We start from the raw sequence: 55,995 nt of genomic DNA on the forward strand, positions 1-55,995 counted from the left end.
CGAGCTGCGGGCGGCGTTGATCGACGCCTTCACCACCGGCAACAGTGACACGGTGGGACATCTGTTCAATGAACTGCCGAAGCGACTGCGGCGCCCCGTCGAGGTTCTCGGGCTCCTCCACCTCGTGTCGCGTATCGACGCGATGAGTGACGACGACGAAACCGAGGTGTTCGAAGCGATTCGCCCGAACGGCGATCGACGTCACTTCCTGGTACCCAGGATGTCCCTCACCCCTACCGAAGCCGCAGCGCTCGCCGGTCTCACACTCAACGGATCCGCTGGTGAGTGACACCACGGACGGGTCGGCCGAGAACGCCGCTTCGTACTTCCTTCAGGCTGGCGCTGGCGAGGACTTCGACTCGCACGTCGACGACGACACCGAATTCCTCGACGACGACACCGAATTCCTCGGCGACGTCGACGAAGGCTTCGCCGGCGAGGAAAAGCAGGAAGGATCGTCGCTGGCACTGTTCGAAGGAGACGCGGGCGGTCTGTCGCTCGAACAACGCCGCGCCTTGGTCGCACTGCTGAAGCACCGGTTCATCTCGGCGGCACGGAATCCCGCGGAATGGCGCGTCATCCGAGAGGATCCGGTTCCGATCAAGTCCCGGTTGAACGACATGTTCCTCGATCTCCACGTGGATCCGAACCACGAGGTCGCGTTCAAACAGCAGGCGGCCTCCGAAGGTGGCGGGCGGGAGTTTCCGACGCTTCTCCACGACACGGTGTACACCCGTGAGGAGACGATTTCGCTGGTGTTCCTGCGGCACCGATTCCAGAGCGAACGAGCGTCCGGGCACGAAGACGTCACCGTCGAACGAGACGAACTCATCGCGCACATTGCCTCGTTCCGGCCGGCTCACGCGACCAACCGCGCGGGTGACGAGTCGAAAGCCAACAACGCCATCGACAGCCTGATCAGGGCGAAGGTCCTCACTCGCACCAATGACGCGTCCCGTTTACGGATCTCTCCGGTCATCGCGGTCCTGCTGCCGTTGCGAAAACTCCAGGAGCTGTGGGAGTGGCTCATGCAGCTCAACGGCACCGAACCCGGCACCGGGGCAGACGACGCGCTCGCTGTCGACCCTGCCCATGCGGCTCCCGCGAAAACCGAGGGAAAGGCATCCAGTTGACGACTAACCACTCCGAGCGGCAGCTGCTCCGCCTTCCCGGCACCACCGAGGGGGCCACGCAATGGAAGGTCGACACGCTCCAGCTGATCAACTGGGGCGGCTTCCACGGCCACAGCATCGTCAGCTTCGCGCCGACTACCACCCTGCTGTCCGGCGCATCCGGGACAGGTAAGTCGACCTTGCTCGACGCCTACATCGCGGTGATGATGGACTCCAACATCCCCTTCAACGGCGCGTCCAACGACGCGACCGTCGGACGTGCCCGAAGCGCCGACCAGCGTAGCCTCATCTCCTATCTACGCGGCAAGCTGGATACGAGCCGGATCACCGGTGGCGGGTTGGCCGACCAGGTTCTGCGGGGAGAAAGCTCCGCGACATGGGGGGCGCTGGCGGTCACGTTCGTCGACGACAACGAACATCGCTACACCGTCGCCCGCCTCTACCACGTTCCCCGCGCGGCTACCAAGGACAGCGATCTCACCCGGAAGATGTGCATCGTCGAAGGCACGATCGACCTGTCCGAGGTCGAGCCTTTCGCCAAGGACAAGTTCGACAAGCGGACGGTCGAGGGCAGATTTCCGAACCTGAAGATGCACGAGACCTACGGGTCGTTCTCCCAGGCGTTCTTCACGCGGCTGGGTATCGGCGCCCACGGCGACGGCGCCAAGGCACTCCGCCTGCTAGCGCGCATCCAGGCCGGATACCAGGTCCGCACGGTTGACGACCTGTACAAGTCCATGGTCATCGACCTACCGGGTACCTACGCCGCCGCGGACGACGCGGTCGAGCACTTCAAGAATCTCGAAGACGCCTACGACGCGATGGAGACCGAGGGACAGAAGTCCGAGGTTCTCGCCCGGATTCCCGAGCTGCACCGGGACCGGCAGGAAGCACTCGAGAAGGCTCGCCTGATCGACACGTTCGGTATTCATCGAAGCGGGGACACGCCGTTCACTGTGTGGATGCTCGGTACCGAAGACACCCTGCTCGAAACGGCCGAAACCGCCAGGCGCAGCCAGCGGGCCCAAGCCGTCAAGGACAAGGGTGAAGCCGAGAAGCGACATGCCGAGCTGACATCTCGTAAGATCGATGTCGAAGCCGACCTCCGCAAGAACGAGTCACATGCGACGCTCGCCCGTCTCGAAGCGGAGATCAACCGGCTCGGATCCGACTTGAACGCCGCGTCCGCCCAACGCGCCACCTTCGACGAGCTGACGGCCCGGCTCGGCCTCACCATCGACAACGAGGACGACTTCACCGCCACCCAGAAGCAGTCCCGCACGTTCGTCGACGGGTTCGAGGCCGCACTCGAGGTCGTCAATGCGCGACGGCACGCTCTTCAAATCGCCGTCTACGAGCCCAGCAAGGAGAAAGGCGAGCTCGTCGACGAACGCGACTCGCTGGCACACCGCGAAGGACGCATGGATCCGAAGCTGGACAAATCGCGGATGATGATCGCCCACGCGACGGGTATCCCGCCGGAGGACCTGCCGTTCGTCGGCGAGCTCCTCGACGTGCCGGCTGAGCAGAGGAAATGGCGGAAGGCCATCGAAACCACTCTCTTCGGCCTCGCCCGCGTCCTCCTCATCGACGCAGACGAGCTCGATCGAGTCTCTCGTGTGATCGACCCACTCGACCTTCCGCACCGGGTCAACTACGAAGGAGTGCATCTCACTTCGTACGAACCCAGAGATTTCGACCCGGCCTACGTGTCGGGGAAACTGGACTACAAGCCCACGCGCTTCACCGCATGGGTCCAGGACCGCATCTCCGGCGCCGGCGTCGATGCGTTGTGCGTCGACAATGCCGGCGGGCTGGGTGGAGGGGGCCGCCGCGTCACAGTGAATGGCCAAACCCGCAGGGGAAGGTCCGGCGCTCACGGCTCGATCAACGCGCCGTACGTCATCGGGTTCTCGAAGGAGGAGCGCCTGGCAGAGATCGAGACCCGCCTCGACGAACTGGAGAAGGTCCTCGGCGATCTCGACAGACGGCGAGCCGACGTCGACCGCGAGTTCACAGCGCTCCTCGCGGACAAGAGTTCCCACGAACACATCCTCTCCACCAGGTGGCGCAGCATCGATCCCGACGGCGTCCAGCGTGAGATCGACAGCCGAGAACAGCAGAGGAAGCGCATCCTGGCCTCGGACGACGCCCTCCGCACGTTCCAGGCCGAACTCGAAGCCCTCAACACCAGCTTGAAGGACGCCGGAGGCAAGATCTACGCGGCCGAGCAGACCATCGAAAGGCTCGATGCCGACCTTGGCGAGATCATCGACCGGAAGGACCACATCGTCGGGGAACTCCAGCGCATCAACCGCGAGCAGGCCGTCACGCTCACCGACGAGCAGTCAGCCTATCTCGACACCCAGTTCGCACAGGTCGCAACCGTAGGAGACCTCAGTGGGTTCCGAGCTGGGGCCGGCCGTCTCAAGGGGAGGCTCGTCGAACTCGAGCAGGGAGAACTGGGCAAGGCCGACAAGGCGACGCAAGCACTCGAAACCGCGTTTCAACGGTATCTGGACCGGTGGGACGACCCGAACCTGTCAGCCTCGATCGAGAACTACCCGTCATTCCGGCGCATACTGGACAGCATCGTCGCCACCGGCCTCCACGAACGCCGACAGGAATGGGCGAAACGGCTCACGGACTGGTCCGGACAAGATCTCGTACCGCTCGCCGGCGCGTTCGGTCTCGCGATCGACGACATCCGCAACCGGCTCGAACCCGTCAACAAAATTCTCGCACAACTCCCGTTCGGCGCCCACCGTGACCGGCTCAAGATCGATCTGCGCGAGTTGAACCGCGACGACATCAAGAAGTTCAAGAGGGAACTGAACACTCTGTCCCGAGCCGACATCGACGCCTTCACCGACGACCAGGTCCAAAAGTGGTACAGGAAACTACGCCGGTTCATGGGCGCGATCCGGAAGGACACCGCCGGCAAGAACAACCGCGACTACTTCCTCGACGTGCGCAAGCACATCGAGATCACCGCCGTCTCCTACGACAGTCACGGTCGTGAGCGGTCAACCTACGCCGCGCTCGGCGGGAAATCAGGTGGTGAGTCCCAGGAGCTGGTCGCCTTCATCGTGGGCGCCGCACTGCGCTTTCAACTCGGCGACGAAACCGACGCACGACCCGGATTCGCGCCCGTTTTCCTCGACGAAGGATTCGTGAAAGCCGACAGCGAGTTCGCGGGCCGTGCGGTAGACGCGTGGAAGGGCCTCGGTTTCCAGCTCATCATCGGCGCCCCGTACGGCCAGTTCACCGCGCTCGAGCCACACGCCAGCCACTTTCTGTACATGGCGAAGAACAGCCGCGGCTACTCGTCCGTGAAGACCCTTTCCCGAACGGAACGCCGAGCGGACGCACAGGCAGACGTCACCGAGATGCCCGCATGAAAACGCCCGCCGACGTCCTCGGCGACATCCGTCGACGACTCGACCGCACCTGGGCCGGTGACGTCGCCGGCGCCACGACATCGTGGCCACACCGGTTCGCCCTCGGCACGACCACGAAGACCCAGCTCGAAGCCGGCTGGCAAACCATCTACCAGCCGCGAATCCGGCAGTGGCGCGACTGGGCCCGAGGACGTCCGGTACGGCTGCACACCCAGCAGAAGCGGGTATACACCACGACCCAGGACATCCCCACGCACCTCGAAATCGTCGATGTCGGCAGCGCCGCCGCTGTCGTCGGCGATGGCTGGGAGAGACGACTCGCGAAAGCGCGGGCTCACCTGACTCGTGTCACCACCCACTTCCCCGCCGCCGCCGACCCCGCCCTCGTCATCCGCACAGCCAACCGCTACGAGGACACCGACTTCGAGCTCCTGCTCACCGTCGCCGCCTGGTTCCAGGCCCACGACGCCAGTGGCTACACACCACGTCAGGTCCCGATACCCGGTGTCCACTCCAAGTGGCTCAACACCCATCAGCCGCTGATCCTCGCACTCACCGGACGTGACAGCCTCGGCCTCCTGCCCAAACACCCCGCCCGCATCCACTTCAGCTACCTCGACCCCACCTACCAAGCCTCGGGCGCACGTCGCCACGACTCCGCGACCGTCGGCGACAGCGTCACGCCCGCTTACGCCCCGACCGTGGTCATCATCTCCGAGAACAAAGACACCGCGATCCACTTCCCGCCCATCACCGGCGGTATCGCCGTCGAGGGTGGTGGATTCGGTGGCAAGACCGCGGCCGCCTTCCCCTGGCTCACCGCCGCGCCGCACCTCTACTACTGGGGTGACATCGACGCGCATGGCTACGAAATCCTCAACGGCTGGCGCGACGACGGCGTGCCTGTCGCCAGCATCCTCATGGACACCACAACATACGACACCTACGAGCCCTACGGCACCAATACAGACCAACGGGGCCAACGCCTCGAACCGGGAAGCCCCAAGTCCCTGCCACACCTCACGCCGGACGAGCGCGCCGTTTATGAACGCCTCACTGACCCGATGTTTCGCGGTTACCGGCGCATCGAACAGGAACGCATACCGCTGCACACCGCCGCTAGCGTCGTTACTGCTCGCACCGCGTCCTCGAACGGGCACTGATAGCGGCTCACCTTCGGGGCTCCGCGGTGGGTGGATGACCAGCGGGATCCGATGTTCTAGCGCAGGTGTGCCGTCGACGGGGTGCCAGGGATGAGCTGGATGTTCGGTGATCGCTGGAGAAGTCAGGTCGGTTCCACGGCCACCGGAGTCACCGCCAACCGGGCAGCGACCACCGAGGACTGGAGCGGGGTGATGCCCCCGAGAGGGAAGACGGGCACGTACGCGACGACGTCGGTGGCGAGCCGACTGCCGGCGGTGCCGCGGCCGCCTGTCGGCGGTCAGGCGCCGAAGCGGAAGCCGGCCGGGTCGCGTAGCGGGGTGACGCCGGGACGCGTCCACCGGGCCAGATGCTCCGCGGCCTCCGGGTCGGCACCGTTGAGCCCGTGGAACACGAAGACCGCCATCCACCCCAGCCGCTTGTTGCCGTCGATCAGCGGAGGGTTGCGCACGATCGACTCGAGGAGGACGGCGGCCTTCTCGTGCAGGCCGGGATAGGCGTCCTGCCCCATCACCGACACCTGCGGGCGGTGCGCCGCGGAGTCCAGCAGCCCGACGTGCTCCTTAGGTCCTGGCCCGCGCGGAACGCCTTGCCCGCGCCGGTCAGCACCACCGCGCGCACCGCCGCCTCGTGCTTGCTGACACCCTGCGCCTCGGCGAGCATCGCGAGCGCGCTCCTGCTCCTCGGTCAAGCGCAAAGTCATGGCCACGCACCCGACGATACCCAGCTGGTATCAAGATCATCAGGCGCCGAAGTGGACGTGGGCCGCCCACACGGACGGGAGGTTCGGGTACTTCTCCCGCAGCGCGCGGGCCGTCCGGTGCACCGCCGTCGCCGTCGTCCCGGCTCCGGGTGTGAGCAGGTCCCGGTAGATCCACTGCGCCAGCACCGGCGCGACGGCGTCCTCCACCCGCCACAGCGTGCCGACGACCTGGGCGAACCCGGCGATCTGGAACGCGGCCGCCGGGTGGATCGCCTCGTCGGACAGGGTTTCGCTCGTGCGGGCGGTGTCGCAGGCGGACAGGTAGGCGAACCGCGCGTCCGGCAGGCGCAGCCGGGACACGTCGACCACGCGCAGCGGGGCGCGGGCGTGGTCGTGCAGCACCAGGTGGCTGTCCGACGGGTTGTCCGGATCGCTGTACCCGTGGCAGGCGAAGTGCACCCAGCCGGCGGACGGCAGCGCGTCGAGAACGGCGTCGCGGGTGGCGTCCGCGCCGGCCAGCACCGTGGCACCGGGGACGTGGGCGGCGAGGAACTCCGCTTCGGCCCGCGCGCCGGGCAGGTCGGCACCGTCCGGAGTGGACGGCATCGCGACGACGAGCAGCCGCGGCCGCTCGCCACTCCCCCGCCGCCGCGTCCGCGCGTGGGCCAGCGCCCGGACCGTCGGCGTGACCGACGAGATCACCCGGTCCATCACCGCCGGGCCGCCGCCGCGGTGGTGTCCGGCGGCGTGCAGCGGGAGCAGGCTGAGCACGCCGACCGGCGCCCACCAGATCCGCGATCCGGTCACGCCGATCGCGTCCAGCACCGGGCCGGCCACGGTGTCCCACAACCATTCCAGTGTGTCGTGGATCGTGCGCTCGGCGGCCTGCCGCTCACCGGGTTCCGCGGCCAGCGCGGCGCGGAAGGCACGCACCCGCTGCCGCAGCGCGTCTTCGGTCAGGTCCGGCAGCGGCCGGGCGCGGACGCCGTCCGGGGTGAGGATCACCGCGTCGCACCGGTAGCGGCTGACGTTGACGTAGACCACCGGGCCCTCGTGCGCCTGCGCCGTCAGATCGTCCAGCGACGGCGGCCGGAGGAACCGGTCCAGCCCCGGCAGTTCCCGGATGCGCACGGCCAGCGCCTCCAGTTCCGCGGCGAGCGCGAGGCGGTCCCGCGTGGTGTCGGTTTCGAACTCCGCGCCCAGCGCCTCGAACTCCGCCGCCAGCCCGGGCGCCCGCTCGCGCAGCTCGGACAGGTCGCCGCGGCTGTCGAGCGCCTGGGCCGCCAGCACGCAGCGGCCGGACTCCAGCACGGTCACCGCACCCTCGGGGTCGCCCGCGTTCAGCGCGCACGCGGCCGCGTCGGCGGCGAGCCCGGCGAAGCGGCCCAGCCAGTACTGGGCGTCGCCCCGGTCCAGACGGCGGCCGGCGAGCTGGGGCAGCAACCCGACCGCGACCGCGTAGCCCTCGGCCGCCGTCGCGGGCAACCCGCCCTCGGCGGCCAGCTCGCCCCACCGCTCGGCCGCCTCCACCCGCCGGACCGTCGGTGATCCGGCGAAGAGCGCGGCCTCGCGGTAGACGTCGAGCGCCTCGGTGAGCGCGTCGCGGTCGCCGGACCGGCGGAACCGCAGCCGCAGCGCGTCGGCGAGCGTGCTCAGCGTCGTGGTCCGCGAGAACGCCTCGCCCTCCCGGCCCCGGACCGCTTCACGCGCGAGCGCGACGGCCTCGTCGAGGATCGCCGGGTCCGTCTCCCCCGCACCGGGCCGCGCGGACCAGTCGCACAACGCCCCGGCCAGACCGGCCACGTAACCGGCTCGCTCCGGGCTGCCCTCGGCGGCCGCGGCCACCGACGCGCGCCGCGCGGCGATCGCCTCGCGCAGGGCGTTCTGGTCGCCGAACCGGGCGTAGGCGGTGCCCAGGGCGCCGCCCAGGTTCGCCAGGCGCAGCGCGCGGTCGGGGTGGCCGGCCGGGGTCGCGTCGGCGGCGGCGCGGTGCACGCGGATGGCCTCGTCGAGGGCTGCCGCCCGGCCCGTCCGCTCGAACCAGTCCGACAGCATGGTGGCGAGGTTGCCGAGATGGCGGGCGTGCCCGGCGACGCGGCCGGCGCCGAGGCGGACGGATTCCCGCGCGGCGTCGAGCGCGTCGGTCAGCATCCGCAGCTCGCCGGTGACGCGGAACCGGCGGTGCAGCGTCGCGGCGAGGTTGGCCAGCATCACCGGGTGGTCCGGGTGCCCGGCGGTCGTGGCGGCGGCCGCGCGGGCCGCGTCGATCGCCTCGGTGAGCAGGGCGAGCTCGCCGGTGGCGAGGAACAGCGTGTTCAGCGTGACGGCGAGGTTGCCCAGGTACCGGGGCCGCCGCGGGTCCCCGGACGGCGCGCACCGGACCGCTTCCCGTTGCAGCTCCACCGATTCGGTGAGCGCGGCGCGGTCGCCGAACGCCTCGCCGCGCTGCGCCAGCGCCGCCGCGAGGTGGTCCAGCCGCTCGGCCCGGTGCGGGTGCCCGGCGGGCGTGGCGGCGATCGCCGCGCGGCCGTGCCGGACGGCCCGCTCCAGCAGTTCCGGGTTCCGGGTCCGGCCGAACTCGGCGGCGAGCAGGCCGGACATTTCGGCCTCCACCCCGGCGCGGTCGGCCACGTGCCCGGCGCGCTCGGGGCGTTCGCCGGTGAGCGCGGTCCACTCGCGCTGGGTGAACAGCAGGTTCGTGGAGAACCGCGAATACCTCGGGTCGCCGGGCGGGGTGATCGCGACCAGGGTGGTGCGGGCTTCGACCAGCTCGGCCAGGTCGTCGCGGGTGCCGGTGAGCCGGTGGCGGTCGTCGAGCAGGACACACAGGTGCGCCAGCCGGTCCAGGTGGTCGGCCGAGCCGGCCGGGGTGAGCTCGACGGCGCGGCGCGCCGCGTCGACGGCCTCCGGCAGCACCGCGGGGTCACCGGTGTGGGAGAACCAGCGGCGGAGCAGAACCGCGAGGAAGTGCAGGCTGCGGCCGGTGATCTCGGCGTCCGGTGCGTGGCGCGCCGCGTCCCGCGCCTGCTCGATGCCTTCCCGCAACGCGTCCTCGTCGCCGGTCACGGTGAACACCGTCAGCAGCGCGACGACGAGGTTGTCCTGGTAGTCGGCCTTGTCCTCGGGCGCCGCGCCCTCGACGGCCTGCCGGCTCCACCACACCGCGTCGTCCAGGGTGGCCGGGTCGCGGTTGTGCTGGAACGCGGTGTGCAGCACCATGCCGAGGTTGTTGGCGTGGGCGGCTTCCTCGGCCGGGCGGTCCGCGGTGAGCAGGACCGCCTCCAGCAGGCCGTCGACGGCTTCCCGCAGGTAGCTCAGGTCGCCGGTCTGGTGGAACCGGGTCTGCAGCAGGCCGCCCAGGTTCCGCAGGTAGGTGGTGCGCTCGTCGCCGCCCGCGGCCGCGAGCGCCTGGCGTCCGTACTCGATGGCCGTCTGGACCGAGGCCGGGTCCGGGCTGTGCCGGGCCACCCGGTAGGCGTCCCAGAACCGCTCGCCCCAGTCGGTCACGGGTCAGTCCTCGGCCGCCTGGGAGGTGCCGGCGGACCCGGCAGGCGGGTCCTCGGGTTCGGTGACCTCGCGCTTGGGCGTGTAGCCGCGCGACACGCTCGTGCGCACGATCTCCTCCTCTTCGGGGGTGAGTTCGCGGTCCATCACTTCTCCTTCCCCTGGTCCGGTTCGACGAACTCCAGCACGTCGAAGTCCTCCGCCCGCAGCCGCAGGCCCGCCGTGCCGTGAACGCGCGCGCCGAAGCTGCCGTCCGGGCCCATCACGCGCGCCGATTCGAGGTACAGCTCGGGCGGGTGCGGGTAGGAGGAGGCGTAGGAGCGGTGGCCGTACCAGCCGCCCGCCCAGTTGCCGTCCTTGAGGCGGACGCGGACGAAGCACGGTTCGCGGTCGCGGAAGGCGTGGTCCCAGGCGGTGGGGGTGCGCAGGTACCGCGAGCCGCGGCGGCGGCGCTCCACCAGCGACACCGCGCCGGCCGCGAGCGCCGGGACGACGAGGAACAGCAGCACCGCCACCGCGCCGACCAGACGGGGCTGCTCGGTGAACCCGGTCCAGTCGCCGGGCCCGGTGCCCCGGGCGAGCCGGACGAGCGCGGGCCCGGCGACGATCGCGTAGGCGGCGTCGAGGGCGATGGAGGCGACGATCGCGCGCAGCACCCGCTCGCCGAGGTCGCGCTCCCCCGGCACCGGCCCGCGCCGCCGTTCGCGCACGAACTGGTAGGTGATGCCGGGCAGCACGAGGAGGACGAGCAGCGCGAGCTGCACGACCGTCGACGGTGCCTGCATCGCCTCATCCCCTCCCGGACGCCCTCGGCGTGATCACGCTAGCGCCAAGCCGCCCCGGGTTGTGCCGGACCGCCCGGTTTCGCCCGAACGTCGGCCGCGTACCCGGCTCGTTCACCGCCGGGATCTCGGCTACGTTCGGATGATGTTCGACTCGCCCGACTTCGATCTGGCGCCCTACGCGGGGTTCGGCACGTCGGCGCCGGTGCGGCGCACCTACTGCAGCTGGGCCGACGCGGGCTGGCGGTCGCTGCTCGTGCAGTGCTTCGACCACGCGCCGGCGGTCGAGCAGCTCCGGCTGCCCGGCGTGTCCGACGTCCACCTGATCCTCTACGTGGCCGGGGACGTGGACATGCGGACGCGCGCGGACGGGAAACCGGTCCGAGGCCGCCGGGTGCCCGGCGACCTCGAACTCGTCGTGCCCGGCCGTGCCAGCGTGCGCGACTACCGCGCGCACTCCGCGATGCGCACGATCCAGGTGCACATCCCGTCGGCGACCCTGGCCCGGACCGCGGCCCAGCTGGACGGCCCGGCGCCGGACTTCGCAGCGCTGTCCGCCGCGCTGGCCGCGGGCGATCCGCTCGTCGGGCAGCTCCTCCGCGCGCTGCCCGCCGCCCGCGACACGGACGATCTGTACGCCGAATCGGCTGCCGCGTTCCTCGCCACGCACCTGGTGACGCGCGGCCGGCACGCGCCGCCGCCGGGGCCGGAGCACGCCGCCGTCCGCGCGGCCATCGCCGTCATGCGGGACCGGCTGGCCGAGCCGCTGACGCTGGCCGACATCGCCGCCGAGGTGCACCTGAGCGTGTACCACCTGATCCGCGTCTTCCGGGCGGCGACCGGCGAGACACCCCACCGGTACCTCACCCGGCTGCGGATCGAGCAGGCCCAGCGGCTGCTGTCCGGAACCACCCTCACCCTCGCCGGCATCGCCGCGCGGTGCGGCTTCGCCAGTCCCGGCGCGCTGTCAGCGGCGTTCCTGAACCAGGTCGGCGTGCGGCCCTCGGCCTACCGCGAGAACTGATCGCAGCGCCTCCCGCAGGGCGGTGAGGGCGGGTGCGGGCTGGTCCCAGAACACCATGTGCCCGGCGTCCGGGATCGCGACCAGTTCGGCGGCCGGGTTGGCGCGGCCGGCTTCGGCCGCGCCGGCGGCGGTGACGACCGGGCTGTCCCCGCCGTACAGCAGAACGGCCGGGGCGGGCACGTGGGGCCAGTGGTCGAAGAAGTCCTCCGACTCGAAACCGGCGTGGGTGGCGGCGATCGCGGTGCGGGAGCACGACGACAGCCACCGGGCACGCAGCTCCTGTTCGCGGCGCGGCCACCGGGGCCAGGACCGCGCCACCTCGTCGGCGTCGGTGCCGCGGCGGGCCTGGTCGAGCTGGCCGAGGAACGCCTCCAGCGTGGTGGGATAGGGGCCGCGGCCGGGGCCGCTCATCGGTGGGTCGGCCAGGATCGTGCCGCGCACCTCGCAGCGGGCGGTGGCCGCGGCCGCGATGCGCGCTCCCATCGAATGTCCGAAGAGGACCGGCCGGTCCAGCCCCAACCCGGAGGCGACGGCAGCGACATCAGTGGCGTAGGTGGCCAGGTCGTAGCCCTCCGGCCCGGTATCGGCACTGTCGGACAGCCCGCGGCCGCGGACGTCGAGCACGATCGGGCGCACCAGGCCGGTGAGTTCGCGCGCCACGAAGTCCATCGTGATCGCGGGGCTGGTGATGCCGGGCAGCACGAGCAGCGGGATGCCGTCCGCCGGCCCGTAGTCGAGCAGGTGCAGCCGCACCGCCCCGGACCGGACCCAGCGGCTGGTCGCCGGGACCTCGGCGAGGTCGGCGAGCGCGGGCTGGCTCAGCGTGCGCGCGGACGGGGACTCGGGAACCATGTCAGGACACCTTTCTGCCGGCTCGGTCCGGCGCGTCGAGGTAGGCCGCGGCGTCGGCGAGTGCGACCACGTCGGCGTACTTGGCCTGCAGGTCGAACAGCGCCGCGTCGTGCGGCCCGCGGGCCCGGTCGCCGCAGGCTTCGCGCACGACGAGGGTGTCGAAGCCGGACTGGACGGCGTCCACGGCGGTCGCCCGGACGCACCCGGAGGTGGTGGCTCCGCAGACGAGCGCGGTGTCCGCGCCCAGCCCGGTCAGCAGCGCCGCCAGCCCGGTTCCGTGGAACGCCGAAGCGCCCTTCTTCAGCACGAGGTGGTCGCTGTCGCGGCAGTCCAGCCGGGGGTCGAGCGCAACGGCGTCACTTCCTTCGCGCAGGCCGCGCATGCCGGGCGCCTTCCGGAGCCAGGCCACGGCGTCCCCCTCGGCCTCGGCCGGGGTGTAGCTGATCGCGGTGTAGATCACCGGGACGTCACCGCGTCGGGCCGCGCTCACGAGCGTGGCGGCCGCGGTCACTTCGGCGGTGAGGTCGGCTCCGGACGGGAAACCGGGTTCGGTGAAGCCGCGGGTCAGGTCGACCACGATCAGGGCCGGGCTCTGTCCACGGGGGACGGTGGCGCCGAACCCGGCCCGGTCGTAGACAGCGTCGGTCTCGGCGCCGTGCAGGCCGCGGTGGTCATCGACGGGCACGCTGCAACTCCTTGATCAGTTTGTCCTGGGTGCGGATCCGGCCCAGCAGCCAGCCCTGGAACAGCCCGAGCGCGGCGGCGGCCGCGACGGCGGCGTACCGCTTGGCGCCCGGGGGCAGCAGCATGGCCAGCCCGTCGAGCGACTCGCCGCCGTCCGCCGGTACCGGCGCCGCCGGAGCGGCGGCCCGGGGCTCCTCCCCCGCGCCCGGCTGGGCGCTCAGCTGGGCGGCGAGGTTGCGGGCGAACTGGTCGAGCAACCGGGCCGACACGGCACTGATGGCGCCCTTGCCGAACTGGGCGAGCTTGCCGCGGAGGGACAGGTCGGTGCGCAGGTCGATGGTGGCGCCGCCGGGGGCCTCCCGGACGATCAGCGTGACGTCGGCTTCGGCGTCGCCGTTGCCGTGGGTGTCCGCTCCCCGCGCCGACAGGCGCAGCCGCCGCCCGGTGGTGTCGACCTCGGTGAAGCGCACCTTGCCGGAGTAGGCCGCGGTGATGGGGCCGACCTTGACCTTGACCCGGCCCAGGTACGCGTCGCTCTCCTGCCCGTCCAGGGTCGCGCCCGGCAGGCAGCCCGCGACCCGCTCGACGTCGTTGATCAACGCGAACACCGCGCCGGGATCGGCCGGGACGGACAGCTGGTTTTCCAGGATCACGAGGTCACTTCCTTCTCGGTGTCACGACGGCGGGCCGCGGTCGCCGCGACGGCGTCCACGATCGTCTGGTAACCGGTGCAGCGGCACAGGTTCGCCGAGACCGCTTCGCGGATCTCCGCGCGGTCCGCGTCCGGTTGCTGGGCCAGGAATCCCTCGGCGAGCATCAGGAATCCCGGCGTGCAGAAGCCGCACTGCAGCCCGTGGTGCTCGCGGAAGGCCTGTTGCAGGTCGGACAGCTCACCGTCCCGGCTCAGCGATTCGACGGTGCGGATGTCGGCCGACTCGGCCTGGACGGCGAACACCAGGCAGGCCCGCACCGGTTCGCCGTCCACCAGGACGGTGCAGGCTCCGCACACGCCGTGCTCGCACCCCGCGTGCGCGCCGGTGAGGCCGAGGTCGTGGCGCAGGACGTCGAGCAGGGTCTTGCGGGGCTCGACGACGGCCTCGTGCTCGCTGCCGTTGACGGTCAGGACGATCAGGTGCCGGTCGGTCATGAGGCGGTACTCGTTTCTCGCTCCGGGGCCGCGTCGAGCGCGGCGAGCACGGTCTGCGGGTGCACCGGTGTCGTGTCGAGTTCGACACCGGTGTGGCGCAACGCGTCGTTGATCGCGTTCAGCACCGCGGCCGGCGCGCCGATGGTGCCGCCTTCGCCGGCGCCCTTCGCGCCGTTCTCGGTGAACGCGCAGGGCGTTTCCAGGTGGGACACGGTGATGTCGGGGATCTCGGTGGCGGTCGGCACGAGGTAGTCGATGAAGCTGGCGGCCGACGGTTCACCGTTGCCGGCGTAGGTGACCTCCTCGAACAACGCGCCGGCGATGCCCTGGGCGATCCCGCCGCGGCACTGCCCGTCGACGACCTGCGGGTGGATCACCACCCCGCAGTCCTCCACGCACACGTAGCGCAGGATCGTGATGGCGCCGGTGCCCGGGTCGGCCTCCACGACCACGGCGTGCGTGGCGTTGGAGAAGGTGCCGTCGCCGGGCACGTCGAAGCTCGCCGTGGCCGTCAGCGTCGGTTCGACGTCCTTGGGCAGCAGGTGGCTGCGCAGGTAGGCGACGTCGGCGATCTCCTCGAACGACGCGCGCCGGCCCGGGTCGTCGATCTGGACGACGCCGCCCGCACCGTCGAGGCGGACGTTGTCCGGACTGGTCTCCAGCAGGTGCGCCGCGATCCGGCACAGCAGCTCACCGAGCCGCGTGGCCGCCAGCGCCACGGCCGAGCCGCCGATGGTCACCGACCGCGAGGCGAAGGTTCCCCACCCGTAGGCGATGCGCTCGGTGTCGCCCTGGCGCAGCTTCACCTGGTCGAGGTGCACCCCCAGCCGGTCGGCGACGATCTGCGCGAGCGTCGTCTCGTGGGACTGGCCGTGGTTCATGGTGCCGCTGGTGACGACGACCGAGCCGGTGGTGTCCATCCGGATCTCGGAGATGTCGAACCCGGGCACCACGGTCATCTTCCGTTTGGCGAAGGCGCCCGACCCGTACCCGGTGCGCTCGGAGAAACAGCAGAAGCCGATGCCGAGGTGCCTGCCCTCGGCGGCCGCGGTCTCCCGGAGCTCGTACCACCCCTCGTCGCGCAGCGTGGCCTCGGCCAGGTCCAGCGACTCCCGGTAGGTGCCGGGGTCGTAGGTGACGGCGTTGACCCCGGTGTAGGGGAACTGGGTGATCAGGTTCCGCCGCCGGATCTCCAGCGGATCGAGGCCGAGTTCGCGCGCGGCGCGCTCCATCACCCGCTCGATCGCCATCACGTACTGGGGCCGGCTGACGCCCCGGTAGGGCGCGGTGGGCGCCTTGTTGCTGGTGATGGCGCGGGCCCGGACCCGGTAGGCGGGCACCCGGTACACGCTGGGCATCTCCGCCGAGGCCATCAGCGGCTCGATCCCGGCGGTGAACGGGTAGCAGGAGTAGGCGCCCATGTCGCACACGATGTCGGCGTCCAGGGCGGTGATCCGCCCGCCGGCGTCGAACGCCGCCCGGGTGCGGTAGCGCTGCTCCCGGGCCAGGAACCCGGCCGTCAGGGCCTCGCGCCGGTCCTCGATCCACTTCACCGGCCGGTTCAGGCGCCTCGCCGCGGCCGCCACCGCGATCTCCTCGCGCCCGACCACGCACTTCTGGCCGAACCCGCCGCCCATGTCCGGGACGGTGACCCGCACGGTCCGCTCGGGCACGCGCAACGAGCGGGCGAGCGCGGTGCGCACCTGGTGCGGGACCTGGGTGCACATCTGCACCAGCAGCTGGTCGTCGTGGTCGTCCCAGGACGCGATCACGCCGCGGGTTTCCAGCGGGAGGGCGTTCTGCCGTCCGCTGCGGGTGACGACCTCGACCACGCACGCGGCGGCCGCGAACGCCTCGTCCACCCCGGGGGTGTCGAACATGGACACGTCCAGCAGCACGTTGCCGGGTGCTTCCTCGTGCACCAGTGGCGCGCCCTCGGCGAGCGCGGTCTCCTCCGACACGATCGCCCCGAGGGGCTCGTAGTCCACGACGGCCAGTTCGGCGCCGTCCTCGGCGAGGTAGGGGTCCCGCGCGACGACCAGCGCGACCGGTTCGCCGGTGAACCGCACCTTGTCCCGGGCCAGGATCGGCATCGCGGTCGGCGCGAACTCCTCGGGCGGGCGGTCCAGCAACGCGACGATGTCGCCCAGATCGAGGTCGGCCGCCGTCCAGGCGGCGACGACCCCGTCGACCGCCAGGGTGGCCGACAGGTCGATCCCGGTGATCCGGGCGTGCGCGACCGTGGCGCGGACGAAACACGCGTGCAGCGTGCCGGGCGGCTGGATGTCGTCGACGAAGCGTCCCCGGCCGGTGAGCAGCCGCGGGTCCTCCCGCCGGGGCACCGACGCGCCGACCCACCGGCCGCCTCGCCCGTCGAACCGCGGAGCACCGTCGCTCATCGCGTCACTCCTTTCTCCCACGCCTGGTGCAGGGCCTGGACGACGAGCGTCCGGGTGAGCCGGCGGCGGTAGGCGCTGCTGCCGGCGGCGTCGCCGGGCGGGTCGACCGCGGCGGCCGCGGCGTCGGCGCACGCGGCGAACAGGTCCCGCCCGGGGTCACCGGCGGCGAGGACGGCCTCGGCTTCCGGGACCCGGACGGGCGCCGGCGCGACGCCGCCGACCACCACCCGGCCCCCGTCCTCGTGGAGGCTGACCGCGACGTCGACGATCGCGAAGTCGCCGTGGCGGCGGGCGAACTCGGTCAGCGCGGCCCGCGGCGACGGCCGGGTGAACCGCACCGCCGTCACCACCTCGTCCGGTTCCACGGCGGTGGTGTAGAACCCGTGGAACATCTCCGCGGCCGGGATCTCCCGCCGCCCGCCGGAGCCGTCGGCGACGATCACGGCGTCGAGCAGGAGCGCGAGCAGGCACCACTCGGCGGTGGCGTCGCCGTGCACGATGCTGCCGGCCACCGTGCCGCGGGAGCGGATCGGCAGGTGCCCCACCCACCGCATGGCACGCGAGAGTACGTCGAAGTCCGGCCCCAGCTTCGCCACCTCGACCGCCCGGTGGGTGACCAGCGCCCCGATCTCCAGCCCCGCGCCCGCGCGCCGCAGGCCGGTCAGGGCCGGATCCCGGCGCAGCGGCCCCAGGTCGACCAGGGCCGTCGGCCGGGCGAGCCGGAAGTTCATCATCGGGACCAGGCTCTGCCCGCCGGCGATCAGCTTCGGCTCCTCGCCCGCCGCGGCGAGCTCGCCGAGCAGGCCGATGGCGTCGGGCACGTCGTGGGCCCGGTGGTAGGCGAACGCGGCGGGCTTCACGGTGTCGACCTCCTGTCGTTCACGGCACCTGCGTGGTTTTCGCGGGCGCCTCGGGCTTGGCCGGGACGGCGATCCGGTCGAGCTCGCGGCCGCGGGTCTCCGGCGCCCCCAGCATCATGAACACCACCGCGGCCACCACGAGACCGCCCAGCACGGTGAACGTCAGCGGCAGTCCGAGCACCGGCCACAGGAGACTGCCGAACACCAGCGGCGCGAAGCCGGTCACGGCCCGGCTCGACGACGACGCCCAGCCGAAACCGGACGCCCGCAGCTCCGTCGGATACAGCTCGGACACGTAGGCGTACATCACCGGGATGACCACCAGCGCCAGCATGCCGAACGCGCCGATCGCGATCACGGCGCCGGTGGGTGAGCCCAGCAGCAGCGAGAACACCACGAGCGAAAGCGCCGCGAGCGGCCCGGCGACCGCGACGATCCGCTTGCGGCCGACCTTCTCCACGAGCAGCACCGCCACCGCGACGCCCACGATGCCCAGCGCGTTCATCAGCGCGGTCGAGGCGAAGGCCGCGATCTCCCCGAACCCCTGGGCGCGCAGGATCGACGGCATCCAGCTCAGGGCGGCGTAGTACACCAGCATGACGCTGATGAACAGCGACCACGCGACGGCCGTGATCCGCGGGCTGAACGCCCACACCCGGCGCAGCTGGTCGAACGCGGCCGTGAGCGCGCCGCCGCGAGTGTCCTCCACGACCGCCGGCGGGATCGTGTACGGCTCGGCGGGCGCGCCCGTGCGGCGGACGAGGTCGTCGATGACCGCGCGGGCCTCCGCTTCCCGGCCCTTGCGCACCAGGTACAGCGGGGATTCCGGAACCCCGCGCCGGACCCAGAACAGCAGCAGCGCGGGCAGGATCATCAGCACCAGCATCCAGCGCCAGTTCCCGGACACCGGGACCAGCAGGGTCGCCGTGACGGCGGCCAGGGTGGTGCCCACCGGCCACCAGCCGTCCATCGCCGAGAGCACCCGGCCGCGGTGGCGCCGCGGGGAGAACTCGCTGACGATCGCGTAGTCCACCGGGATGCACCCGCCGAGCCCCACCCCGGCCAGGAACCGCAGAGCCAGGAAGACCTCCACGTTCGGCGAGAGCGCCCCGAGCACGGAGAACAGGGCGAACACCAGCAGCGTGATGCTGAACGCCCGTTTCCGGCCGATGCGGTCGGCCACGGTGCCCCACACGACGGCCCCCACCGCCATGCCGATCAGGTTGGCGGTCGCCACCAGGCCCTTCTGGCCCGGTGACAACCCGAACTCGGTCCCGACCAGCGGCGTGAGGAACCCGTTCAGGGCGACGTCCCACGCGTCGAACATGTAGCCCAGACCACCGATGAGGAAGATCTTCCCCTGCACGCTCCAGCGCCAGGGCAGGTCCTGGACGATCTGATCTCCGGTACGCATGAATCGCTCCGTTGCGATTGTCGGCCAGTTCCGCGCCTCAGCGGGCGAACTGGTAGTTGATGGACTCGGTGTCCGGATCGGTGAGCGGGCTGCCGTTCCACAGCCAGTCGTAGGACACGTCGGACTCGCCGTCGAACCGGCGCAGCTTCTCGTCGCGCTCGCGCTGCTCGGGACCGTCGGGCAGGTGGTAGAAGCTCATGTTCTGCAGGGACGCGTCCTGGACCATGCCGGCGTGCTTGGCGCGCCGGTCGACGTAGCGGATCAGGGCGCCGTCGATCCCGTCGCGGGTGACGCGTCCCAGCTCCTCGGCGAGCACCGCCGCGTCCTCCATCGCCTGGGACGCGCCCTGGGCCTGGTAGGGCAGCATGGCGTGGCAGGCGTCGCCGAGCAGGGCGACCCGCCCGTCCACCCACACCGGATCGCGCCGGCGCCGATACATGGCCCACACCGACACATCCTCGTCCTTGGCCTTCGACAGCACGGCCGGGACCCGGTCGTCCCAGTCCCGGTACTCCGCCGCGAGCTGCTCGGCGGTCGCCGGGCCGCTCCACTCGCGGGCGATCGTGTCGGTGCACGGCACGATCGCGACCACGTTGAGGTACTGGCCGCCGCGGATCAGGTAGTGCACCAGGTGCTTGTCCGGGCCGTACCAGATCGTGGAGTGGTAGCGGTCGACGAGGAACCGGGTGGCCGGGTCCTGGGCGACCAGGTCCCCGGGGATCAGGGCGCGGTAGGCCATCTCGCCGGAGAACACCAGCGTGTCGTCGAACCCGGCGAGATCGCGGACCGCGGAGCGGATGCCGTCCGCGCCGATCACCACGTCCCCGGTGAACCGGCGGCCGTCGGCGGTGATCGCCGCCGGGCGTTCCGGCTGGGCGCGGTCCAGCTCGACCACCCGCGCGCCGGTCGCCACCTGGACCACCGGCCCGTGGCCGTCCGGGTCCACGCACGCGTCCAGCAGCACCCCGTGCAGGTCGGCGCGGTGGTAGTGCCAGTACGGGGCGCCGTAGGTGTCGGTGACCCGCTGTCCCAGCGGCAGCTGGGCGATGATGCTGCCGTCGGCCCACCGGCGGCGGACCTGGTCCTGCGGCTCGGTGCGCACCCGCTCGAGCTGCGAGCGCAGGCCCAGTCCGATGAGGATCCGGCTGGCGTTGGGCGCGGTCTGGATGCCCGCGCCGATCTCGCCGAGCTGCGGCGCCGCCTCGACCACGGTGACCCGCAGGCCCCGCTGCCGCAGCGACAGTGCCGCGCACAGCCCGCCCAGGCCGCCCCCGACGACCACGACTTCGAACGACTGGCTCGCCGTCACGCCGGCCTCCTCGTCTGGTCTGTGCCCGCGAGCAGCCGCCCGGCCCCCGGCACGCGCGGCGGGAGCCCGAGTTCGGTCAGGATCCGGAACGTGGTCGCGGTGGCCGCCGACAGGACCGGGATCCCGGTCTCGTCCTCGACGGGCTGGATCGACGGCAGCGACGGCATCTGCACGCACGCGGACAGCACCAGGGCGTCCACTCCGGACAGATCGAGTTTGCGGTAGTGCTCGCGCAGGTCGTGCGGGTCCAGCCGGGCCACCGCGAGGTTGTCCGGCACCTCCAGCGACAGCGCGTCCACCACCTCGACCCCGGCGTCCTCGATGTAGTCCGCCACCGCCTTGGTCAGCGGCTTCAGGTACGGGGTGATGATCGCGATCTTCGCGGCGCCCAGCGCCGCGAGGCCGGACAGCAGCGCCCCCGCGCTGGACACGACCGGCGCGGCGCAGCCCTCGGCGCGCAGAACGCGGGTGATGTCGTCCTCGGCCGTGCAGTGGTAGCCGGGTCCCTGGGCCATGATCGCCACCAGGCAGGCGGTGGCGACCACGTCCGGGCGGGCGTCGGCGAGCTCGGCCGCCGCGCGTCCGGCCTGGTCGTTCATCGCGCGCAGCTGCTCCGGGTCGACGTGCTGCATGCGGGCCCGCGCGGAGTGGAAGACGAACGCCTCCCCCGGCTCGGCCTCTTCGCGGGCGCGCAGCATCCGGGGCAGCTCGGTCTCCATGGTGAGGTTCGAGCTGGGGACGATCATCCCGATGTGGTGGTCGGTCATCGCTTCGCCGCCGGGCGCATCTCCGGCACGGTCAGCTCGCCGGCGTCGACGATCAGCTCGTCGTCGAGGTAGAGCGAGTTGCCGCGCATCGGGATGTCGAAGTGGCAGGCGGTGTCGTTCGGGCCGCCCAGCTCGTTGTTCGGGCCGATGGAGAACATCACGTTGCCGTAGAAGCTGCGCAGCTCCATCCCCATCCCGCCGGGGAACTGGGTCAGGCCGTGCCAGTGCGCGCGCTCGTCCAGGCCCCAGCCCACGTGGCTCATCCCGTAGCCGCGGGGGTCGTGGAAGCTTTCGATGTAGGAGCGCAGCAGGTCGGCGTCCAAACCGGACGATCCGGCGCCGCCGCGGATGTCGCGGATGAAGCCCTCCTCGATGGTGATCTCCACCGGGGTCTGCACGTAGGTGTTGAACGGCAGCAGCACGTCCCCGGGCGACAGCACGATCTTGCCGTCCACGCCGTCGTCGGCGCCCCCGGTGAACACGAACGCCGCGGGCCAGTGGTCCCAGCGGCCCGGGGTGTCGGTGTAGCCGTACTCCGACAGCGTCGGGTACACGCCGAGCCGGTAGGTGACGTCGGTGCCGGCCGGGCTGGTGATCCGCATCGTGCTCGCCTTGGCCAGCAGCTCGGCGCCGATCTCCACCCGCTCGCGCAGCTCCTTGGTGGGCATCAGCCGGGCCAGCAGCTCGGGCGGCTCGACGGCGGTGAGGATGCGGGTGCCGGCTTCCTGGATGGCGAACTGCTCCTTGCTGAACAGCAGGAACGTGCAGTCGACGACCATGTCCACGCCCTTGAGCGCGTCCACCGCGCGGGGGATGTTCCCCAGCCCGGAGTCGCCCACCGCCCACGCGCCGGACGCGCTGGCCGGCGAGGGCAGGCGCATGTGGTAGGTCGCGGCGCCCAGCTGCTGGGCGGCCCACAGGAAGGCGTCGGCGTACTCCGCCCGCTCGCCGCCGCGGGTCAGCACCACCACGGTCTCGCCCTCGTGCACGCCCGAGAGCGTCAGCTGGCGCAGGCAGATGTCGTTGAACAGGTTCTGGTCCATCGTTGACCACCTCCGCTATTAATCCGAACACGTATTATCCGGATACGCAAGAGTTTGGGCCGGACTGTCACGGCGGCGCGATCGTCCGGACACGTAGGATCACGGGAAGCCGCGAGAGTGGGAGGGTTTGATGGGTGAGCCAGCGCGGGCAGGCCGGCGCGGCCGGGGGGCTCCGGCCGTCGCACCGGCGCCTCCTCCGGATCTGCTGGCCGCCCCCGGGTACGGCGCCCGCCGCATGTACCAGGCCTACCTCGCCGCGTGGAACCGCCACGTCGACCCGGTGCTGACCGGGCCCCAGTTCGCGGTCCTGTCCGCCGTGCGGGCCTACCCCGGCAGCGACCAGAGTTCCCTGGCCGGCGCGGTCGCCCTGGACACCTCCACGATGGCGGACCTGTGCCGCAGGCTCGAACAGCGCGGCCTCATCCAGCGCGTCGAGTCGCCCCGCGACGCGCGCCGCAAGCTGCTGTCGCTCACCGAGGAGGGCTCGGCGGTGCTGACGGAGGTCAACCGCCGGGCCCGCCGCCTGGACAAGGCGCTGCTCGGCTCGGATTCGGGCGACGTCGACGTCGCGGGGCTGCTGAACACCCTGGGCGCGCGCTGGGAAGCCGTCGCGGCGCTCGACGAACTGGACTGATTTCCGTTGAAACCGCGGTCGTACCGCGGGCAGGATGCCGGGCGTGGATCTGCTCGCGGTGCTGCCCGCCTTCGCCCTGGCCGTGGTCCTGATCTCGGCCTCGCCGGGGCCGGCGATGGCCTTGATCCTGCGCCGGGCGGCGGTGCGGGGGTTCCGCGGCGCGGTGCCGACCGTGCTCGGTCTCGAAGCCGGTCTGTACGTGTGGGCGTTGTCCGCCGCGGCGGGGCTGGCGGCACTGGTCGCCGCGTCGGAGGTCGCGTTCCTCGTGCTGCGGGTCGCCGGCGCGGCGTTCCTGATCCACCTGGGGATCAAGGCGTGGCGGTCGGCCTGGCGCCCGGCCGCACCTGCCGACGAGCCGCCCGCGGCGCCGGCCACGGGCTGGGCCGCCGCGTTCGGCGAAGGCCTGCTCGTCATGCTGGCGAACCCGAAGGCGGCCGCGTTCATGATCGCGTTCTACCCGCAGTTCGTGCCCGAGGGCCGGCCGTTGTTCGGCACGACGGCGCTGCTCGCCGTGTTCCAGGTGGCCCTGGAAACCGTCCTGTACCTGAGCCTGGCGGCGGCGGTCGGGCGGGCCGGCGGGTGGTTCCGCCGGTCCGCCGTCCGCCGCAGGCTCGACGCGATCAGCGGCACCGTGCTGGTCGCACTCGGCGTGCGGATGGCCGTGGACGGCCGGTGATGGCGCGGCCGGTCAGAGCGCCCGGCCGAGGGCTTCGGTCAGGGCGACCGGGGTGATCACGAGGTGGTCGAAGCGCCAGCCGTGCGCGGTGCGGCGCGCCCGGTAGTGGTGGACTCCGGCCGCGACGGCCTCGGTCTTGTCGTCGAGGACGAACACGGCGATGTCGTGGGCCCGCACCGTGGCGGTGTCGCCGTCGACGTCGATGACGAGGTTGGCCTTGCTGTGCAGGGTGCGGACGTAGGTGTCGTGCCCCGAGCGGGCGAGTTCGACGAGGGCTTCGATGCCGCGCGCCTCCCCGCGCAGGGAGGTGACGACGACGTCCTCGGTGAACAGCCGGCCGGTCTCGTCGTAGCGGCCTTCGTCGAGCCACACGCTGTGGCGGGCGACCAGCTCGGCGAGCTCGGCGCGGTCGGCCAGCGCGCGGATCGGCGTCTCTGTCATGGCGGTCTCCTCAGGACGTCAGGGCGGTCAGGAAGAAGGCCCGGACGTCCTCGGCGAAGAGGTCCGGCACCTCCATGGCGGCGAAGTGGCCACCGCGCTCGAACTCCGACCAGTGCCGGATGTCGTACAGCCGCTCGGCCAGCGGCCGCACCGACTGGGTGATGTCGTGCGGGAGCACGGCCACGCCGACCGGCACCCGGCACGGCAGGTACTGCCCCCGCGGGGCGTCGTGGTGCAGCCGCGCCGAGGAGGCCGCGGTCGCGGTCAGCCAGTACAGCGAGACGTTGGTGAGCAACCGGTCGTCGCTGATCCGCGAGTCCGGGTCGGTCCAGTGCGCGAACCGCTCGGCGATCCAGACCAGCTGCCCGACCGGCGAGTCGGTCAGCGCGTAGCCGATGGTCTGCGGGGTCGCGGCCTGCAGGGCCTGGTACGGCGGGCGGTTCGCCATCAGCTGCCTGACCTTGTCCAGCCGGGCCTCGTCCGTTTCGGACAGTTCGACGCCGGCATCGGGGTCCGGCCGGGTCGGCAGGTAGTTGATGTGCACGCCGACCACCTGTTCGGGCGCCACCGAGCCGAGCGCCAGGGAGATGCCGGCGCCGAAGTCGCCGCCTTGCGCGCCGTACCGCTCGTACCCGAGGCGGCACATCAGCTCGGCCCACGCCCGCGCGATCCGCTCGGCGCTCCAGCCGCCCTCGTGGGTCGGCCCGGAGAAGCCGTAGCCCGGAATGGACGGGATCACCAGGTGGAAGTCGCGCGACAGCGGCTCGATCACGTCCAGGAACTCCAGGAACGAGCCGGGCCAGCCGTGGGTGAGGACCAGCGCGAGCGCGTCCGGTCTGGCCGACCGGACGTGCACGAAGTGGATGCTCTGGCCGTCGATCTCGGTGGTGAAGTGCGGCAGCTCGTTGAGCTCGGCTTCGTGCTTTCGCCAGTCGTAGCCGCTGCGCCAGTGGCCGGCCAGTGCCCGCAGGCGTGCCAGCGGGAAGCCGTAGTCCCAGCCGGCGCCGGCGACCTCGTTGGGCCAGCGGGTGCGGGCGAGCCGGTCGTTCAGGTCGTCGAGGTCGGCCTGGGGGATGTCGATGCGGAACGGTTCGATCATGGTGCCCAGCTCCCGGTTGTCCATTCGGCTACCTAACGTTAGCCACTCTATCGTTTGCTGGCCTAACGCTATCACACTCATTGGTGGGCCGAACGAATTTTTTCCCTGACCGGTGGTTGCGCCCCCACTCGGCGTGGTAGTCCTCCTCCCGAGGAGGGCGGACATGGTGGAGCGGGCCGAGGTGGTCGTGGCCGGCGCGGGTCCGGCCGGGCTCGCCGCGGCCCGGATCCTGCAGGGCGCCGGGCTGCACGTGCTGGTCTGCGAGGCCGGGGACGACATCGGCGGCCGGGTGCGCACCGACGTGATCGACGGGTTCCGCCTGGACCGCGGGTTCCAGGTGCTGCTGCCCGCCTACCCGGCCGTGCGGGAGCTGTCCGGCCTCGCCGACCTGCGGTTGCAGTACTTCACGCGAGGGGTGATCGCGGACGGGCAGGCGCTGGCCCCGCCGTGGCGGCACCGCCGCGCGGTGCGGGACCTGCTCGCCTGCACCGCCGGCCGGCCACGCGACGTGGCCGCGCTGCTGACGATGTCGGCACGGGACGTGCTCGCCCCCGCCCGCCGGCTCGAAGCCGGTGCCGATTCGAGCATCGCCGAGGACCTCGCCCGGCGCGGCGTCGGCGACCGGACGGTCGACGAGGTGCTGCGGCCGTTCCTCGCCGGGGTGTTCCTGGACCGTCCCTTGAGGACGTCCGCGCGGGCGTTCCACCTGGTGTGGCGGAGCTTCCTGCGCGGCGGCGCGGCGCTGCCCGCGTCCGGGATGGGCGCGCTGCCGCACCTGCTCGCCCGCGATCTCGTGCCCGGCACCGTCCGATGTGGAGTCCGCGTCACCGGGATCACCGGCGAAGGCGTCACGACCGACCGCGGCGAGGTGCTCGCGCGGGCGGTGGTGGTGGCCGCGGCGGACGGCCTGCTCGGCGTCCCGGAGCCGGAGTGGCACGCGGTGACCACCTACTACTACGGCACGAGCGGCCACCCGCCGTCCCGGCAGCCGACCCTGCGCACCGACAGCGGTGACCTGCTGGTCAACACCGCGGTGATCAGCGCCGTCGCGCCGGGGTACGCGCCGCCGGGCCAGACGCTGGTCGCCGCGTCGGTGCCGGAACGCTGCGACACCGGCAACGAGCTGGAGCCGCACGTGCGGACCACGCTCGCGCGGATGTACGACACCACGACCACGGACTGGGAGCGGGTCGAGACCTACGCGATCGCGCGGGCGCTGCCGGTCATGCCGGCCGGCCACCCGCTACGGCAGCCGGTCCGGCTCGCCCCGGGCCGCTACGTGTGCGGGGACCACCGCGACACCAGCTCCATCCAGGGCGCGCTGGTGTCCGGCCGCCGCGCGGCGACGGCCGTGCTGGCGGATCTGCGCTCCCGGCCGTGACCGCTGCCCGGCGACGATCGCGGCCAGGGCCAGGGCGAAGCCGGTCAGCTGAACCGGTCCGAGCGTCTGCCCGAGCACGACGACCCCGAGCAGCGCGGCGACCATCGGCGACAGCAGGCCGAGCACGGCGACCGAGGTGACCGGCAGCGTCGTGATCCCGCGGAACCACAGCACGTACGCCAGCAGCCCGCCGGCGAGCCCGAGCCACAGGTAACCGAGCACCGCGGGGACATCGACCGCGGGCGGGGCGCCCTCGACCAGGAACGTGACCGGCACCAGGAACAGCCCGCCCGCGGTCAGCTGCCACGCCGCGAACGCGGTCGGGCCGGCCTCGGCGGGACGGCCCCACTTCTTGGTGAGCGTGACGCCGAGCGCCATGGTCGCCGCGCCGCCCAGCCCGGCCAGCACGCCGGCCACGCCGAATCCGGCCGCCGGGCCGAGCACGACCAGGCCCACCCCCACGACACCGGTCACGCCCCAGGCGAACCGCCACGCCGACGGGCTTTCCTTCAGGACCGCGACCGCGAGCACGGCCACGATCAGCGGCTGGGTGGCGCCCAGGGTCGCCGCGACGCCGCCGGGCAGCCGTTCGGCGGCGACGAACAGCAGCGGGAAGAACAGGCCGATGTTGAGCACGCCGAGCACGGCGGCCTTCCACCACCAGGCCCCGCGCGGCAGGGTCCGCGTGGCGGCGAGGGCGATCAGGCCCGCAGGCAGGGCCCAAAGCAGGCCCGCGAACAACGGGTGGGCGGGCGGCAGGAGTTCGGTGGTGACCACGTAGGTCGATCCCCAGACCACGGGCGCGAAGGCGGCCAGTGCGGTGTCGCGAAGTCTCACCCGGCCAGTCTCGGTCGCCTTGATCCATGAGTCCAACACATGTTCGTCACCTGACCGATCGTGCGGCACGATAGATCGGTGGAACTCCAGCAAATGCGCTACGTCGTCGCGGTGGCCGAGACCGGCAGCTTCACCCGGGCGGCGCAGCGATGTCTCGTCGTGCAGTCGGCGCTCAGCCACCAGGTCGCCCGCCTGGAGCGGGAGCTGGGGGCGCGGTTGTTCGACCGCACCAGCCGGCGGGTGCGGCTGACCGCGGCGGGCGCGGCGTTCCTGCCCGCGGCGCGGCAGTGCCTGGACTTCGCCGAGCGGGCGGCGGCGGAGGTGGCGGCCGCGGTCGGCGAGGTGCGGGGCCGGCTGAGCGTCGGGGTGATCCCCACGGTCGCGGCGGTCGACCTGCCGGACGCGCTGCGAGTGTTCCGGCAGCGCTACCCGCAGGTGCGGGTCCGGCTGCGGATGGCGGCGAGCCACGAGCTGGTCGAGCAGGTCCGGGAAGGGGCGCTGGACCTGGCCTTCCTCGGGTTGCCGGTCACCACGCGGCCCGAGGGCGTGCGGGGACACGAACTGGCGCGCGACCGGCTCGTCGCGGTGGTCGCGCCCGGGCACGCCCTGGCGGGGCGGGCGGAGGTCGACCTGCGGACGCTCGCGGCGGAGCAGTTCGTGGACTTCACGGCGGGCGCGCCGGGCCGCGCCCAGTCCGACCAGGCCTTCGCGGCGGCGGGGGTGCAGCGCGAGGTGGCGTTCGAGGTCACCACGGCCGAGCTGATGGCCGGGCTGATCCGGGCGGGCCTCGGGGTGGCGATGCTGCCGTCGACGTACGCGCCGCACCTGTCCGGCGTGGCGACGGTCCCGGTCACCGACGCGCCCGGGCGGATCGAGCACCTGGTCTGGAGCACAGCGGGCCTCACCCCGGCGGCGGCCGCGTTCCTGGAGGTGCTCGGCGTGCCGGCCGGGTAGGGCGGTCCGCGGGCGGACATCCCGCCGCCGCAGGGTGGGGAGCCTGCCACACCGTGGCCGGGGATCGGCGTTCGGTGTGGTTTCCGTTGGCGCTGCTGCGTTTCCCGCCGATCCGCTGGTGCAGACCCGGTACGGCTACGCCCCTACCAGCCGGAGCGACAGGCGGGGTTCCGCACCACGACGCTGGCGGTGCTCGGCGTCGTCGCAGGGGTGCGCCCTCGGCGTGCTCCTCTCCCGCCCGGCTTAACCACGCCACCTCCGGGGTACACCCGATCGAGTGACGAGGAGGTACCCGGATGACGAGCAACGCGACAGGCGCCGGTCTGGCGGCACGGGTCAGGGGACGCTCCGCGGCGCAGGCCGCCGGACGCGCCGGCATGGTCTGCTGGGGGCTGGTGCACCTGGTCGTCGCCTACCTGGCGGTCCGCGTCGCGGCCGGGGACAGCGGCAAGGAGGCCGACCAGAAGGGCGCGCTGCAGGAAGTCGGGTCCACCCCCGCCGGACAAGTGATGCTGTGGGTGCTCGCCATCGGGCTGGTCGCGTTCGGGGGGTGGCAGTTCCTGATGGCCGCCCGCGGCTACACCTGGGTGCCCCGGCGCGGCAAGCGGGTGCGCAAGCGCATCGGCTCCGGGGCACGGGGCGTGGTGGTGCTCGCCCTGGCCTACACCGCGATCCGGCTCGCCACCGGCAGCGGCTCCGCGCACGGCAACCAGCCGCAGCAGGAGTTCACCGCCCGCCTGCTCCGGCTGCCCGCCGGGCAGGCGCTGGTGGCGGTCGCCGGGGCGGCGGTGATCGCGGTCGGCGTCGCGGCGGCGGTGAAGGGGATCAAACGCAGCTTCCTCGACGACCTGAACACCCCGAAACTGCCCGCGGGCAGCACGAAGTGGGTCGAGTGGCTCGGCTCCGCGGGGTACGTCGCCAAGGGCGTGGTGTACGCGATCATCGGCGGGCTGCTCGGCTACGCCGCGCTGCGGTCGGACGCCGGCCAGGCGGGCGGGGTCGACAAGGCGCTGCGCACGCTCGCCGCCCAGCCCTACGGCGTCGTGCTGCTGGTGGTCGTCGCGGCCGGGCTGGCGGCGTTCGGCATCTACTGCTTCGCCGCGGCGCGCGCGCACAAGAGCTGAGGCTTCTGGCTAAGCTGACGCCCGTGACCATCTGGACGGACGTCATCAACTACGTACGCATCCGGTACGAGGTGCTGGAGGAGAGCGAGCACTGGCTGCGCTTCCGGCTGGACACCGACGGCGGCCGCAGCCAGCAGGTCACCGTGCACCACCTGCCCGACCTCGACGGCGCCGAATGGGCCGAGATCTCCTCGGCCGTGGGCTGGGCCGACAAGATCGACCTGCGCCGCCTGCTCGAGCTGGCCGGCGGCTCGTCGATCGGGGGCGCCGCGGTCGTGGACGGGGTCGCGCTGATCAAGCACACCGTGCCGCTGACGTCACTGCACCTGCGGGAGGAGTTCGAGCGGCCGCTGCTGTCGGTCGTCGCGCAGGCGGACGCGTTCGAAAAGGAACTCTCCAGCGGCGACGAGTTCTAGCCTCCGGTGATCTCGGCGGCCGTGCGGCAGCCCGCGGTCGCCAGGTCCAGGTTCGCCAGCGACGCCAGGTGCACGGCCTCGTCCGCGGCCGCCACGCAGTCGCTCACCGGGTGGACGACGAATCCGAGATCGGTGGCGTGCCGGGCGGTCTGCTCGACGGTCAGGTTGGTGGCGACGCCGGTGACGTACAGCGTGGTGACGCCGGCGTCGCCGAGGCGGGCGGCGAGGTCGTTGCCGGCGAGCCCGGAGAGTTTCTGGTTGTCGGTCACGTGTTCGGCGAGGTGCGTCATCTCGGGGATGATCCGGGTGCCCGGGGCGCCGGGCCGGAACTGCTCCTGCGCGTCGCCGACGGCCCGCATGAACGCGGTGTTGCGCACGAGCCGGCCCTCGTCCTCGGGGATCGTGAAGCGGGTGAAGTAGACCGGAATCCCGGCGGCGGCGGCCCACTCGTGGAACCGGACCGCGCGGCCGACGACGCCGCTGCGCTCGACGGGCGCGGCGAGCATACCGCCGAAGAAGCCCTCCGGCTTGATGACGTTGACCTGCCAGTGCAGGGCGAGCACGGCGGCGTGTTCCATGGTCATCCCCGCAGCCTAGCGGCGGCCTACAGTGGGGACACCAGGTTCCGCGAGGAAAGGAGCCGGCGATGGCCGTCCAGCTCAACCACACGATCGTCGAGGCGCGGGACCGGGCGGAGACCGCCGAGTACCTGACCGGCGTCCTCGGCCTGCCCGGCCCGGTCCCCTACGGCCCGTTCCTCGTGGTGCGGCCGACAACGGGGTCTCGCTCGACGTGCTCCAGGTCGACGGGCCCGTGCACCCGCAGCACTACGCCTTCCTGGTCAGCGACGCCGAGTTCGGCGAGATCTTCGAGCGCATCACCAGTCGCGGCCTGCCGTACTGGGCGGACCCGTTCCAGAAGGAGCCGGGGCGGATCAACCACCACGACGGTGGCCGCGGCGTGTACTGGAACGACCCGAACGGGCACCGGCTGGAAATCATCACCAAGCCCTACGGGGGCTAGAGCGGCGGCGTTCGCCCTGGCTGGTCTGCGACGATGGCGCCATGGACGAGGAAGCCATTCCCATTCTGCGCGTGGCGGCCGCCGCGGCGGCGGTCGCGTGGTACGAGCGGCTGGGCTTCACCAAGCAGTGGGAACACCGCTTCGAACCGGGACTGCCCGCGTTCGTCGAGGTCGCGCGGGGCGGCGTGCGGTTGTTCTTGTCCGAGCACACGGGAGACGCCCGCCCCGGCACGCTGGTCTACCTCCGCGTCCGTGACGTGGAGGCCGTCGCCGCCGAGTTCGGCGTGCCGGTGACGGACGCTCCGTGGGCGCGTGAGGTCGAGCTGCGCGACCCCGACGGCAACCGGCTCCGGGTCGGCACGCCGACGGAATGACGCGCCGGCGGCGACGCGGTGCCGGTGGCCGAGAAGGACGGCCGGCGCCGGACGCGGCGTCCTAGAGCAGTTCGGTGCGGCAGCCGAGCCGCTCCCCCAGCTCGGCGAGCAGCGCGCGCAGCGGATCCGGGCCCCGGTGCCCGCGCGCGACGGTGACGGGCACGAGCCGCCCGGCGAGCCCGGTCGCCACGTTGTAGATGCGGTAGACGACCCGGGCCCCGGCGGCGTGCTCGTGCACCTCGACGCGCCCGCACCACCACCACTGCCCGCGTGCCTCGATCCACCCCTGCGCCGCGTCCTTGCGCACCCGCAATGGCGTGGCGGAGGCCGAGAACGCGGTGCTCAGCACGAGGTCCCGCACCTGCGGCAGGGGCGCGTGCACCAGACCCTGGTGCACGCCGAGCAATCTCATGCGGCCCCCTGGTGAACGGCGGATCACGTGATCCGGCCCCGCGGGACGATCACGGACACCACGTTAGCACTCACGACCCGGCTACGGAACGGGTGGCTCCGGCGGCTGGGCGGACGCGGCGTCCGGCGAACGGGCGAGGTGGGCACGCCGGCTCCACCGTGCGTACACAGTGGACGGACCGTTCCCGAGCCCTGCTAACCACACGGGCGTCCGTCCGAAGTGGACGGGCGCCCGTCGTCGTCAGTAGCCGCGGTAGCCGCTGCCCTTCCGGATGGACTTCAGCCCGGGGTGGCCGTCGAAACCGCCGTAGCGGCTGATCGTGTAGCGCACCCCGGCGATGATGTTGTCCACCGGGTTGAAGATGTCGTCGTGGCCGGGCAGCTTGTGCGCGTTGAAGGTCGAGTCGATGCACTGCATCAGCCCCTTGGAGGGGTGACCGGCGCGCCAGTTGCTGTCCCAGCGGTTGACGGCGTTCGGGTTGCCGCTCGACTCCTTGTCGATGATCGTGCGGATGGCCTGCACGTCGCCGCCGTCGACCGGCACGCCCTGCGCCCGCATGACGCGGATGGCCTCGTTGATCCAGCCCGCGATCGGGTCGCCGGTGGTGTCGAACACCTCCGGCGCGGGCGGCGGGGCCGGAGCCGGTTCCGCGACCGGGGTTTCCACGGCGACCGGCTCGGGTGCCGCGACCTCGATGGCGGCGGGGATGTCCAGCACCGGCGCCGGGGTGGTGACCACCCACGTCGACGGCGGCCCGAGAACCGGGACGGCGGCCACGGTGCCGGCGACCGGGGTCGCACCGGCGGCGGGCGCCGGCGGGGCGGCCTCGCCGCTGCCGCTCGCCATCGCGAGCGGGCTGGCGGAGCCGGCCACGGACATCATGAGCAGGCTCGCCGAAACGGACGTGCGCGCGCCGATCCGGCCGAGGTTCTTCGGTTTGGCTGCGTGCCGCGGGCGGTACCTGTCCGGGGAAAACAGGGCCGCCTTCCGGGGAGCACGGTTGTTGAAATTATGGCTTCCCATGAACGGGAGGTCTCCTTGCTTGACGTTCAGCCACGCCGACCCTGTCGGGGGCCAGGCCGGCGGGAGCCACACGAGACGGAACGGGGGATTTCCGGTCTCCGCGAGGCCTCGGCCAGATTACGAACACGCAACGGAGATATCACCAAACGGTGACTGACCACACAGTTTGAGGGGGTGGCGTGCGATCTTGCGGACCGGCTGTTCCCGCAGCTCTAACAGCGTTTCTACCGCTGGGTAATAGCACTGCTACTGCCTCCCGCGCGGGCCGATTCGCGGGCCCCGCGAGGTTACGGGCGAAGCAAGGGATCTTCACCCCTCGCGCCCAGCCTCACACCGCCACGCTCCCCCCGGTGATCACCGATCAGCGCCGCAATCCATCACCCGCCCGCGTGTTCGAATAGCACCGATCACTTTCTTTCGTGACCCGTCCAGCCTTCCTCAACCAGTCGATTGACAACCTGGGGACGGGTGCTCTACTGTCGTCCGCAACCAAGTAGTTGAGGAAGCAGGGTGGACGAGACGACCGAGCGGCTCAACCGCGTGTTCGCGGCCCTGGCCGACCCGACCCGGCGCGACCTGGTCGCCCGGCTGGCCGCCGCGGACGCGACCGTCGGCGAGCTGGCCGAGCCGTACGACATGAGCCTCCAGGCGGTCTCCAAGCACGTGAAGGTGCTCGAGGAGGCCGGCCTGGTGACCCGCAGCCGGATCGCCCAGCGGCGGCCCGTCCACCTCGACGCGGAGGTGCTCGACCTGATGACGAAGTGGATCGAGCGCTACCGCCGCCAGGCCGAGGAGCGGTACCGGCGCCTGGACGCCGTGCTGTCCCGCCTGACCGGCGACACCGGCCAGACCCAGGAGGACGCATCATGACCACGCCCAGCAGGAAACCCGGATCGTGGCGGCCGAGAAGGTGCCGACCATCGAGATCATCCGCGAGTTCGACGCACCACCCGAGCAGGTGTTCCGCGCCCACGTCGACCGCGACCTCTACGCGCGGTGGGTCGGGCCGCGCTCGCTGACCACGAGGATCACCAGGTGGGACGCCCGCACCGGCGGCGAATGGGCCTTCGCCAACGACCGGGACGGCACCGAGATCGCCTCGTTCTACGGCAGCTTCCACGAGGTGCGCCCGCACGAGCGGATCGTGTGGACCTTCACCTACGAAGGCGAACCCGACGGGGTCGCGCTGGAGACGCTCACCTTCGAGGCGCTCGGCGGCGGCCGGACCCGGCTGCGGGTGCTGAGCGTGGTCGAGGACTTCGAAACCCGCGACGGCATACTGTCCAGCGGCATGGACGTCGGCGTCCGCGAGGGCTACGAGAAGCTCGACGAGCTGCTGGCCGGGGGAGCCTGAGATGACCCCGGCCCAGCAGCACGCACACGACGCGGCCCGCTTCACCGAACTGGTCGAGTCCGCCTCCCCCGGTGACTGGGCCCGCCCCAGCCCGGTTCCGGAGTGGACGGCGCTGGACATCGTCAAACACCTCGTCGAGTGGTCCCGGGCGTTCCTGCGCGGCGCCGGGATCGACCTCCCGGCCCTGGACGTCGACGCCGGGCCGGCCGCCGCCTGGAAGCAGCACGTCACCGACATCCAGGCCATCCTCGACCACCCCGGCGGACGGGTGCACAGCAACCCGCACACCGGCGACAAGCCCGTCGACGAGGCGATCGACCAGTTCTACACCGCCGACGTGTGGATGCACACCTGGGACCTGGCCAAGGCACTCGGCCGCGAACCCGACCTCGGCCAGGACCGCTGCGCCACCGTGCTCGCCGCGATGCGGCCGATCGAACACCTCCTGCGCGACAGCGGCCACTACGGCCCCGCGGTCCCCGTCCCCGCCGACGCGTCCCCGCAGGACCAGCTGATGGCCTTCATCGGCCGCGACCCGGCCTGGCGCCCCTGACCAGGTCCTTCTCGCTCCACACTCGCTCAGCCATGAGCTCCCTTCCTAGATCGAGAGCCCAGACTGTCAACAACCTCCGTCAGTTTCAGACCTAGCGGCGGCCGCGGAAGGTGCGCCTCAGGTCCGCCACCCAGGCGTCCGGCACCTCCCAGGGGATGAAGTGCCCGCCGGCGTCGTGGGCGGTCAGGTTGACGTGGTTGTACCAGGCGGCGCGGTCGCTGTCCAAGAAGTGCCGGACCCGGTCCCCGGTGCTGACGCCGGGCGGGTTCTCGTAGCCGACGAAGGTGATGCCCGTGGGCGCCTCGACCACCGGCCGGCGGTCGTGCGAGGGGGTCCACGGGTAGCGGTTGTTGTTGGCGTAGGTGCGGATCGACGTGCCGATCGAGTTCGTCACCCAGAAGATCATCGCGTGGGTGAGCAGATCGTCCTTGCTGAACACCGACTCGATGTCGCCGCCGTTGTCGCTCCAGTTCACCCACCGTTCGAGGATCCAGGCGAGCATCCCGGCCGGCGAGTCGGTCAGCCCGTAGGCCAGCGTGCTCGGGTGCAGCATGTGCGCGGCGAGGTGCACGGCGAACCGCCGGTCCAGCGCGACCAGTCCGGAGTGGACATCGGCGGGCAGCCCGGCGGGAAAGGGCTTTCCGCCGCCGAAGGCCCACGCCCGGTCGCCGGTGAACAGGTCGAGCCGCAAGCCGGATCCGATGTGGATGGCGTACAGCTCGCCGGCGTACTTGTGGCCGAGCTGCCCGGTGACCAGCGCCCCGACGTCACAACCCGCGGCGGCATACCTGTCGTAGCCGAGGACGCCGGTCATCAGCGTGTGCCACAGGTCGGCGACCTTCCAGAAGTTCATGTCCGGGTGGCGCGGCAGCGGCGAGGAGAACCCGAAACCGGGGAACGACGGGACGATCACGTCGAACGCCTCGGCCGGGTCGCCGCCGTGCGCGCCGGGATCGGCCAGCGGGCCGACGACCTTGGACCAGTGCCAGAACGTCCACGGCCAGCCGTGGGTGAGGATCAGCGGCACCGGATCGGGCCCCACCCCGGGTTTGCGCATGAAGTGCACCGGCACGCCGTCGACATCGACCCGGTAGTGCTCGTAGGCGTTGATCGCGGCTTCGGCGCGGCGCCAGTCGTATCCGGTGCGCCAGTAGCCGACGAGCTCGCGCAGGTAGTCGCGGTTCACGCCGTAGAACCAGTCCTCGTTGCCGACGTCGTCGGGCCAGCGGGTCAGCTCCAGGCGCCGATGGAGGTCGTCGAGCACCTCCTCGGGCACGTGGATCGGCTCCGGCACCAGCGGGAAGTCAGTCATCGTCCACTCCTGCGGTCACTGCACCGTTCGTCCCTGATCGAGTTCGACCAGGCGGGCCAGGGCGGGCAGCGCCGCCGCGATGGCCGTGCGCTCCGCCGGGGTGAGCCGGCCGGCGAGTTCGGCGAGCCGCGCCTGGCGCTCGGCCCGTCGTCCGTCCACGACCGCCGCCCCCGCCTCGGTGATCCGCACCAGGACCCCGCGGCCGTCCGACGGGTCCGGCTCGCGCCGCACCAGCCCGTCGCGCTCCAGCTTGGTCACGATCTGGGTGATCGCCGACTGCGTGACCTGTTCGCTGGCCGTCAGCTCGGTGAGTCGCCGCGGGCCGCGGCGGGCCAGCGTGTGGAGCACGGACAGCGTCGTGAAGCTCCGCCGCTGCCCGGCCGGGAGCCGGATGGCCATCCGGGTGAAGTCCTCGAACACGGCGGTCAGCTCGGCGACGCTCAGTTCGGCAGGCACCGGCGAAGTGTATCAGTAACTCAATTAGTTTCCGATGTTCTTTACGGCCGCCAGCGGCGGTGCGCGGTCCCCGGCTCCCCGCGGCGGATCAGCTCCAGCCTGGGCTTGGGGCCTTCGGTGCGGCCGGTCTGCGGGCGCCGGGACCCCGGCCGCCACGGCAGCGGCCACTCCGCCCCGGGACCGGAATACCCCTGCTCCGCGGCGGCGCGCAGCGTCCAGTTCGGGTCGTACAGGTGCGCGCGGCCCAGCAGGCACAGGTCCGCGCGGCCGGCGAGCAGGATCGAGTTGACGTCGTCGTAGGAGGAGATGACGCCGACCGCCATGGTCGCGATGCCGGTTTCGTTGCGGATGCGGTCGGCGAAGGGCGTCTGGTAGGACCGGCCGAACGCGGGCTTCTCGGCGGGATCCACCTGGCCGGTGGACACGTCGATGACGTCCGCCCCGGCCGCGGCGAACGCGCGGGCGATCTCCACCGAATCCTCGGCGGTGATGCCGTCGTCGCACCAGTCCGTGGCCGAGATCCGGACACTCATCGGCCGGTCCGCCGGCCACACCCGCCGCATCGCCCGGAACACCTCGAGCGGGAACCGCAGCCGCGCCTCCAGCGACCCGCCGTAGCCGTCGGTGCGGTGGTTGGTCAGCGGTGAGATGAACGACGACAACAGGTAGCCGTGCGCGCAGTGCAGTTCGAGCAGGTCGAACCCGGCGTCGGCGGCCCGCGCCGCGGCGTCGGTGAACTGGCGCCGGATCACGGCGAGGTCGTCCGGATCGAGTTCGCGCGGCACCTGGTTCACGCCCTCCCGGTAGGGCAGGGGCGACGGGGCGACGACCGGCCAGTTGCCCTCCGGCAGCGGCTGGTCGATGCCCTCCCACATCAGCCGGGTGGAGCCCTTGCGCCCCGAGTGCCCGATCTGGATGCCGATCTTCGCGGTGCTCTCGGCGTGCACGAACTCGGTGATCCGCCGCCACGCCCGCGCCTGCTCGTCGGTGTAGATCCCGGTGCAGCCCGGGGTGATCCGGCCGATGTCGGACACACACACCATCTCGGTCATCACCAGGCCCGCGCCGCCGAGCGCCTTGCCGCCGAGGTGCACCAGGTGGAAGTCGCCGGGCATCCCGTCGCAGGCCCGGTACATGTCCATCGGGGACACCACCACGCGGTTGCGCAGCTCCAGCCCGCGCAGCCGGAACGGCTGGAACATCGGCGGCCGCATGCTGCCGTCGCCGTGGCCGCGCCGCTGCTCGTGCCCGGCGAACCAGCGGTCGGCGCGGTCGACGAACCCGGGGTCGCGGACGCGGAGGTTGTCGTAGGTGACGCGACGGCTGCGGGTCATGATGTTGAACGCGAACTGCACCGGCTCCTGGTGCACGTACTGGCCCAGGTTCTCGAACCACTCCAGGCTGGCCTGCGCCGCGCGCTGGGTCGACTCGACCACCGGCTTGCGCTCCGCCTCGTAGGCGATCAGCGCCCGCTCCACGTCCGGCTGCTCGTGCAGGGACGCGGCGAGCGCGAGCGCGTCCTCCATCGCGAGCTTGGTGCCCGAGCCGATCGAGAAGTGCGCGGTGTGCGCGGCGTCCCCGAGCAGGATGACGTTGCCGTGGCGCCACCGCTGGTTGCGCACCGTGGTGAAGGTGATCCACCGGGAGTTGTTCGCCAGCAGCCGGGCGCCGCCCAGCACGCCGGCGAACAGCTCCCGCACCAGCTCGATCGACTTCTCGTCGGACTCCCCCGGCGCGAACTCGCGGTCGGCGAAGGCGGCGAACCCGGCCCGCTGCCACACCTGTTCGGCCATCTCCACGATGAAGGTGCTGCCGTGCGCGTCGAACGGGTAGCCGTGGATCTGCATGACCCCGTACGGCGTCTGTTCGATGTAGAACTTGAACGCGTCGAACACCTTGTCCGTGCCCAGCCACATGTAGCGGCACGAGCGGTCGTCCAGGGACGGGCCGAACACGCCCGCGTGGCGGGCGCGCACCGCCGAGTTCACCCCGTCCGCGGCGACGACGAGGTCGTACTCGGCCGCGAGCCGGTCGGCGTCCGGGGCGGGCGTGGCGAAGTGCAGCCGCACGCCCAGCCCGGCGCACCGCTGCTGCAGGATCTGCAGCAGCCGTTTGCGGCTCATCGCGGCGAACCCGTGGCCGCCGCTGGTGAGCACCTGGCCGCGGAAGTGCACGTCGATGTCGTCCCAGCGGGCGAATTCCCGCGCCATCTGCCGGTAGACCTGCTCGTCGGCGTGCTCGATGCCCCCGAGTGTCTCGTCCGAGAACACCACGCCGAACCCGAACGTGTCGTCGGCGGCGTTGCGTTCCCACACGTCGATCTCGTCGCCCGGGCCCAGCTGTTTGGCCAGCGCCGCGAAGTACAGACCGCCCGGCCCGCCGCCGATCACCGCGATCCGCATCACCGCTCCCCCGCGTGATCGCGCTCGCGAAGCTTGTAGCGCTGCAGCTTTCCGGTGTTGCTGCGCGGAAGATCGGAGACGAACTCGACCGCGCGCGGATACTTGTACGGCGCGATCCGCGCCTTCACGAAGTTCTGCAACTCGGACACCAGGGCCTGGTCCGCCTCGACGCCGGGCGACGGGACGACGAAGGCCTTGACGAGCTGGCCGCGTTCGGGGTCGGGCACGCCGACCACACCGCACTCGAGGACGGCCTCGTGCGCGAGCAGGGCCTCCTCGACCTCCGGCCCGGCGATGTTGTAGCCGGAGGAGACGATCATGTCGTCGTTGCGGGCCACGAAGTAGAGGTAGCCGTCCTCGTCGGCGACGAAGGTGTCGCCGGTGATGTTCCAGCCGTCCTGGACGTAGGCGGCCTGGCGGTCGTCGGCCAGGTACCGGCAGCCGGTCGGCCCCTTCACCGCCAGCCGCCCCGGCGTCCCCGGCGGCAGCGGCTTGCCGTCTTCGCCGAGCACGGCCGCCCGGTATCCGGGCACGGCGCGGCCGGTGGCGCCGGGCCGGATGTCGTCGTCGGCGGCGGAGACGAAGATGTGCAGCATCTCGGTCGCGCCGATGCCGTCGATCAGGCGCAGGCCGGTCGCCTCGTGCACCGCGCGCCACGTCGCCTCCGGCAGGTGCTCCCCCGCCGACACCGCCCGCCGCAGCTTGCCCAGCGCGCGGACCCGGTTCGAGCGGAGCATGGCGCGGTAGGCGGTGGGGGCGGTGAAGCACACGGAGACGTCGTGGGCCTCGATGGCGTCGGCCAGCTCGTCCGGGGTCGCCTTCTCGATCAGGAGCGTGGCCGCGCCGGCGCGCAGCGGGAACACCAGCAGGCCGCCGAGACCGAAGGTGAACGCCAGCGGCGGGGTGCCGGTGAAGACGTCGTCCGGGCGCGGCCGCAGGACGTGCCGGGAGAAGGTGTCGGTGATCGCCAGGACGTCCCGGTGGAAGTGCATGGTCGCCTTCGGCCGCCCCGTGGTGCCCGACGTGAACGCCAGCAGCGCGACGTCGTCGGCCGCGGTGTCGACCGCGGTGAACCCGCCCGGCGCCGCCCGCGCGCGGGCCATCAGGTCGTCCGGATCGCCTCCGCCGTACCGGACCACCGGCGCGCCGGCCAGGTCGGCCGCCACGAGTTCGCCGTCGAACCGCGCGTCGCACAGCGCGAGGTTGACCGCGGCGATCCGGGCGATCGCGGTCAGCTCCCCGGCCCGCAGCAGGGGCATCGTCGCCACCGCGACGGCGCCGGCCTTCATCACCGCGAGCCAGCAGGCGGCCAGCGCCGGGGTGTTCGGGCCGCGCAGCAGGACCCGCTGCCCGGGAACCACGCCGAGCTGTTCGGTGAGCACCCAGGCGAGGCGATCGACCCGGTCCCGCAACTGGCCGTAGGTCCAGGTTTCGCCGTCCGGGGTGAGCAGGCACGGGCGGTCCGGCCCGAGCCGCTCGATGACCGCGTCGAGGAGTTCGACGCCGCAGTTGAGCCGCGGCGGATACCGCAGCTCGGGCAGTTCCTCCAGGAACTCCGGCCAGGAGTGCCGGGGCGGCAGGTTGTCCCGGCAGAACGTGTCGGCGTGCGCGGAACCCGGGAAGGTCATGCCCCAATCATTCTCTTTTCGTGACGGTAGTCAAGACGGCGATAGAAATGATGTAGCCGGGGACGCCACCGCGCGGCGGGTTAGAGTGACTGCCGTGGCCACCGGTGCGGACGAGAACAACGGGCGTGGGCAGCAGCCGCGGGCGCTGATCGTCACCGTCTACGGTCTCTACGCCCGGGAGGCGGGCGGCTGGATGAGCGTCGCCGCGCTGATCCAGCTGCTGGCGCACTGCGGGGTGGACGAGCCGGCCGTGCGGTCCGCGGTCTTCCGGCTCAAGCGGCGCGGGCTGCTGACGGCGGCGAAGGTCGGCGGGGCCGCCGGGTACGAACTGTCCGCCACCGCCCGCGAGATCCTCGACGAGGGCGACCGCCGCATCTTCGAGCGCCGCCGGGCCGATGCCGGTGAGGGCTGGCTGATGGCGGTGTTCAGCGTGCCGGAGTCCGAACGCGACAAACGGCACCAGCTGCGCTCCCGGCTGTCCTGGCTCGGGTTCGGCACGGTGTCGTCGGGGGTGTGGATCGCCCCGGCGCACCTGCTCGGCGAGACGCGGGAGGCGCTCCTGCGCCAGGGCCTGGATCCCTACGTCGAGCTGTTCCACGCCGACCACCTGGGTTTCGCCGCGACCGCGGAGCGGGTGCGGGACTGGTGGGACCTCCAGCGCCTGCACGAGCTGTACGACACGTTCCTGAGCCGCCACGAGCCGGTGCTCGCGCGCTACCGGCGACGGCGCCGCATCGACGGCGCGGAAGCGTTCGCCGACTACGTCCACGCGCTCACCGACTGGCGGCGGCTGCCCTACCTCGAACCCGGGCTCCCCCTGGAGGTGCTCCCGGCCGGCTGGATCGGCCTCCGCGCGGCGGAGGTGTTCTTCGAGTTACGGCGCCGGCTCGCCGGGCCCGCGCACGACCACGTCGAACCCCTGCTCGCGCGGTAGTCAAGCCACGCCGGGACCAGGCGCTGCCGTCCCGCGGTCCCAGCGGGCGCGAGACTCGATCACGGTGTGGCGGTGCTCCGCCGCCCAGTCGGCGACGGCTTTCAGCACGAACGTGAGGCTGTGGCCGGTGGGAGTCAGCGCGTACTCGACGCGGGCCGGCACCGTCCATGTGTCGCCGATGCGGTCCAGGACCTCCCGGACGTCGCAGGCCATCGGGATACGCCGGCCGTACGGACTGGACGATCCTGCGCAACGGCATCCACGGCTGCCACGCCGCTGCCGGGCGGCGATGCAGGCCAGGTGCAGTCCGGTCGACAGGCCACCCCGGGAACGTCCCAGAGCGTGCTCAGCAGGCTCGGAGCCGAAGTCCTGGCTCGAAGCGGTGTTCCCGCTGCTTGGCGAAGCCCAGGCGGTCACACCACGGCGAACCCCTGCACCTCGACCAGCGCCTCGGCATCCCACAGCCGGGCCACGCCGATGCCCGCCATCGCCGGGTAGTCCCGGCCTGCCAGGCGTCGCCACACCCGGCCGATCTCCCCGGCGTGGGCCCGGTAGTCGTCCATGTCGGTGACGTACACGGTCAGGCTCGCCAGCTGCCCCGGCTCGCCGCCCGCCGCCCGCAGTGCGGTGAGCAGGTTGGACAGGGCCTGCTCGAACTGCGCCACGATGTCCCCGCCGACGATCCGTCCACTTCGGTCCAACGCGGTCTGCCCGGCCAGGAAGACCGTCGTCCCGGTGCCGACGACCGCGTGCGAGAAACCCCGTGGCGGCGCCAGTTCCGGCGGGTTGACGCGTTCGACGCTCACTGCACGGCACCTCCGTCCACATTGATCGCCTGCCCGGTCACCGCGCTGCTGGCGACGCAGAACCACACCGCGTCGGCCACCTCGGCGGGCGTGATCAGCCGGCCGATCGGCTGCTTGCGTTCCAGCGCCTCCCGGGCCTGTTCCGGGCTGCGCCCCGAGGACGCCACGATGTTCGCGATCGTCGCCTCCGTCATCGGGGTGTCCACGTAGCCGGGACACACCGCGTTGACGGTCACGCCGGTGCGCGCCAGCTCCGCGGCCGCGGACCGGACCAGGCCCAGCACCCCGTGCTTGCTCGCGGTGTAGGCCGCGATGTAGGGCTCACCGATGTGCGCGGCGCTGGACGCCACCACCACGATCCGCCCCCAGCCGGCGTCCCGCATGGCCGGTACCGCGCGCCGCACGAAGCGGAACGGCGCGGTCAGGTTCAGGTCGAGCATGCGCTGCCAGTCCGCGTCGGTCGTGCGTTCCAGCCGCGCCGAATGGCCGGCCCCGGCGCCGGCGACGAGGACCTCGACCGGCCCCCACGTCCGTTCGATCTCGGCGTGCACGTGCTCGGCCGCCTCCGGTTCGGTGACGTCGGCGGGGAGCACCATCGTCGCTCCGGCGCAGCCGCTCGCCGTGCGGGCGAGCTGGTCGCGGTCGCGGGCCACCAGGGCCACGCGCAGGCCCTCGCCGCTGAGCCGGCGGGCGATCTCGCGGCCGATGCCGCGGCCGGCGCCGGTCACCAGCGCGACCCGCGCGGTCAACGGCCCTCCCAGCGCGGGGCGCGGCGTTCGGTGAACGCGGCGTGGAACTCGGCGTGGTCGCGCGTGGTCATGAGCAGGGCCTGGGTCATCGCGTCCAGTTCCATCGACGCCGGCATGGACATGTCCAGTTCGGCCGTGAGCAACGACTTCGTCTGCGCGAGCGCGAGCGTCGGGCCGTCGGCGAGCCGGCGGGCCAGGTCGGCGACCACGGTGTCCAGCTCGTCGTCGGCCACCAGCCGCGACACCAGGCCGTACCGGCCGGCGGTCTCGGCGTCGATCGTGTCGCCGAGCATCAGCAGCTCGGTGGCCCGCCCGAGCCCGACCACGCGCGGCAGCAGGTACGCCGCGCCCATGTCGCCGCCGGACAGGCCCACCTTGGTGAACAGGAAGGCGAAGCGCCCGGACCGGCTCACGATCCGGAAGTCCGACGCCAGCGCCACCACCGCGCCCGCGCCGGCTGCGATGCCGTGGATGGCGGTGATGATCGGGATCGGGCACTCCCGCATCGCCCGGATGACCGCGCCGGTCATCTTCGTGAACCGCATCAGGTCGCGCGGCTCCATCCGGATCAGCTCGCCGATGATCTCGTCGACGTCGCCGCCACCGCAGAACCCCTTGCCCTCGCCGCGGATGACCAGCGCGCGCACGTCCTGGTGGTGCGGCAGCTCGGCGAGCAGGTCGCGCAGGTCGGCGTAGCTTTCGAAGGTCAGCGGGTTGAGTTTCTCCGGCCGGTCCAGGGTCACGGTGGCCACGCCGCCGTCCTTGGCGAACCGGAAGTGCCGCCAGTGCTCGGTCAGCCGCGGGGAGGCGTGGAAGCGGTAGGTCATCGGGTGTACTCCCTGCCGATCAGGTTGCGGGCGATGAGGGAACGCTGGACTTCGGAGGCGCCTTCGTAGATGCGCAGCGCCCGCACGTCGCGGTAGAGGTGTTCCAGCGGATGTCCCCGCCGCAGGGCCGCCGCGCCGTGCAGCTGGACGCACCCGTCGACGATCCGCTGCGCGGCTTCGGTGGCGTACAGCTTCGCCATCGCCGACCGCCGCGGCTGCTCGTCCGGTCCGGCGCCGTCGTCGTAGGCCGCGGCCGCGGCGTAGACGAGCAGCCGGGCCGCCTCCAGCTCCGTCGCCATCTCGGCGACGCGGTGCGCCACGGACTGCTGGTTCGCCAGCGGCGCCCCGTACACCCGGCGTTCCCGGACGTGGGTCAGCGTCGCGTCGAGCGCGGCCTGGGCCATCCCGACCGCGAAGGCGCCGACGCTGGGCCGGAACAGGTCCAGCGTGCGCATGGCGACGGTGAACCCGCGGTCGACCTCGCCCAGCACCGCGCCCGCGCCGACCCGCACCCCGTCGAACACCAGGCGGCCGATCGGGTGCGGGGACAGCATGTCGAGCGGTTCCCCGGACAACCCCGGGCTCGTCCCCGGGACGGCGAACGCGGTGACGCCGCGCGCGCCGGCGTCGGGCGTGGTGCGCGCGAAGACGGTGTAGATGTCGGCGTCGGGGGCGTTGGAGATCCACAGCTTCTCGCCGGTCAGCACCCAGCCGTCGCCGTCGCGTTCGGCGCGCAGCTGAAGCGCCGCGGCGTCCGATCCGGCGCCCGCCTCGGTCAGGGCGAACGCGGCGACCGCCTCCCCGGAGATCACCGCGGGGATCCAGCGGCTGACCAGTTCGGGTGAGCCGGACTGCAGGATCGGGTAGCTGCCCAGCCCCTGCAGCGCGAGCGCGGTCTCCGCCTCGGTGCTGATCTGGGCGATCGTCTCGCGCAGCAGGCACAACCGCAGGGCCGCGGCACCGGACGGCGGGTCGCCCGGCCCGAACAGGCCCCGCAGCAGGCCGCGCTCCCCCAGGGCCTGCACCAGGGCGCGGTCCACCCGGCCGGGCACTGGCGCGGGAAGCCCACTCGCGGCTTCGCGCACCCAGCGCACGTACTCACGCTGCTCGCCACTGAGCCGGAAGCCGCTCACCCGGAACTCCCTTCGCGGACGTCAGGGCCAGAATATCGCAGCGATGACGCTCGTCAAGGAACCGAAATGAACGCGCCGGGGTGCCGGACGGCTGCGCAGGCCGCCGCGGCGTGGGCCAAGCCGGTCGGGGCCGGTGGTCGCGCGTCCTGGTGTCGATCCAGGCTCCCCGGAGTCATGAGTTCCGGGTGGCCGCCGGGCCCCGCGCGCTGTACCGTGCGGATGCTCTCCCGGTCGAGCCGCGGGCCCCGCCGCGACGGTGCACGGATGCGTACCCCTGCAGGAGTCGAACGTGCGGCTCCCTCACCATGACGTCACGGTTGGGAGCACGCACGCGAGCGTGACCGCGGCGGCCGGCGGGCGCCGCGCCTCGCGCTTGACCGCAACGGCGACGCTTTCAGACATCACAGGACGATGACCCGGCGCCCGCGCGTGTGGCCGGCTTGGCTGTCGGCGTGCGCGGCCGCAGCTTCCGTGAGCGCGTAGGTCTTCTCGACCGGCAGGCGCAGCTTCCCCGCCGCGATGAGGCCGGCAACCTCGTCGAGCGCGTCCTGCACGCTCCCGGCCGTTCCGGAGAACCGGGCACCGTGCTCGGGCGCGCTGAGGTCGGCGATGGAGACCACCCGCCGGGGGTCCCCGGTCAGCTCGACGAGCTCGCGGATCACCCCGGAGCCGGCCAGGTCGAGAGCGGCGTCGACCTCGCCGAGCTGTCGCACCCGCCCGACCCAGCCGTCGCCGTAGGTGGTGGCGAACGCGCCCAGGCTGCGCACGTAGTCCTGATTGGACGGCCCGGCGGTGCCGATGACGGTGATGCCACGCTCCCGGGCGATCTGCAACACCACCGATCCGACTCCCCCGGCCGCGCCGCTCACCAGCAGCGTCTGCCCAGGCTCCACCCCGGCCAGCCCGATGATGCGCAGCGCGGACTCCACCACCGAGGCGTAGCCGGCCGCCTCCGGAAACGTCAGGCCCCCGGGCATCGGAGCCCACGCGGACAGCACCGCGAACTCCGCATAGGTGTCCGACCCTTCGCCCAACACAGGGTCCCCGATCTCGACCCCGGCCACGCCCGCACCTATCTCGTCCACCACCCCCGACGCGTCGAGCCCCACCCCGGAAGGCAACGCGATCGGGCGCGAGTCCCGGAACTGGCCCTCGCGCACCCTCCAGTCGTGGGCGTTCACACCGGCGGCCCGCACCGCGATGCGCACCTGACCAGGCCCCGCGTGCGGCTCCTCGGCGTCGACGAGCTGCAGGACTTCGGGACCGCCGTACTCGGCGAAGACCACCTTCTTCATACCGGCGACCGTAACACTAACGGTTAGCATTTAACAACGGATAGGATTTTGCACCTGGTAGTGTCCACCCATGGCAGAAGCGCCCCAGGACGCCGTGAGCGCAAGAAGGCCGCGACCCGGCAGAAGATCGCCGACACCGCACTGCGGCTCTTCCTGGAGCGCGGGTACGACGCGGTGGGGATCCGTGACGTCGCCGCTGCGGCCGATGTAGCCGTGACCACGGTCTTCGCCCACTTCGCGTCGAAAGAGGCCCTGGTCTTCGAGCGGGACGACGACTTCGAACAGCGCCTCGTGCGAGCGGTGACACACCGATCCCCGCAGGAGCCACTCATGCCGGCACTGCGCCGCGAGGTCCAGGCGCTGCTGCGGCACTGCACCGGCGACGGCGCCGGCCCGCTCTGGCGGATGATCGACGAGTCACCCGCGCTGCGGGACTACGAGAAGTCGATGCGGCTGCGTCACGCCGAGGCGCTGGCCGTGGCCATCGCCGCGGACCTCGGCCTGCCGCAGGTCACCATCGCCTGCCGGACCGTCGCGAGGTTCGTGGTGGACGCCTTCTCGCTCGGCCGCGAAGCCACCGATCCGGAGGCTGCGGTGGACGAGATCTTCCCCATGATCGAGGCCGCCTGGGAGGTCGCGTGCCGGGCCGCGCAAGGAACTCCTCGATCACGTGCGGCAGGACCGTGCTGACCGGTGTGCCGCCGCTCAGGGCAGGTAGAGGTCCCGCGTCCCCGCGTCGAGGGCCTCGACCGCGCCACCGGAGCGCTCGGCGAGCCACGCGCTGAACGCATCGCGGCCGGCCTCGGTGACGGCGACCGTCAGCGTGACGTCCGCCCCGTAGTCGGCGCCCAGCAGCCGGTAGGGCGAGGTGCGCAGGTCGTGCTCGAGACGGCCGGCGAGGTCGTGCGGCACGGCGAGCAGCAGTTCGCGGTGCCGAACCCGGCGAAGCGTCCCGACGGCGTCCAGGGTTTCGGCCAGCGCACCGGAGTACGCGCGGACCAGCCCGCCCGCGCCGAGCTTGGTCCCACCGAACCACCGCGACACGACGGCGACGACATCGGTCAGGTTGCGGCGCGCCAGCACCTCGAGCATCGGAACGCCCGCCGTGCCGGCGGGTTCGCCGTCGTCGTTGCTGCGCACGGTCATCTCGCCGGTCTCCGGGTCGCCGGTCCGGAGGGCCGTGCAGTGGTGGTTGGCACCCGGCCCGGCCTTGCGCACCCGCGCGATCACCGCCGCGGCGGCCTCGGCGTCACCGACGCGGGCAACGGTGCACCGGAACCGGGACCGCCTGATCTCGACCTCGTGCTCCCCATCACGGGCGATGACCCGGACCGCGCTCTTCGCTGACTTCAGATCACACCAACCTGGGAAGGACCGTTGCGGTCGAGCGCCTTCGCGACTGTCCTGATCAGCCGGTGCGGGGGCCGGCGGCGCGGCGCAGCCGGTTGGCGATCGCGAGCCCGAGCCCCTCCTCCGGCGGGAGCGACGCGATGATGAGGTCGCACCCCCGCTGGTCCAGCTCCCGCAGGAAGCCGTAGAGGTTGCGCGCGTAGGCGGCCATCGAAGCCGGGACCTCCGCCACCGCGTGCGCGTTCACCGGGGCGTCGCCCGCGTCCGGGGGCAGCAGGAGGCCCACCTTGTGCCCCTGCTCGCCGGCCAGCTCCGCCTCGGTGACGACCTTCTCCGGCTCGACCAGCACCACCCGCGCCCGCGGCGCGTAGTGCGACGGGTGCTGGCCCGGCACCCGGATGTGGCTGGTCGCGGGAACCGCGAGCGGGCGCTCCAGCACGGCTTCGAGGTCCTCGCGGGTCACCCCGCCCGGTCGCAGGACACTCGGCTCGTCACCGGTGACGTCGACGATCGTCGACTCCACCCCGACGTGGCAGGGGCCGCCGTCGAGCACGAAGTCGACGGCGTCGCCGAGCTCGGTCCGCACGTGGCCGGCCGTCGTGGGGCTGACGGAGCCGAACCGGTTCGCCGACGGCGCCACGACACCGCCACCGAACGCCGCCAGCAACGCCAGCGCGACGGGGTGATCGGGCACGCGCACCGCCACGGTCTCCAGACCACCGGTCGCCTCCAGCGGCACCCGGCGGGCCCGGCGCAGCACCAGTGTCAGCGGCCCCGGCCAGAACCGCTCGGCCAGCAGGCGCGCCGTCGCGGGCACGTCCTCGACCCAGTCCCCCAGCTGCCCCGCACCGCCGAGGTGAACGATCAACGGATGCGACGACGGGCGCCCCTTGGCCCGGTACACCCGTGCGACGGCGGCCGCGTCCTCGGCGTTGGCGCCCAGGCCGTAGACCGTCTCGGTCGGGAAGGCCACCAGGCGCCCGGCACGCAGCAGGCCGGCCGCCTTGTCGATGTCACTGGTACTCGCCGTCACGCGCCCGATTCTCCCACCGCCCCGCTCGCCGGACGCGCGGTGGTGGAGGTCGGCGGACCCGGCCCCGTCCGCCTGGCGGGAGTCACACCGAGGCGAGGAAAGAGCGCCCGCGATCCAGGAGTACCCCGGCTGCCTCGGGGTCGTACGCGGGGAGTGAGGAGTCGATGAGCACCGCGCCGCGTGCTCCAGGGCGGGTCTGCGCGAGCCGCTGGGCGATGGTGACACCGAACGAGAACCCGGCGTACCCGAGTTCCGGTCCCAGCGCCTCCGCCTCGGCGATCCCACGCTCCCGCAGCTGTTCGAACCCGGCGTGGCGAGCGAAGGCGAAACCTTCCTCGAGGCCGGCGAAGGTCCGCCCCCGAACAGATCCGGGGGGTGCACCATGTGGCCCGCCCGGCGCAGGTCCTCGGCGACGCTCCACACGCCCTCGGTCAAGCCCAAGAGCACCGTCGCGCACCACGTGCAGGTGCTCGCCGGCAACGGCCTGCTCCGGGTGGTGCGCACGCGGCGGGTCCGAGCCGTTGCGGAACGGTTCTACGGCCGCACCGCACGCATGTTCTTCGTCGCGGCGGAGCCGGCCGTGGCCGAGGCGGCGGTCTCCGGGGACTTCGACGACTTCGAGGTGGCGGCGCGCGAGCCCGCCGCGGCTTTCGAGGCCGGACAGCTGTGGGGCTTCATCCGCCACGCGCGCATCTCCGGGGACCGGGCCGCGCGGTTCTGGGACAGAATGGCCCAGCTCGTCGACGAGTTCGACCGGCTGCCCCGGTCCGGGGACACCACCTACGGCTTCGCGATCGGTATCCACCCCACCGGCCACCCGGCTCTGCCGCCGCGAGCGTCCTGACCGGCTCGGCGCGGGACGGTCGAGAACCGTCGCGGGATCCCCGGCGTCACCGGCCACACACCCCGGCTCCCGCACCCCGGTGATCGCCGCCGGCACCGCCCCGGGCAGCCGTGAGGCAGGGGTCGCGCGACGGCGGCGAGTCGTGCGGCCGCCGCCCGTAGCTCGGTCACTTCCTGGGCGCAGCCGGGTCGCCCGGGGCTTGAACGTGCGTAGTGGACTGATGGGCCGCGGATCCGGCGCCGCACCGTCACCGGATCGGCCGGCGCGAAGATCCCGGTCCATCCGATCCGCACGGCGACGGGCCCGAATGCCCGGAGTGACCACCACCGGGGAACCGCGGCCACGCAGCTGGACCAGGCGGCCGGCCCGCATCGGGGCCGGGCGGCGCCCATCCGGAACCCGCTCCGCGACGAGAACCCGCTGACCGACTCGATCCACTGGTTGAGGTGATCACCATGTCCCGATCCACCACCCTGTCCACCACCCGCGGGGCGCGCGCCGCCGCCGGCGTCGTGGGCGCCGTGTTCCTCCTGGTCGGCATCCTCGGCTTCGTCCCCGGCATCACCACCGGCTACGACGAGCTGACCTTCGCCGGGCACCACTCCGGGGCCCTGTTGCTGGGCGTGTTCGCGGTCTCGGTGCTGCACAACATCGTGCACCTGCTGTTCGGTGTCGCCGGCCTGGCCGCGTCGCGCAGCGCGGGGGCCGCCCGTGCCTTCCTGATCGGCGGCGGCGCGATCTACCTGGTCCTGTGGGTGTACGGGCTGGTCGTCGACGAGGCCGGGAGCGCCAACTTCGTCCCGGTCAACACCGCCGACAACTGGCTGCACCTGGTGCTCGGGGTCGCGATGATCGCGCTCGGCCTGCTCACCGCGCGCGGACGGCGCACCGCACACTGAACCGGAGCGGCTACCGCACCCGCGGCGGCCGGCGGTGCCGCGTCCAGCCCTCCCGCAGGCGCTGGACGAGGCCCGCGACCCCGCGGCGGCGCCGCACGAACACGATCGGGTTCGCCGGTGCGGTGCGGGCGGCGTGGAAGCGGCGCAGCCCCTCGCGGAACAGCTCGGGATCGCCGCCGACGTCGGGGTGGTGGGCGCGGACGAAGGCGCGGTAGGCGTCGCGGTCGAACCGGTGCTCGTCGTCCATGCCCGCGCTCCCCTCGCCTCGGTGCCCGCGTCCACGGTACCGGCCGCGGTGCCCCGCGCCGGGGGCACCGCGTGATCGCCACGCCGGGCGCACCGTCAGACCTGTTCGCCCAGTTTGAAGCCGTTGCGCGGGCTCGTGTAGGAGAAGCCGTCCGCGCCGACGGTGACCTCGGCCTCCCGGGGCTGCACGCGGGGCACCACCGGCCGGACCCGCCCGTCGAGGTCGAGCACCGGGGAGGCGTCGGTGTACCAGCTGGGCACCACCGGGTTGCCCCACCAGTCCCGCCGCTGGTGGTCGTGCACGTCCCAGGTGATCACCGGGTTGTCCGGGTCGCCGGTGTAGTAGTCGTGGGTGTAGATCTCGATCCGGTGGCCGTCCGGGTCGCGGACGTAGAGGTAGAACGCGTTCGACACCCCGTGGCGCCCGGGCCCGCGCTCGATCATCCCGGACCGGCGCAGCGCGCCGAGGTGGTCGCAGATGTGCAGGATCTGGTGCCGTTCGTGGGTGGCGAACGCGAGGTGGTGCAGCCGGGGACCGTCGCCGCCGGTGAGGGCCACGTCGTGCACCGTCGGTTTGCGGAACATCCACGCCGCGTAGACCGTGCCCTCGGCGTCCTGGATGTCCTCCGACACGCGGAAACCGAGGTCCTCGTAGTAGGCCCGGGCGGCCGGGACGTCGGGCGTGCCGAGGTTGAAGTGGTCCAACCGGGACAGTGCGCCCGCGCCGTGCACGTCGTAGCGCTGGGTGAACCGTTCCACGTGCACGGCGTCGTGGAAGAACTCCACCGGGAAGCCGAGCGGGTCCTCCACCCGCACGGCTTCGCCGATCCCGCGCGTCGCCCCGGCCGGGCGCCGCTGCACCCGCACCCCGAGGGCGCGGTAGTGCGCCTCGGCGAGGTCGAGGTCGGCGGCGCCGCGCACCCGGTAGCCGAGCACCGCCAGCGCGGGCGTGTCCCCCTGGCGCAGCACCAGCGAATGGTGCAGGTACTCCTCGACCGCGCGGAGGTGGATCCGCTCGCCGTCCTCGTACGTGGGGATCAGGCCGAGCACGTCGACGTAGAACGCCCGGGACGCGGCCAGGTCGGTCACGACCAGCTCGGCGTAGGCGCAGCGGAGCACATCGGGCGGGGTGGTGGTCATGACTGTCCTTTCCGGACCGCGCCGAACCGGGGGTGCGCACGGGGCCGAGTGAGACGTGGATGGCCTGCTGGTGGGTGTAGAAGTCGAGCGAGCGGTAACCGCCCTCCTGGCCGAGCCCGGAAGCCTTGATCCCGCCGAACGGGGTCCGCAGGTCGCGGACGTTGTGCGAGTTCAGCCAGACCATCCCGGCCTCGACCGACTGGGCGAAGGTGTGCGCGCGTTCCAGGTTCGAGGTCCACACGTAGGCGGCCAGGCCGTACCGGACGTCGTTGGCCAGCGCCAGTGCCTCGTCCTCGCTGTCGAAGGGGGTGAGCGCGACGACGGGACCGAAGATCTCCTCCTGGAAGATCCGCGCGTCCGGGGCGACGTCGGCGAACACGGTCGGCGCCACGTAGTTCCCGGTGTCCAGGCCGGGCGGGCGGCCGCCGCCGGCGAGCAGCCGTCCCTCGGACCGGCCGAGTTCGACGTAACGCATCACCTTCGCGTGATGCTCGGGGTGCACCAGCGCGCCGACCTCGGTGGCCGGGTCGTGCGGGTCGCCGACGACGATCGCACGGGCGCGGGCGGCGAAACGCTCGCAGAACTCGTCGTAGACGGCGCGCTCGACGAGGATGCGGCTGCCCGCGGTGCAGCGTTCCCCGTTGAGGGAGAACACGCCGAACACCGTGGAGTCCAGCGCGGCGTCGAGGTCGGCGTCGGCGAACACGATCGCCGGCGACTTGCCGCCCAGCTCCATGGACATGCCCTTCAGGCCGGCCGCGCAGTTGCGGAAGATCGTCTGCCCGGTGGCGCTCTCGCCGGTGAACGAGATCAGCGGCACGTCCGGGTGTTTCACCAGCGCGTCGCCGGCTTCCTCGCCGAACCCGTGGACGAGGTTGAACACACCGTCGGGCAGGCCGGCCTCGGCGAAGATGCCGGCCCACAGCCCGGCCGACAGCGGGGTGAACTCGGCCGGTTTGAGCACCACGGTGCATCCCGCCGCGAGCGCGGGCGCCAGTTTCCAGCTCTCCAGCATGAACGGCGTGTTCCACGGCGTGATGAGCCCGGCGACGCCGACCGGCTTGCGGTGCACGTAGTTGAGCTGCCTGCCGGGCACCCGGTAGGTGTCGTCGGACTGGGCCACGATCAGGTCGGCGAAGAACCGGAAGTTCTCGGCCGCGCGGTGCGCCTGCCCGAGCGCCTGGGTGATCGGCAGGCCGGTGTCGAACGTCTCCAGCTCGGCGAGCCGGGCGTCCTGCGCCTCGACGGCGTCGGCGATGCGGTTCAGCACCCGGGCGCGGGCGCGCGGCGGCAGGCCCGGCCAGGGGCCGCCGGTGAACGCCTCGCGCGCCGCCGCGACCGCCCGGTCGACGTCCTCGGCCTGTCCCGCCGCGGCGGTGACGTACACCTGGTTGGACACCGGGTCGAGCACGTCGAAGGTCTTGCCGGAGAGGCTGTCGGTGAACTCGCCGCCGATGTAGTGCCGGATCGCTTCCGGCAACCCACCGGGGACATGGGGCTCGGGCATGGTCACTGTCCTTCCGTCGAAAATCCGTCCGCCGGGCTCAGGTACGCCTCGCCCTGGCGCAGGAGGTCCCGGATGCGGGCGAGCGCGGCTTCCGAGGGCGGGACCAGCGGGGGCCGCACGTGCGCCGACGCGATGAGGCCGCGCTGGGCCAGCACCCACTTGCCGGGTGCCGGGTTGGTCTCCACGAACAGCAGGTCCACCAGCGGGTGCAGGCCGTAGTGGAGTTCGCGGGCGCGCTCGTGGTCGCCGGCCTGCCACGCCTCGTACATCGCGGCGCAGGCGGCCGGGGCGAGGTTGGCGGTGGCGCTGACGAACCCGGCGCCGCCGAGCGCCAGCAGCGGCAGGCACAGCAGCTCGATCCCGGACCACACCAGCAGTTCCGGCCCGCACTGGTGCAGCACGCGGGAGAAGTGCTCGAAATCCCGGGTGGTCTCCTTGACGCCGACGAAGTTGTCCAGGTCGCGGAAGAGCCGGGCCACGGTCTCCGGGGCGAGGTCCACCGCGGTGCGGCTGGGCACGTTGTAGGCCACGATCGGCAGGTCGGGGAACTCGCGCGCCACCGTGCGGTACCAGGTGTAGAGCGCTTCCTGGGTGGGGCGCGCGTAGTACGGGGTGATCACGAGCACGGCGTCGGCGCCCGCGTCCCGGGCGGCGGCGGTCAGCTCCAGGGTTTCGCCGAGTTTCGCCGAGCCGGTGCCCGGCAGGAACGGCACGCGGTCGCCGATCTCGGCGGCCACGGTCCGGATCGCCGCGGCGCGTTCGGCCACCGTCTGCGCGCCGGGCTCACCGGTCGACCCGCCGAGCGAGATGCCGTGGCTGCCCGCCGCCAGCTGCCAGCGCACCAGGTTCGCCAGGCCGGCGTGGTCGAGGTCCCCCTCGGCGGTGAACGGGGTCATCAGCGGTGCGATCGAGCCTCTGATCGACCGCGGGTCCGCGCGGAATCGCATGGATCTCCTTTCCGGGAAACGGGTCTCACTGCCCGGCGAGCCAGTCGGCGTACCGGGCCCGCCAGTGCTCGTCCATCGGGTACAGGCCCGCCACTGGTTCGCCGGCGGCCACCTGCGCGGCGATGAACGTCTCCTGCCGTTCCTGCTCCTCGGCCGCGGCGACGACCTCCTCGGCGAGCGGGGGCGGGATGACGAGCACGCCGTCGTCGTCGCCGACGATCACGTCGCCGGGCCGGACCGCGGCGCCGCCGCAGGCGACGGGCACGTCGATGTCCCACGGCACGTGGCGGCGGCCGAGCACGGACGGGTGCGCTCCGGCGTGGTGGACCGGGATGTCCAGCGCGGCCACGGCGGCGATGTCGCGCACTCCGCCGTCGGTGACGATCCCCGCCGCGCCGCGCACCTGCGCCCGCAGCGCGAGGATGTCCCCGACGGTGCCGGCGCCGCGTTCCCCGCGGGCCTCCATCACGAGCACCTCGCCCGGACCGAGCGAGTCGATCACGCGTTTCTGCGCGTTGTGACCGCCGCCGCGCTCGTCGAAGAGGTCGGCGCGGCAGGGCAGGTACCGCAGGGTGCGGGCCTGCCCGGCGAACCGCCTGCCCGGTTTGGCGGGCGAGAGCCCGTCGATCGTCACGTCGTCGTGCCCGCGGCGGCGCAGCTGCGCGGCGAGGGTCGCGGTGCCCACCGATTCGAGGCGGCGGCGCAGATCGGCGGTGAGCACGAACGGCCGGGTGCCGTGGGCGTCCGCGCGCAGGTCGTCCTCGGCCCGCGGCAGCGCGCCGTACGGTCCGAACGGGACGGTCCCCTCCGCGATCGGCGTGACCAGGCGGCCGGTCGTGTGCCCGCACCCGTCCACCTCGACCTCGACGACGTCGCCGGGCACCACCACCGACGCCCCGGCGGGTGTGCCGGTCAGGATCACGTCGCCGGGTTCGAGGGTGATCAGCTGGGACAGGTCGGCCACCAGCCGGCCGAACCCGAACAGCACACCGCCGGTGGTGTCCTCCTGGCGCAGGACGCCGTTGACCCAGGTGCGCACGCGCAGCCGCGCCGGGTCCAGCTCGCCGGCCGGGAGCACCACGGGTCCGAGCGGGGTGAAGCCGTCACCGCCCTTCGAGCGCAGGTTGGAGCCCCGGTCCGCCGCGCGGAGATCGTATATCCCCAGGTCGTTGGCCGCGGTCACGCCGGACACGCGGGACCAGCCCTCCTCCGGGGTGACCCGGCGGGTGGTCTGCCCGATGACGAGCGCGATCTCCCCTTCGAAGCCGAGCAGCTGCGCGCCCAGGGGCCGTTCGAGCACGTCCCCGCTGGCCGCCACGGAGGTCGCCGGCTTGAGGAAGTAGGACGGGTACGCCGGGGTCCGGCCCCGCTGCGCGGCCCGGGAGCGGTAGTTGAGGTGGACCGCGATGATCTTGCCCGGCCGTCCGGGCGCCTGGGTCGCGGTCATGCGGCGCCACCCGGGTTGCGCTCGGCGGGCAACGGCGTCGCGGCCGGCTCGCCGGAGACGTCCAGCGGAATGCCGCGGTGGTCGCGGAGCGCGGCGGTGGCGATCAGGCCGAGCAGGGTCATCCCGGCCAGGTAGGCGCACACGGCGTACACGGTGCCCGTGCTCGACTGCAACGCTTCGGCGATGGTGGGCGCGAACGCGCCGCCGAGCACCGCGCCGAGCGCGTAGGAGATCGCGGCGCCGCTGTAGCGCACGCGCGCCGGGTACATCTCGGCGTAGAGCGCCGCCTGGGGACCGTAGGTGAACCCGAGGCCGACCGAGAACAGGAGCAGCGCGACGATCAGCAGTCCCACGTTCGCGGTGTCGAGCAGGGCGAAGAACGGGACCAGCCACAGCAGCTGGACGACGAAGCCGATCCGGTAGACCCGGAGCCGGCCGATGCGGTCGGCCAGCCAGCCGCCGGCCAGGGTGCTGACCAGCCAGGCGACGGCGGAGATCATGACGGCCGCGAGCACCGTCGAGCGCTCCAGGTGCAGGGTCCGCACGGCGTAGGACT

At 72.4% G+C, this 55,995-nt stretch carries 54 protein-coding genes and 4 pseudogenes (2 of these 58 only partly in view); 20 read left to right on the plus strand and 38 right to left on the minus strand.

What is annotated here, in order from left to right:
* The 4 genes in view from L1857_RS21365 to L1857_RS21380 are tightly spaced (each overlapping or abutting the next) and all read left to right on the plus strand, a layout consistent with a single transcriptional unit that may run on beyond the window.
* Positions 1-289, plus strand: partial view of a DUF3375 domain-containing protein gene (locus L1857_RS21365; protein WP_116109679.1) — the 3' end only. The gene continues 1,220 nt to the left of window position 1, outside the view; only the last 289 of its 1,509 coding nucleotides appear in the window; the start codon falls outside the window, past its left edge; the stop codon is at positions 287-289.
* Entirely contained in the window at positions 282-1,133 is an 852-nt protein-coding gene (locus L1857_RS21370; protein ID WP_116109680.1) for a DUF4194 domain-containing protein, read from the plus strand. Before L1857_RS21365 ends, L1857_RS21370 begins: the two co-directional genes overlap by 8 nt.
* Complete coding sequence (locus tag L1857_RS21375; protein ID WP_162830966.1) at positions 1,130-4,534, plus strand: ATP-binding protein; 3,405 nt, start codon at positions 1,130-1,132, stop codon at positions 4,532-4,534. The genes L1857_RS21370 and L1857_RS21375 overlap by 4 nt, the downstream gene beginning before the upstream one ends.
* Positions 4,531-5,697 carry a Wadjet anti-phage system protein JetD domain-containing protein gene (locus L1857_RS21380; RefSeq protein WP_116109682.1) on the plus strand — a complete coding sequence of 389 codons (1,167 nt, stop codon included), beginning with the start codon at positions 4,531-4,533 and terminating at the stop codon, positions 5,695-5,697. Before L1857_RS21375 ends, L1857_RS21380 begins: the two co-directional genes overlap by 4 nt.
* Positions 5,698-5,975: 278 nt before the next feature.
* Here the strand turns inward: L1857_RS21380 and L1857_RS21390 are convergent.
* From L1857_RS21390 to L1857_RS21405, 4 genes and pseudogenes are all read right to left on the minus strand, one after another.
* Positions 5,976-6,251, minus strand: a pseudogene (locus L1857_RS21390) (type II toxin-antitoxin system death-on-curing family toxin); the annotation flags it as partial.
* A gap of 186 nt (positions 6,252-6,437) precedes the next feature.
* On the minus strand, positions 6,438-9,905 hold the full coding sequence (locus tag L1857_RS21395; protein WP_116109683.1) for a CHAT domain-containing protein: 3,468 nt from the start codon (positions 9,903-9,905) through the stop codon (positions 6,438-6,440).
* Positions 9,906-9,908: 3 nt separating this feature from the next.
* Positions 9,909-10,049 (minus strand): hypothetical protein, encoded by a 141-nt coding sequence (locus L1857_RS21400; RefSeq protein WP_167481433.1) that lies wholly within the window; start codon positions 10,047-10,049, stop codon positions 9,909-9,911.
* Entirely contained in the window at positions 10,049-10,687 is a 639-nt protein-coding gene (locus L1857_RS21405) for a DUF6338 family protein (protein WP_116109684.1), read from the minus strand. Before L1857_RS21405 ends, L1857_RS21400 begins: the two co-directional genes overlap by 1 nt.
* A 142-nt stretch (positions 10,688-10,829) precedes the next feature.
* Here L1857_RS21405 and L1857_RS21410 point away from each other — a divergent pair, with 142 nt between their 5' ends.
* Complete coding sequence (locus L1857_RS21410; RefSeq protein WP_346731877.1) at positions 10,830-11,708, plus strand: AraC family transcriptional regulator; 879 nt, start codon at positions 10,830-10,832, stop codon at positions 11,706-11,708.
* Here the strand turns inward: L1857_RS21410 and L1857_RS21415 are convergent.
* Genes L1857_RS21415 through L1857_RS21460 form a run of 10 tightly spaced genes read right to left on the minus strand, consistent with a single transcriptional unit; the run spans position 11,652 to position 22,183 of the window.
* Entirely contained in the window at positions 11,652-12,560 is a 909-nt protein-coding gene (locus L1857_RS21415; RefSeq protein ID WP_116109685.1) for an alpha/beta fold hydrolase, read from the minus strand. The two genes, L1857_RS21410 and L1857_RS21415, sit on opposite strands and share 57 nt — an antisense overlap.
* Before the next feature lies 1 nt (position 12,561).
* On the minus strand, positions 12,562-13,245 hold the full coding sequence (locus tag L1857_RS21420) for an isochorismatase family protein (RefSeq protein ID WP_116109686.1): 684 nt from the start codon (positions 13,243-13,245) through the stop codon (positions 12,562-12,564).
* Positions 13,232-13,897, minus strand: coding sequence for an SRPBCC family protein (locus L1857_RS21425; RefSeq protein ID WP_249466079.1), 666 nt, complete (start codon positions 13,895-13,897; stop codon positions 13,232-13,234). Before L1857_RS21425 ends, L1857_RS21420 begins: the two co-directional genes overlap by 14 nt.
* Positions 13,894-14,391, minus strand: coding sequence for a (2Fe-2S)-binding protein (locus L1857_RS21430; protein ID WP_116109688.1), 498 nt, complete (start codon positions 14,389-14,391; stop codon positions 13,894-13,896). The genes L1857_RS21425 and L1857_RS21430 overlap by 4 nt, the downstream gene beginning before the upstream one ends.
* On the minus strand, positions 14,388-16,790 hold the full coding sequence (locus L1857_RS21435; protein ID WP_116109689.1) for a xanthine dehydrogenase family protein molybdopterin-binding subunit: 2,403 nt from the start codon (positions 16,788-16,790) through the stop codon (positions 14,388-14,390). The genes L1857_RS21430 and L1857_RS21435 overlap by 4 nt, the downstream gene beginning before the upstream one ends.
* Entirely contained in the window at positions 16,787-17,650 is an 864-nt protein-coding gene (locus tag L1857_RS21440; RefSeq protein WP_094002721.1) for an FAD binding domain-containing protein, read from the minus strand. Before L1857_RS21440 ends, L1857_RS21435 begins: the two co-directional genes overlap by 4 nt.
* A 19-nt stretch (positions 17,651-17,669) precedes the next feature.
* Positions 17,670-19,064 carry an MFS transporter gene (locus L1857_RS21445; protein WP_094002720.1) on the minus strand — a complete coding sequence of 465 codons (1,395 nt, stop codon included), beginning with the start codon at positions 19,062-19,064 and terminating at the stop codon, positions 17,670-17,672.
* 37 nt (positions 19,065-19,101) lie between these two features.
* Positions 19,102-20,373, minus strand: a complete 1,272-nt coding sequence (locus L1857_RS21450) for an FAD-dependent oxidoreductase (RefSeq protein ID WP_249466082.1) — start codon at positions 20,371-20,373, stop codon at positions 19,102-19,104.
* On the minus strand, positions 20,370-21,140 hold the full coding sequence (locus L1857_RS21455) for a maleate cis-trans isomerase family protein (RefSeq protein WP_116109692.1): 771 nt from the start codon (positions 21,138-21,140) through the stop codon (positions 20,370-20,372). Before L1857_RS21455 ends, L1857_RS21450 begins: the two co-directional genes overlap by 4 nt.
* Positions 21,137-22,183, minus strand: coding sequence for a 2,5-dihydroxypyridine 5,6-dioxygenase NicX family protein (locus tag L1857_RS21460; RefSeq protein WP_094002717.1), 1,047 nt, complete (start codon positions 22,181-22,183; stop codon positions 21,137-21,139). Before L1857_RS21460 ends, L1857_RS21455 begins: the two co-directional genes overlap by 4 nt.
* A gap of 130 nt (positions 22,184-22,313) precedes the next feature.
* Between L1857_RS21460 and L1857_RS21465 the strand changes: the two genes are divergently transcribed.
* Both L1857_RS21465 and L1857_RS21470 read left to right on the plus strand, forming a co-directional pair.
* A complete protein-coding gene (locus tag L1857_RS21465; protein ID WP_116109694.1) occupies positions 22,314-22,817 on the plus strand; it encodes a MarR family winged helix-turn-helix transcriptional regulator in 504 nt (167 codons plus the stop codon).
* Between the two features lie 34 nt (positions 22,818-22,851).
* Positions 22,852-23,493 (plus strand): LysE family translocator, encoded by a 642-nt coding sequence (locus tag L1857_RS21470; RefSeq protein ID WP_240323076.1) that lies wholly within the window; start codon positions 22,852-22,854, stop codon positions 23,491-23,493.
* A gap of 12 nt (positions 23,494-23,505) precedes the next feature.
* Here L1857_RS21470 and L1857_RS21475 read toward each other — a convergent pair whose 3' ends face one another.
* Positions 23,506-23,934 carry a nuclear transport factor 2 family protein gene (locus L1857_RS21475; protein WP_094002714.1) on the minus strand — a complete coding sequence of 143 codons (429 nt, stop codon included), beginning with the start codon at positions 23,932-23,934 and terminating at the stop codon, positions 23,506-23,508.
* Between the two features lie 10 nt (positions 23,935-23,944).
* Positions 23,945-25,033 carry an epoxide hydrolase family protein gene (locus tag L1857_RS21480; RefSeq protein WP_116109743.1) on the minus strand — a complete coding sequence of 363 codons (1,089 nt, stop codon included), beginning with the start codon at positions 25,031-25,033 and terminating at the stop codon, positions 23,945-23,947.
* Between the two features lie 163 nt (positions 25,034-25,196).
* Here L1857_RS21480 and L1857_RS21485 point away from each other — a divergent pair.
* Positions 25,197-26,330, plus strand: a pseudogene (locus tag L1857_RS21485) (FAD-dependent oxidoreductase); the annotation flags it as partial.
* Here L1857_RS21485 and L1857_RS21490 read toward each other — a convergent pair.
* Entirely contained in the window at positions 26,277-27,251 is a 975-nt protein-coding gene (locus L1857_RS21490) for an EamA family transporter (RefSeq protein ID WP_346009473.1), read from the minus strand. The pseudogene L1857_RS21485 and the gene L1857_RS21490 overlap by 54 nt on opposite strands.
* Before the next feature lie 78 nt (positions 27,252-27,329).
* Between L1857_RS21490 and L1857_RS21495 the strand changes: the two genes are divergently transcribed.
* The 3 genes from L1857_RS21495 to L1857_RS21505 all read left to right on the plus strand — a co-directional run bounded on the left by L1857_RS21495 (position 27,330) and on the right by L1857_RS21505 (position 29,745).
* Positions 27,330-28,205, plus strand: a complete 876-nt coding sequence (locus L1857_RS21495; RefSeq protein WP_116109697.1) for a LysR family transcriptional regulator — start codon at positions 27,330-27,332, stop codon at positions 28,203-28,205.
* A 377-nt stretch (positions 28,206-28,582) separates the two neighbouring features.
* The gene (locus L1857_RS21500; RefSeq protein WP_116109744.1) at positions 28,583-29,329 is read left to right on the plus strand and encodes a DUF1206 domain-containing protein; all 747 of its coding nucleotides are present in this window, start codon (positions 28,583-28,585) and stop codon (positions 29,327-29,329) included.
* A gap of 23 nt (positions 29,330-29,352) precedes the next feature.
* Positions 29,353-29,745: a hypothetical protein gene (locus L1857_RS21505; RefSeq protein WP_116109698.1), complete on the plus strand. Its 393-nt coding sequence runs from the start codon at positions 29,353-29,355 to the stop codon at positions 29,743-29,745.
* Here L1857_RS21505 and L1857_RS21510 read toward each other — a convergent pair.
* Complete coding sequence (locus L1857_RS21510) at positions 29,742-30,329, minus strand: cysteine hydrolase family protein (RefSeq protein WP_116109699.1); 588 nt, start codon at positions 30,327-30,329, stop codon at positions 29,742-29,744. The genes L1857_RS21505 and L1857_RS21510 overlap by 4 nt on opposite strands.
* Positions 30,330-30,391: 62 nt before the next feature.
* On the opposite strand from L1857_RS21510, the pseudogene L1857_RS21515 reads away from it, so the two are divergent.
* Positions 30,392-30,768: pseudogene (locus L1857_RS21515) on the plus strand (VOC family protein).
* Positions 30,769-30,809: 41 nt separating this feature from the next.
* Positions 30,810-31,142 carry a glyoxalase superfamily protein gene (locus L1857_RS21520; RefSeq protein WP_116109700.1) on the plus strand — a complete coding sequence of 111 codons (333 nt, stop codon included), beginning with the start codon at positions 30,810-30,812 and terminating at the stop codon, positions 31,140-31,142.
* A gap of 61 nt (positions 31,143-31,203) precedes the next feature.
* Here L1857_RS21520 and L1857_RS21525 read toward each other — a convergent pair whose 3' ends face one another.
* Both L1857_RS21525 and L1857_RS21530 read right to left on the minus strand, forming a co-directional pair.
* On the minus strand, positions 31,204-31,554 hold the full coding sequence (locus L1857_RS21525; protein ID WP_162830968.1) for a hypothetical protein: 351 nt from the start codon (positions 31,552-31,554) through the stop codon (positions 31,204-31,206).
* Positions 31,555-31,794: 240 nt separating this feature from the next.
* Positions 31,795-32,577: a lytic transglycosylase domain-containing protein gene (locus tag L1857_RS21530; RefSeq protein ID WP_240323077.1), complete on the minus strand. Its 783-nt coding sequence runs from the start codon at positions 32,575-32,577 to the stop codon at positions 31,795-31,797.
* A gap of 510 nt (positions 32,578-33,087) precedes the next feature.
* On the opposite strand from L1857_RS21530, the gene L1857_RS21535 reads away from it, so the two are divergent.
* The 3 genes from L1857_RS21535 to L1857_RS21545 are packed head-to-tail and all read left to right on the plus strand — an operon-like array spanning position 33,088 to position 34,484.
* Positions 33,088-33,447, plus strand: coding sequence for an ArsR/SmtB family transcription factor (locus L1857_RS21535; RefSeq protein WP_094002705.1), 360 nt, complete (start codon positions 33,088-33,090; stop codon positions 33,445-33,447).
* A gap of 25 nt (positions 33,448-33,472) precedes the next feature.
* Positions 33,473-33,931 carry an SRPBCC family protein gene (locus L1857_RS21540; protein ID WP_240323078.1) on the plus strand — a complete coding sequence of 153 codons (459 nt, stop codon included), beginning with the start codon at positions 33,473-33,475 and terminating at the stop codon, positions 33,929-33,931.
* Position 33,932: 1 nt separating this feature from the next.
* Entirely contained in the window at positions 33,933-34,484 is a 552-nt protein-coding gene (locus tag L1857_RS21545; protein ID WP_116109705.1) for a maleylpyruvate isomerase family mycothiol-dependent enzyme, read from the plus strand.
* A 91-nt stretch (positions 34,485-34,575) separates the two neighbouring features.
* Here L1857_RS21545 and L1857_RS21550 read toward each other — a convergent pair whose 3' ends face one another.
* The 4 genes from L1857_RS21550 to L1857_RS21565 are packed head-to-tail and all read right to left on the minus strand — an operon-like array spanning position 34,576 to position 40,282.
* Positions 34,576-35,796, minus strand: a complete 1,221-nt coding sequence (locus tag L1857_RS21550; RefSeq protein WP_116109706.1) for an epoxide hydrolase family protein — start codon at positions 35,794-35,796, stop codon at positions 34,576-34,578.
* Positions 35,797-35,811: 15 nt separating this feature from the next.
* Complete coding sequence (locus tag L1857_RS21555) at positions 35,812-36,252, minus strand: MarR family transcriptional regulator (RefSeq protein WP_198958079.1); 441 nt, start codon at positions 36,250-36,252, stop codon at positions 35,812-35,814.
* Between the two features lie 41 nt (positions 36,253-36,293).
* Complete coding sequence (locus L1857_RS21560) at positions 36,294-38,654, minus strand: bifunctional salicylyl-CoA 5-hydroxylase/oxidoreductase (RefSeq protein WP_116109707.1); 2,361 nt, start codon at positions 38,652-38,654, stop codon at positions 36,294-36,296.
* Complete coding sequence (locus L1857_RS21565) at positions 38,654-40,282, minus strand: AMP-binding protein (RefSeq protein WP_116109708.1); 1,629 nt, start codon at positions 40,280-40,282, stop codon at positions 38,654-38,656. The genes L1857_RS21560 and L1857_RS21565 overlap by 1 nt, the downstream gene beginning before the upstream one ends.
* An 85-nt stretch (positions 40,283-40,367) precedes the next feature.
* On the opposite strand from L1857_RS21565, the gene L1857_RS21570 reads away from it, so the two are divergent.
* A complete protein-coding gene (locus L1857_RS21570) occupies positions 40,368-41,216 on the plus strand; it encodes a PaaX family transcriptional regulator (RefSeq protein ID WP_240323079.1) in 849 nt (282 codons plus the stop codon).
* Here L1857_RS21570 and L1857_RS21575 read toward each other — a convergent pair whose 3' ends face one another.
* The 6 genes from L1857_RS21575 to L1857_RS21600 all read right to left on the minus strand — a co-directional run bounded on the left by L1857_RS21575 (position 41,217) and on the right by L1857_RS21600 (position 46,026).
* Positions 41,217-41,429 carry a winged helix-turn-helix transcriptional regulator gene (locus tag L1857_RS21575; protein WP_115944147.1) on the minus strand — a complete coding sequence of 71 codons (213 nt, stop codon included), beginning with the start codon at positions 41,427-41,429 and terminating at the stop codon, positions 41,217-41,219.
* 200 nt (positions 41,430-41,629) lie between these two features.
* Complete coding sequence (locus L1857_RS21580) at positions 41,630-42,022, minus strand: RidA family protein (protein ID WP_094002699.1); 393 nt, start codon at positions 42,020-42,022, stop codon at positions 41,630-41,632.
* A complete protein-coding gene (locus L1857_RS21585) occupies positions 42,019-42,771 on the minus strand; it encodes an SDR family NAD(P)-dependent oxidoreductase (RefSeq protein ID WP_249466085.1) in 753 nt (250 codons plus the stop codon). The genes L1857_RS21580 and L1857_RS21585 overlap by 4 nt, the downstream gene beginning before the upstream one ends.
* On the minus strand, positions 42,768-43,598 hold the full coding sequence (locus tag L1857_RS21590; protein WP_116109711.1) for an enoyl-CoA hydratase family protein: 831 nt from the start codon (positions 43,596-43,598) through the stop codon (positions 42,768-42,770). Before L1857_RS21590 ends, L1857_RS21585 begins: the two co-directional genes overlap by 4 nt.
* Entirely contained in the window at positions 43,595-44,731 is a 1,137-nt protein-coding gene (locus L1857_RS21595) for an acyl-CoA dehydrogenase family protein (RefSeq protein WP_116109712.1), read from the minus strand. The genes L1857_RS21590 and L1857_RS21595 overlap by 4 nt, the downstream gene beginning before the upstream one ends.
* A 401-nt stretch (positions 44,732-45,132) precedes the next feature.
* The gene (locus L1857_RS21600) at positions 45,133-46,026 is read right to left on the minus strand and encodes an NADP-dependent oxidoreductase (RefSeq protein WP_116109713.1); all 894 of its coding nucleotides are present in this window, start codon (positions 46,024-46,026) and stop codon (positions 45,133-45,135) included.
* Positions 46,027-46,086: 60 nt separating this feature from the next.
* Here L1857_RS21600 and L1857_RS21605 point away from each other — a divergent pair, with 60 nt between their 5' ends.
* Complete coding sequence (locus L1857_RS21605) at positions 46,087-46,716, plus strand: TetR/AcrR family transcriptional regulator (RefSeq protein WP_249466090.1); 630 nt, start codon at positions 46,087-46,089, stop codon at positions 46,714-46,716.
* Between the two features lie 15 nt (positions 46,717-46,731).
* Here the strand turns inward: L1857_RS21605 and L1857_RS21610 are convergent, their stop codons facing one another.
* Both L1857_RS21610 and L1857_RS21615 read right to left on the minus strand, forming a co-directional pair.
* A complete protein-coding gene (locus L1857_RS21610) occupies positions 46,732-47,379 on the minus strand; it encodes an IMPACT family protein (RefSeq protein ID WP_116109714.1) in 648 nt (215 codons plus the stop codon).
* A gap of 55 nt (positions 47,380-47,434) precedes the next feature.
* On the minus strand, positions 47,435-48,409 hold the full coding sequence (locus L1857_RS21615; RefSeq protein WP_116109715.1) for an L-threonylcarbamoyladenylate synthase: 975 nt from the start codon (positions 48,407-48,409) through the stop codon (positions 47,435-47,437).
* A 382-nt stretch (positions 48,410-48,791) separates the two neighbouring features.
* On the opposite strand from L1857_RS21615, the gene L1857_RS21620 reads away from it, so the two are divergent.
* Together L1857_RS21620 and L1857_RS21625 are read left to right on the plus strand one after the other, a co-directional pair.
* Positions 48,792-49,253: a hypothetical protein gene (locus L1857_RS21620; protein ID WP_198958078.1), complete on the plus strand. Its 462-nt coding sequence runs from the start codon at positions 48,792-48,794 to the stop codon at positions 49,251-49,253.
* 455 nt (positions 49,254-49,708) lie between these two features.
* Positions 49,709-50,152 (plus strand): DUF4383 domain-containing protein, encoded by a 444-nt coding sequence (locus L1857_RS21625; protein ID WP_094002847.1) that lies wholly within the window; start codon positions 49,709-49,711, stop codon positions 50,150-50,152.
* A gap of 10 nt (positions 50,153-50,162) precedes the next feature.
* Here L1857_RS21625 and L1857_RS21630 read toward each other — a convergent pair whose 3' ends face one another.
* The 6 genes and pseudogenes from L1857_RS21630 to L1857_RS21655 form a co-directional block, all read right to left on the minus strand.
* Entirely contained in the window at positions 50,163-50,399 is a 237-nt protein-coding gene (locus L1857_RS21630) for a hypothetical protein (RefSeq protein ID WP_094002691.1), read from the minus strand.
* 95 nt (positions 50,400-50,494) lie between these two features.
* A complete protein-coding gene (hpaD, locus tag L1857_RS21635; protein ID WP_094002690.1) occupies positions 50,495-51,538 on the minus strand; it encodes a 3,4-dihydroxyphenylacetate 2,3-dioxygenase in 1,044 nt (347 codons plus the stop codon).
* Positions 51,539-51,566: 28 nt separating this feature from the next.
* Positions 51,567-53,045, minus strand: a pseudogene (hpaE, locus tag L1857_RS21640) (5-carboxymethyl-2-hydroxymuconate semialdehyde dehydrogenase); the annotation flags it as partial.
* Between the two features lie 2 nt (positions 53,046-53,047).
* A complete protein-coding gene (dapA, locus tag L1857_RS21645; RefSeq protein ID WP_249466098.1) occupies positions 53,048-53,992 on the minus strand; it encodes a 4-hydroxy-tetrahydrodipicolinate synthase in 945 nt (314 codons plus the stop codon).
* Between the two features lie 25 nt (positions 53,993-54,017).
* Positions 54,018-55,439, minus strand: coding sequence for a fumarylacetoacetate hydrolase family protein (locus tag L1857_RS21650; protein WP_094002687.1), 1,422 nt, complete (start codon positions 55,437-55,439; stop codon positions 54,018-54,020).
* On the minus strand, positions 55,436-55,995 hold the 3' portion of the coding sequence (locus L1857_RS21655) for an MFS transporter (protein WP_094002686.1). 790 nt of this gene lie beyond the right edge of the window; only the last 560 of its 1,350 coding nucleotides appear in the window; its start codon lies off the right edge, out of view; it ends in the stop codon at positions 55,436-55,438. Before L1857_RS21655 ends, L1857_RS21650 begins: the two co-directional genes overlap by 4 nt.

The organism is Amycolatopsis thermalba (genome assembly GCF_023376025.1).
Lineage (GTDB): Bacteria > Actinomycetota > Actinomycetes > Mycobacteriales > Pseudonocardiaceae > Amycolatopsis_E > Amycolatopsis_E thermalba.

Coding starts and splice junctions, on each gene's coding strand:
- L1857_RS21475 (WP_094002714.1), bottom strand. CDS start 23,934: ATGACAGAGACGCCGATCCGCGCGCTGGCCGACCGCGCCGAGCTCGCC.
- L1857_RS21550 (WP_116109706.1), bottom strand. CDS start 35,796: ATGACTGACTTCCCGCTGGTGCCGGAGCCGATCCACGTGCCCGAGGAG.
- L1857_RS21380 (WP_116109682.1), top strand. CDS start 4,531: ATGAAAACGCCCGCCGACGTCCTCGGCGACATCCGTCGACGACTCGAC.
- L1857_RS21405 (WP_116109684.1), bottom strand. CDS start 10,687: ATGCAGGCACCGTCGACGGTCGTGCAGCTCGCGCTGCTCGTCCTCCTC.
- L1857_RS21650 (WP_094002687.1), bottom strand. CDS start 55,439: ATGACCGCGACCCAGGCGCCCGGACGGCCGGGCAAGATCATCGCGGTC.
- L1857_RS21525 (WP_162830968.1), bottom strand. CDS start 31,554: ATGAGATTGCTCGGCGTGCACCAGGGTCTGGTGCACGCGCCCCTGCCG.
- L1857_RS21410 (WP_346731877.1), top strand. CDS start 10,830: ATGTTCGACTCGCCCGACTTCGATCTGGCGCCCTACGCGGGGTTCGGC.
- hpaD (WP_094002690.1), bottom strand. CDS start 51,538: ATGACCACCACCCCGCCCGATGTGCTCCGCTGCGCCTACGCCGAGCTG.
- L1857_RS21620 (WP_198958078.1), top strand. CDS start 48,792: ATGTGGCCCGCCCGGCGCAGGTCCTCGGCGACGCTCCACACGCCCTCG.
- L1857_RS21630 (WP_094002691.1), bottom strand. CDS start 50,399: ATGGACGACGAGCACCGGTTCGACCGCGACGCCTACCGCGCCTTCGTC.
- L1857_RS21470 (WP_240323076.1), top strand. CDS start 22,852: ATGCCGGGCGTGGATCTGCTCGCGGTGCTGCCCGCCTTCGCCCTGGCC.
- L1857_RS21565 (WP_116109708.1), bottom strand. CDS start 40,282: ATGACCTTCCCGGGTTCCGCGCACGCCGACACGTTCTGCCGGGACAAC.
- L1857_RS21575 (WP_115944147.1), bottom strand. CDS start 41,429: ATGGCCTGCGACGTCCGGGAGGTCCTGGACCGCATCGGCGACACATGG.
- L1857_RS21510 (WP_116109699.1), bottom strand. CDS start 30,329: ATGACCATGGAACACGCCGCCGTGCTCGCCCTGCACTGGCAGGTCAAC.
- L1857_RS21455 (WP_116109692.1), bottom strand. CDS start 21,140: ATGACCGACCACCACATCGGGATGATCGTCCCCAGCTCGAACCTCACC.
- L1857_RS21600 (WP_116109713.1), bottom strand. CDS start 46,026: ATGAAGAAGGTGGTCTTCGCCGAGTACGGCGGTCCCGAAGTCCTGCAG.
- L1857_RS21520 (WP_116109700.1), top strand. CDS start 30,810: ATGGACGAGGAAGCCATTCCCATTCTGCGCGTGGCGGCCGCCGCGGCG.
- L1857_RS21460 (WP_094002717.1), bottom strand. CDS start 22,183: ATGGACCAGAACCTGTTCAACGACATCTGCCTGCGCCAGCTGACGCTC.
- L1857_RS21545 (WP_116109705.1), top strand. CDS start 33,933: ATGACCCCGGCCCAGCAGCACGCACACGACGCGGCCCGCTTCACCGAA.
- L1857_RS21465 (WP_116109694.1), top strand. CDS start 22,314: ATGGGTGAGCCAGCGCGGGCAGGCCGGCGCGGCCGGGGGGCTCCGGCC.
- L1857_RS21445 (WP_094002720.1), bottom strand. CDS start 19,064: ATGCGTACCGGAGATCAGATCGTCCAGGACCTGCCCTGGCGCTGGAGC.
- L1857_RS21590 (WP_116109711.1), bottom strand. CDS start 43,598: ATGACCTACCGCTTCCACGCCTCCCCGCGGCTGACCGAGCACTGGCGG.
- L1857_RS21435 (WP_116109689.1), bottom strand. CDS start 16,790: ATGAGCGACGGTGCTCCGCGGTTCGACGGGCGAGGCGGCCGGTGGGTC.
- L1857_RS21530 (WP_240323077.1), bottom strand. CDS start 32,577: ATGGGAAGCCATAATTTCAACAACCGTGCTCCCCGGAAGGCGGCCCTG.
- L1857_RS21560 (WP_116109707.1), bottom strand. CDS start 38,654: ATGCGGATCGCGGTGATCGGCGGCGGGCCGGGCGGTCTGTACTTCGCG.
- L1857_RS21415 (WP_116109685.1), bottom strand. CDS start 12,560: ATGGTTCCCGAGTCCCCGTCCGCGCGCACGCTGAGCCAGCCCGCGCTC.
- dapA (WP_249466098.1), bottom strand. CDS start 53,992: ATGCGATTCCGCGCGGACCCGCGGTCGATCAGAGGCTCGATCGCACCG.
- L1857_RS21500 (WP_116109744.1), top strand. CDS start 28,583: ATGGTCTGCTGGGGGCTGGTGCACCTGGTCGTCGCCTACCTGGCGGTC.
- L1857_RS21430 (WP_116109688.1), bottom strand. CDS start 14,391: ATGACCGACCGGCACCTGATCGTCCTGACCGTCAACGGCAGCGAGCAC.
- L1857_RS21625 (WP_094002847.1), top strand. CDS start 49,709: ATGTCCCGATCCACCACCCTGTCCACCACCCGCGGGGCGCGCGCCGCC.
- L1857_RS21480 (WP_116109743.1), bottom strand. CDS start 25,033: ATGATCGAACCGTTCCGCATCGACATCCCCCAGGCCGACCTCGACGAC.
- L1857_RS21400 (WP_167481433.1), bottom strand. CDS start 10,049: ATGGACCGCGAACTCACCCCCGAAGAGGAGGAGATCGTGCGCACGAGC.